Source organism: Paracoccus bogoriensis (genome assembly GCF_019431455.1).
GTDB lineage: Bacteria > Pseudomonadota > Alphaproteobacteria > Rhodobacterales > Rhodobacteraceae > Paracoccus > Paracoccus bogoriensis.
In genome coordinates, this window is sequence record NZ_JAHYSR010000010.1 from 54,884 (window position 1) to 107,120 (window position 52,237).

Here is a 52,237-nt window from a genome sequence, read left to right on the forward strand (position 1 = left end):
AGGCGCGCAAGGAAAGCCGCGGCGCCCACGCGCACGAGGATTACCCTGAGCGGGATGATGCCAACTGGCGCAAGCATTCGCTTGCCTGGGTGGAGGGGAACAAGGTTAAACTGGCCTATCGTCCCGTTCATCTGGAACCTTTGACCAGGGTCGAGGAAGGCGGGATCGACTTGCAGAAGATTGCTCCGAAGAAAAGGGTTTACTGATGCGCTTGAAACTGTTTGCGGCCTTTGGCCTGTCCGCTGCCGTGCTGGCGGGCTGTGTCGCGCCCGTTCCGGTGCCCGGTCCGGCGGTGCCTCCGGCACCTGTCGCCGCGCCTGCGCCCACCACGCTGGATGCCGCGTCGCGTCAGGTGGCGCGCAACACGATCCAGCGAGAGATCCAGAACCGCTTTCAGGGCGTGGATGTCGCCCCCTGGACCGATTGCGTGATGAACAACGCGACCACCGCCGAACTGATCGACATCGCCCAGATGTCGAATGCGGGCTCGAGCGGCGTCAGCCAGAGCGTGGCGGCCATCGTCTCGCGTCCGGCCACAACGCAGTGCATCGCCGCCGCGGCGCGCCGGGCGTGATCCGATGGCGTTTGCGCGGGCCTTGTCTGCAATGTTGCTGCCTCTGGCACTGGGTCTGGCCGCCTGCGGACCGGTCCCGGTCGAGCAGGCCGAACGCAGCTGCCTGCGCGACGCCGAACTGGCGCAGCGTCCGCGGGGCGAGGTCGCTATCGGGGTCGGCTCCGGCCCCGGCGGCACCCGCACCGCGGGCCGCGTCACGCTGGAGGTCGGCAGCGATTATCTGGCCGGACGCGACCCGGCCCAGGTCTTCGATCGCTGCGTCCTCAACCGCTCGGGGCAGATGCCGACGCGCGGACTTTACCAACAACCCGGCTGGCGGGGTTGATCATGGCAGGGGCTGACACCAGCACGCCCGCGGGCCGTCCGATGATTCTGCATCTGGGGGTGCAGAAGACGGGCACGACCTCGCTGCAGCGTTTTCTGCGGCTGAATGCCTCCGCCTTGGCCGACCGGCTGATGATCCGCACGCCCGAGCAGGGCACGCCGATGCGCCCCTTGGGCCGCGCGGCGATCCGTCTCAGCCTTGCCCCCGGCGGCGATAATGAACACGCGCTGCGCGCGGCCTTCGAGGATGTGCTGGACACGCTGCCCGATGGCCCGCAGACTGCCCTGATCAGCCATGAGAACCTGGCCGGAGCCATGCCCGGCAATGGCGGCGAGACGCGGCTTTACCCCGCCTTGCCCCGGATCGCGCAGCTTCTGGACAAGGTCGCGCAGCAACGCGGCTTTGCTCCGATCTTTGCGATCTGCACCCGCAACATGACCGACTGGAAGCCCTCGGTCTGGGCGCAGGCGGTGCGGACGGACGGCTATGCCGGCGACTGGGACCGGTTCCAGCGCGACACGGCGGACCTGCCCGGTTGGGGCGATCTGTTCCGCCGCATGGGTGCGAAGCTGGGCGCGCGCCGCGTCCACCGTCTGCGGCTGGAGGATGAGACGGATCCTGCCCGCCCTGCCACCCAGCTTCTGCGTCTGGCGGGCCTGGACCCGGCCCGCATTGCCACCCTGCCGCCACTGGAGGGTCGCGCGATGGAGCGGCTTTCGAGCGGATCGACCGAATTTCTGCGCCGCATCAATGGATTGGCGCTTGATCCTGGAATCCGTGACAAGGTGGCGGAGCTTGTTGCGCGCTCGCAGACATTGTTTGCGGCCGATTGGCCGCCCAAAGGCACTTCCTGAAAGGAGCAACCCATGGTCCAGTTTACCCTGCCCAAGAACAGCCAGATCCGGGTCGGCAAGACCTGGCCCAAGCCCGAGGGCGCGACGAATATCCGCAAGTTCAAGATCTACCGCTGGGATCCCGAAACGGGAGAGAACCCGCGTCTGGATACCTATTTCGTCGATCTGGACAAATGCGGCCCGATGGTGCTGGATGCACTGATCAAGATCAAGAACGAGATCGACCCGACCCTGTCCTTCCGCCGGTCCTGCCGCGAGGGGATCTGCGGCTCCTGCGCGATGGTCATTGACGGCGGCAACCGCCTGGCCTGCATCTTCGGCATCGACGAGGTCGCGGGCGATATCGCGATCTATCCGTTGCCGCATATGCCGGTGGTCAAGGATCTGGTCCCCGACCTGACGCATTTCTACGCCCAGCACGCGAGCGTGAACCCCTATCTGCAAACCAAGTCGCCGACGCCCGGCAAGGAATGGCGACAGTCCATCGAGGATCGCAAGAAGCTGGACGGTCTTTATGAATGCATCCTTTGCGCGTCCTGCTCGACCTCGTGCCCCAGCTATTGGTGGAACGGCGACCGCTATCTGGGCCCGGCCGCGCTGTTGCACGCCTATCGCTGGATCATCGACTCGCGCGACGAGGCCACGGGCGAGCGGTTGGATGCGCTGGAGGATCCGTTCAAGCTCTATCGTTGCCACACGATCATGAACTGCACGAATACCTGCCCCAAGGGCCTGAACCCCGCCAAGGCCATCGCCGCCATCAAGCACATGATGGTCGAGCGCGCCGCCTGACACAGCACGAATCCCGAAGGCCCGGAGCATGATCCGGGCCTTCGGCAATCAGCCCCGGCTTTTGCGGACGTAAAGTTCCAGCCGGTGATGGACGATTTCATAGCCCATTTCGGCGGCGATCTCGGCCTGAAGGCGCTCGATCCGGTCATCGGTGAATTCGATCACCGCGCCGCTGTCCAGGTCGATCATGTGGTCGTGATGGGCCTCGTCGGCGGCCTCCCACCGGGCAGGTTCGCCCTGGAATTCCAGCTTGTCGATCACGCCCTGCGCCTGAAGCGTGGTCAGCGTGCGATAAACCGTCGCCAGCGAGACACCTGCCCCTGCCGCGACCGCCCGCGCGTGCAATTCCGCGGCATCCGGATGGTCGGATGCCGCCGCGATGACCCCCAGCAAGGCCGCGCGCTGCCGCGTGACCCGCACCCCCGCGCCGCGCAGCGCCTGTTCCAGCCTTTTTCTGCGTTCCTTGCTCATGGGCTCATCTTGCCGCAAACAGGCGCCAGTTGCAACTGGTTCGCAACTGTTGACAGTTGCGAATGATTCGCATATCCATGCGGCACAGGAGGATTGCATGACCCGTCTGCTTGCCGCCGCTCTGACCTGCCTTCCCGCTCTGGCCTTGGCCGATCAGGTGAAGGTCGCGACCAGCTTCACGATTCTTGCCGACATGGCCCGCAACGTCGCGGGCGATCTGGCCAAGGTTCATTCGATCACCCGCCCGGGCGCCGAGATCCACGATTACCAGCCCACCCCGCGCGACGTTCTGGGCGTGCAGGACGCCGACCTGATCCTTGTGAACGGGATGAACCTGGAAGGCTGGATCGACCCTTTCCTGGCACGTCTTGGCGATGTGCCGGTCGCGGTTCTGACCGAAGGGATCGAGCCCATCGCCATTGCGGGCGGCGGCCATGAGGGCCAGCCCAATCCCCATGCCTGGATGTCGCTGGAGAATGCCGCGATCTACGTAAGCAATATCGTCGAGGCCCTTTCCGCCGTCGATCCCGACAATCAAGCGACCTATGCCGCCAATGCCGAGGCCTATCTGGCCCGGCTGGCCGAGGTGATCGGGCCGCTGCGCGATCAGGCGCGCGCGCTGCCCGAGGATCGGCGCTTTCTGGTCACGTCCGAGGGCGCCTTTTCCTATCTGGCGCGCGATTTCGGCCTGACCGAGATGTATCTGTGGCCGATCAATGCTGAAGGCGAGGGCACGCCCCAGCAGGTGCGCCGCCTGATCGACCTGATGCGCGAGACGGGCGCGCCGGTGATCTTCTCCGAAAGCACCGTATCCGACCGTCCGGCGCGCAGCGTCGCCGCCGAGACGGGCGCGCGTTACGGCGGCATCCTCTATGTGGACAGCCTGTCCGATCCCGGCGGCCCCGTGCCCACCTATCTGGACCTGTTGCGCGTGACCGGCGAAACCATCGTCACCGAACTGGCCGCCGAATGAGCGAAACCCCTGCCATTGCCGTCCGTGACCTGACCGTCGCCTATCGCAGCGGCGTCACCGCGCTCAGCGATGCCAGCCTCGATGTGCCGGCCGGGTCGGTCACGGCTCTGGTCGGCGTGAACGGGGCGGGAAAATCGACGCTGTTCAAGGCGCTGATGGGGCTGGTCCCGCATGGCCGGGGCGAGGCGCGGATCATGGGCCTGCCCGTGGCGCAGGCGCTGCGCCGCAACCTGGTCGCCTATGTTCCCCAGACCGAAGACGTTGACTGGACCTTTCCCGTCCTTGTCCGCGATGTGGTCATGATGGGTCGCTACGGGCAGATGGGCCTGATGCGCCGTCCGCGCCCCGCCGACCGTCAGGCGGTCGAGGCGGCGCTGGCGCGGGTGGGCCTGTCGGACATGGCCGCGCGCCAGATCGGCGAATTGTCCGGCGGCCAGAAAAAGCGCGTCTTTCTGGCGCGCGCGCTGGCGCAGGATGCACGCGTGATCCTGCTGGACGAGCCCTTCACCGGCGTCGATGTCGAGACCGAGCGGCGCATCATCGCGCTTCTGTCCGCGATGCGGGACGAGGGGCGGGCGATGCTGGTCTCGACCCATGATCTGGGCGCGGTGCCTGAGTATTGCGATCGGGTGGTCATGGTGAAGGGCACGGTTCTGGCCTCGGGGCCGACCGAGACGACCTTTACCCCCCAGAACCTGCGCCGCGCATTTGGCGGCACGCTGCGCCATTTCGTGCTGGCCGGCAGCGACCTGCATGACGATCCCGACGCGCCCGGGCTGGATGTGTTCACCGATGACGAGCGGCCGCTGATCCTTTACGACGACCGCCACCAATCCGCGGGGCGTCTGTGATCGGCACGATGCTGGAACCCCTGGCCTATGATTACATGGTCACGGCCATCTGGGCCTCGGCCCTTGTGGGGACGACCTGCGCCTTTCTGTCGGCCTATCTGATGCTCAAGGGTTGGAGCCTGATCGGAGACGCGCTTTCGCATTCCATCGTACCGGGCGTGGCGGGGGCCTATATGCTGGGCCTGCCCTTCGCGCTTGGGGCCTTCCTGTCGGGCGGGCTGGCCGCGCTGGCGATGCTGTTTCTGAACAGCCGCACGGGGCTGAAGCAGGACGCGATCATCGGGCTGATCTTCACCGGCTTCTTCGGGGTGGGGCTGTTCATGGTCTCGCTGAACCCCGTGGCGGTGGATCTTCAGGCGATCACGCTTGGCAACATTCTGGCCATCGCGGCGGAGGATCTGGTCCAGCTTGTCATCATCGCGGGCGTCACGCTGGCGGTGCTGTCGGTGATCTGGCGCGACCTGCTGGTCGTCTTTTTCGACGAAAGCCATGCGCGGACGGTGGGGCTGCGGCCGGGCCTGCTGAAGATCGTGTTCTTCACGCTGCTGGCCGGATCGACCGTCGCCGCGATGCAGACTGTGGGCGCGTTTCTGGTGATCGCGCTGGTCATCACGCCGGGCGCCACGGCCTATCTGCTGACCGACCGCTTTTCGCATCTGGTGCTGATCTCGGTCGCGATCGGGGGGCTGTCCTCGGCGATCGGAGCCTATGCGAGCTTCTTCCTCGACGGAGCGACGGGGGGGATCATCGTCCTGCTGCAGACGGCGCTGTTCCTGCTGGCGCTGGTTTTCGCGCCGAAACACGGCCTGCTGGCGACGCGCCGCAAAAGGCGGGCGCAGGCATGATCGAGACGCTGATCCTGCCCTTTTCCTTTCCCGTCATGCGCGAGGCCGTGCTGATCGCGCTGATCGTGGCGCTGCCTGCTGCGCTGCTCAGCTGCTTTCTGGTGCTGAAAGGCTGGGCGCTGATCGGGGACGGGATCAGCCATGCGGTTCTGCCGGGCATCGTGCTGGCGCATCTGGCGGGGTTGCCGCTGCTTCTGGGCGCCTTTGCGGCGGGGATGGTCTGCGCGCTGGCCTCGGGCTGGCTGGACGCGAACAGCCGGATCAAGCCCGACACGGCCCTTGGCGTGGTCATGGCGGGGATGTTCGCGCTTGGCCTGGTGCTGATCCTGGCCTTTCCGGGGCGGCTGCATCTGAGCCATATCCTGTTCGGCAACATCCTGGGCGTCACGCCCGACGATCTTGCACAGGCGCTGCCCATCGCGGGGGCGGTGCTGGTGGTGTTGCTGGTCAAGTGGCGCGACTTCGCGCTGTTGGCTTTCGATCCCGTGCAGGCTCGGGCGGCGGGGCTGCGGGTGGACTGGCTGCATTACGGGATGCTGGCGATGATCGCGGCGATGGTGGTGGCGATGCTGTCCTCGGTGGGGATCATCCTTGCGGTGGGCCTGCTGATCGCGCCGGGCGCCATCGCCTTTCTGCTGACGCGCAGGCTGCCCGTCATGCTGGCGCTGGCGGCGGGAGTGGCGGGGCTGGCCAGCCTTGGCGGGGTCTGGGCCAGCTTCTGGCTGGACAGCGCGCCCGCGCCCACGATCATCGTGATCCTGACCGGCGCGTTCGTCCTGGCCTTTCTCTGGCGCCAGATCGGCACCGCCCGCGCCTGACACTCTTTTCGCCGCGCCCGCAACCTGTCACTGTCAGCGCAAACATCGCCAAGGACATGCCATGCTGCCGCCACGTTCCGACTTTCCCGCCGATTTCGTCTTTGGCGCCGCCACCTCGGCCTATCAGATCGAGGGCTCGGGCGCGGGCGGGGCGGGCCTGTCGCATTGGGACACCTTCGCCGCGACGCCCGGCAATATCGCCGATGGCAGCGACGGGCGCGTGGCCTGCGACCACCTGAACCGCTGGCCCGAGGATCTGGATCTGGTGCGCGATGCGGGCTTTGACGCCTATCGCTTTTCCGCATCCTGGGCGCGGGTGATGCCCGACGGCGTGACGCTGAACCCGCAAGGGATGGATTTCTACGACCGTCTTGTCGATGGCATGGTCGAACGCGGGCTGAAGCCCTTTCTGACGTGCCACCATTGGGATCTGCCCGCCGATCTGGCCGCGCTTGGCGGCTGGCAGAACCGCGACATCGCGGCGCGGTTTGCGGATCTCTGCGTCGCGCTGCATGACCGTCTGGGCGACCGTCTGGCCAGCACCGCCACCCTGAACGAGCCCTGGTGCATCGCCTGGCTGTCGCATTTCCTGGGTCATCACGCCCCGGGCCTGCGCGACATCCGCGCCGCCAGCCGCGCCATGCATCACGTCCTTCTGGCGCATGGCACAGCGGTTCAGGCGCTGCGGGCCGAGGGCGCGGCCAATCTGGGGATCGTGCTGAATTTCGAGACCGCCCATCCCGCCGATGACACGCCCGAGGCCCGGCACGCGGCCGAGGTTCAGGACGCGATCTACAATCAGTGGTTCATCCGCGCGCTGATGGGGCAGGGCTATCCCCAGGCCGCGCTGGAAGGCATCGGCCCGCATCTGCCCGCAGGCTGGCAGGACGACATGGCGCTGATCGCGCAGCCGCTGGACTGGCTGGGGGTGAACTACTACACGCGCCGTCTCTACACCGCCGCGCCGGGCCTGTGGCCCCATGTCGCCGAGGCGCCCGGCCCCCTGCCCAAGACCCAGATGGGCTGGGAGATCCGCCCCGAGGGTCTGACCGAATTCCTGACCCGTCTGGCGCGCGACCATACCGGCGCCCTGCCGCTTTACGTCACCGAGAACGGCATGGCGCTGGAGGCGGGCCAGGATGTGACCGCCGATGCCCGCCGCGTGCAGTTCATCGGCGATCACCTGCGCGCGGTCCGCGCGGCGCTGGCGCAGGGCGTCGATGTCAGGGGCTTCTTCTACTGGTCGCTTCTGGACAATTACGAATGGGCCTTTGGCTACGGGCCGCGTTTCGGACTGGTCCATGTCGATTACGACAGCCAGACGCGCACACCCAAGCAAAGCTGGCACGCCTTTCGCGCCATGCTGGCTGGAGGGGACGCCTAGCGCAGCCCCTTTTGCGCGTCGGCCAGGATCATGTCGCTGGCCTTTTCCGCGATCATCGTCGCGGGGGCGTGAGTGTTGCCCGACACGATCGAAGGCATGATCCCGCAATCGGCCACGCGCAACCCCTCGATCCCGTGGACGCGCAGCCGCGGATCGACCACCGCCATCGGGTCGGTGCCCATCTTTGTGGTGCCGACCGGGTGGAAGATCGTCGTGCCGATATCGCCCGCCGCGCGCGTCAGATCCTCGTCGCTGACCAGATCGGCGCCCGGCTTCACCTCGACGGGCGTGAAGGCCGCCATGCGCCGCGTTCCCATCAGGCGGCGGGCATGGTGCAGGCTGTCGATGGCCACCTGCCGGTCGCCTGGCGTGGACAGGTAGTTCGGCGCGATGGCGGGCGGGCCGTCGGGCGTGGTCAGGTGACAATGTCCGGTGCTTTCCGGCCGCAGGTTGCAGACCGAAACGGTCAGGCCCGGAAAATCGTGCAAGGGCTGGCCGAAGGCGTCCAGCGACAGGGGCTGGATGTGATATTCGATATTCGCCGTCTCGAAGGAATCGGATGATTTCGCGAAGATGCCCAACTGACTGGGCGCCATTGCCATCGGCCCGGTCCGGCGCAGCGCGTATTCCAGCGCGATTCCCGCCTTGCCCCAGATCGTGCGCGCCCGGTCGTTCAGCGTGCGCGCCCCCGAGATGCGGAAGATCATCCGCAATTGCAGATGGTCCTGAAGGTTCTCGCCCACGCCGGGCAGGTCATGGACCGGCGTGATCCCGAGCGCGCGCAGCCGTTCGGCCTGACCGATGCCCGAGCGTTCCAGAAGCGCGGGCGAATTGATCGCGCCCGCCGACAGGATCACCGCGCCCCGGGCGCGGGCATGGCGGGAAAGCCCGTTCTGGATCAGCGAGACGCCGGTGACGCGGCGGCCCTGCAGGGTCAGGGCCGAGACCTGGGCGTCGGTCTCGATCCGCAGGTTGGGACGGCCCCTTGCGGGGTCAAGAAACGCCTTGCGCGCGTTCCAGCGGATGCCCTTGCGCTGCGTGACGGGGAAATAGCCGACCCCCTCGTTGTCGCCGCAATTGAAGTCGGGATTGGCGGGCAGGCCCATTTCCTGCGCGGCCTCGGCTACCGCATCCAGGATCGGCCAGCGCAGGCGCTGGCGTTCCACCCGCAATTCGCCCTGATCGCCATGCAGGTCGCAGGCCGGTTCGTAATGGCGTTCGCTGCGGCGGAACAGCGGCAGCACGTCGTCCCAGCCCCAGCCCGGATTGCCCGCCTGCCGCCAGCGGTCGTAATCGGCGGCCTGCCCGCGCATGTAGATCATCCCGTTGATGGACGAACAGCCGCCCAGCACCCGCCCGCGCGGATAGTTCAATCGCCGCCCGTTCAGGCCCGGCTCGGGCTCGGTCCGGTAGCACCAGTCGAGGCTGGGATCGCCCATCGCGTAAAGATAGCCCACCGGCACATGCACCCAGAGCCGGTTGTCATGGCCGCCCGCCTCCAGCAGCAGGACGCGGTTGCGCGGATCGACCGACAGCCGGTTGGCCAGCACGCATCCGGCCGAGCCCGCGCCCACGATGACATAGTCGTATTCGCCCAGATCCTGCATCCCGGTCCTCCCTCGTGCGAAAGGCTAGACCGGGGTGCGGGGGTGGGCAAGTCCCGCTCAGGCGGCCTGCGCGTTGCGGCGCCAGGCGGGGAAGGGGTCGGCCATGCCGGACCAGAGCTGCGGCGTCGCGGCCAGAGCCTCGGGGATCAGGCAGGCGTCAAGCTGCGCGCGCAGCCGCGCTTCGTCCATGCCCGATCCGATAAAGACCAGCTCCTGCCGCCGGTCGCCGAAAGGCTCGGCCCAATGCGCGTCCAGATAGGCGCGTCCCTCGGGATGGGTCGGCCAGCGGTCGCGCGGCACCGAGGCCCACCATTGCCCGAGCGGCCTGACCGAGGACAGCGCCCCCGCCAACGAGAACTCGGCCACCCAATCGGGCCGCGTGGCGATCCAGAAATGGCCCTTGGCGCGGATCACGCCGGGCAGGGGGCCGTTCAGCGCGGCATGGATCTTTTGCGGATCGAAGGGCAGGCGGGCGCGATAGACAAAGCTGGTGACGCCGTATTCCTCGGTCTCGGGGGTGTGGTCGGCGAAACCGTAAAGCTCGCGCGCCCACATGGGGTGGCTGTGGGCGCGGTCGAAGTCGAACAGCCCGGTATCCAGGATCTCGCGCGGTGCCACGCGGCCGTGATCGGTCTGGATGATGCGGGCATCGGCATTCAGCGCGCGGATGATCTTCAGCGCGGCATCGACGCGGTCGGGGCCGGCATCGCTGCATTTGTTCAGCACGACCACATCGGCAAACTCGATCTGGTCGGTCAGCAGGTCCACCAGCGTGCGGTTGTCGGCATCGCCCATCACCTCGCCCCGGTCGGCCAGGAAATCGTGGCTGGAATAATCGCCCAGCAGGTTCACCGCATCCACGACCGTGACCATCGTGTCCAGCCGCGCGACATCCGACAGGCTGTCGCCGTTCTCGTCGCGGAATTCAAAGGTGGTGGCGACGGGCAGGGGCTCGCTGATGCCGGTCGATTCGATCAGCAGGTAGTCGAAGCGCCCGGCCTCGGCCAGCTTGCGGACCTCGGCCAGAAGATCCTCGCGCAGCGTGCAGCAGATGCAGCCGTTCGACATCTCGACCAGGGTCTCGTCGGTGCGCGACATACCGCCCTCGGCCCGGACCAGGTCGGCGTCGATATTCACCTCGGACATGTCGTTGACGATGACGGCGACGCGCAACCCCTCGCGGTTGTTCAGCACGTTGTTCAGCAGCGTCGTCTTGCCCGCGCCCAGAAAGCCGGACAGCACGGTGACGGGAAGGCGGGGATCAGTCATGGGAATCTCCTGGCAGTGGCGCAATATAGTTATATTATAACATATCTTCGCACAACCGGTCATTGACGGCCCGCGCCCTTTGCGCCATGCCGCGGCTCATGCTGCGTATCGACAACATCTCGTATTCCATTCAGGGTCGTCCCTTGTTCGCAGGGGCCAGCGCCACCATTCCCGAAGGCCACAAGGTCGGGCTTGTCGGTCCCAACGGGGCGGGCAAGACGACGCTGTTCCGGCTGATCAGGGGGGAAAGCCAACTTGACGGCGGCTCGATCAGCCTGCCCCCGCGGGTGCGCATCGGCGGCGTGGCGCAGGAATCTGCAGCCACCTCGCGTTCGGTGCTGGATACGGTGCTGGACGCCGACCGCGAACGCAGTGCGCTGATGGCCGAGGCCACGACGGCCACCGATCCCGACCGCATCGCCGAGATCCAGACCCGGCTGACCGACATCGACGCCTGGTCGGCCGAGGCCCGCGCGGCGACGATCCTTGACGGGCTGGGCTTTTCGACCGCCGATCAGGCCCGACCCACAGGCGATTTCTCGGGCGGCTGGCGGATGCGGGTGGCGCTGGCGGGGGTGCTGTTCGCCCAGCCCGACCTGCTGCTGCTGGACGAGCCGACCAACTATCTGGACCTCGAGGGCGCGCTGTGGTTGGAGGGTTATCTGGCCCGCTATCCGCATACGGTCATCATCATCAGCCACGACCGGGGCCTTCTGAACCGCGCCGTCGGGCATATCCTGCATCTCGAGGACAAGAAGCTGACGCTCTATACCGGCGGCTATGACAGCTTCACCCGCATCCGCGCCGAGAAACGCGCCCTGCAGGCCGCCGAGGCCAGGAAGCAGGCCGACCGCCGCGCGCATCTGCAACGTTTCGTGGACCGCTTCGGCGCCAAGGCCAGCAAGGCGCGCCAAGCCCAGGCCCGCGTCAAGATGCTGGCCAGGATGGAGCCGATCACCGCCCCCGAAGAGGCCAGGTTCCACCGTTTCACCTTCCCCCAGCCCGAGGAGATGTCGCCGCCCATCATTGCGATGGAGGGGGTCAGCGTGGGTTATGGCAACCGCGCGGTCCTGCGCAAGCTGAACCTGCGGATCGACCAGGACGACCGGATCGCGCTCTTGGGCCGGAACGGGCAGGGCAAGTCCACCTTGTCCAAGCTGCTGGCAGAGCGGCTTGATGCGATGGAAGGGCGGATCACACGTTCGCCCAGGCTGCGCGTGGGTTACTTTGCCCAGCATCAGGTCGATGAACTGCGTCTGGACGAGACACCGCTGGACCACATCCGCTCGGTCCGCCCGGACGAAGGACAGGCCAGGCAGCGCGCCCGGCTGGCCGGCTTCGGCCTGATGGAGGCGCAGGCCGAAACCAGGGTGCGCGACCTGTCGGGCGGGCAGAAGGCGCGGCTGTCGCTGTTGCTGGCCACGATCGACGCGCCGCATCTGCTGGTGCTGGACGAGCCGACGAACCATCTGGACATCGAAAGCCGCGAGGCCCTGTCCGAGGCGCTGAACGATTATACCGGCGCGGTGGTGCTGGTCAGCCACGACATGCATCTGCTGGGGCTGGTCGCGGACCGGCTCTGGCTGGTCAAGGATGGCGCCGTTGCCCCATACGAGGGCGATCTGGACGATTACCGCAAGTTCCTGCTGTCCGGCGATACCCCCGCCGACAAGCCCGCCGAGGCGGCAAAACCCGCCGCGCCCAGGAAACCCTCGCGCGATATGCTTCTGAGTTTGCGCGCCGAGGTGCGCAAATCCGAAGAGCGCGTCCGGAAATTGACCGAGATGATGGGCAAGCTGGATGTCAAGCTGGCCGATCCGGCGCTGTATGCCGATCCCGCCGAGGCCGAGAAATGGGGCAGGAAGCGGGCCGAGGCCGTCCAGGCCCTGGCCTTGGCCGAAGATCTCTGGATGAAAGCTCTCGAAAGGCTTGAAGCCGCAGAAAAGGGATAGCGCGACGGCCGGGCAGATTGCCATTGAGGCCCGTCGTGGAATAGAGCTTGCTCAACAACCCCATCGCATCCGGGAATTACGTTGAAATACGCGCTCGCCCTGGCCCTTGCAGCTTCGTTCTCAGCCGTTACGCCGCTGCAGGCGCAGGTTGTGGGGCGTGCGGTCGATCTGGATCTGGGGCTGGGCGTCGAGCTGGGGCCCAGCTACCCGGGCGCCGATGATGGCGCCGAATCGCCCTGGCTCATCCTGCGCAATCGCGCGGCCAGCGACGGCCAGGGCTTTTCGGTCTCGCCCTCGTTCGGGCTGAAGGGCAAGCGCGAGGCTTCGGACGGCGATCTGCTGGACGGGCTTGAGCCGATCGACCGCAGTGTCGAGGTCGGGCTGCGGCTAGGCTATGGGCTGGGTCCGTTGGCCGCCTATGTCACGGCCCGGCGCGGTTTTGGCGGGCATGAGGGTGTGACCGGAGCGGTCGGCCTGCGCTATCGCACCGAATTGTCGCCCGAGATGACGTTGTGGTCTGGTGTTCAGGCCGCCTATGGCAATGCCCGCTTCAACAATACCTATTTCGGCATCACCGATGTCGAGGCGTCGGCCAGCGGTCTGCCCGCCTACGCGCCCGGGGCTGGTTTCAACGAGGCCGCAATCACCTTCGAGGCGCGTTATGCGCTGAGCGACAGCACCGCCCTTCTGGGCGAGGTCCGTTACGGCAAACTGATCGGAGACGCCGCCGATTCGCCGGTGGTGGCGGAAACCTATCAGCCCTCGCTGCGCTTGGGCGTGGTGCGCCGCTTCAGCTTCGGCTTCTGACGCACAGGACGTTGCCGACATCCAGGGCCGTGGAGGCGCGCCGAATGTGCGGCGCCCCGAATGCGGTCTGTGTTCCTGACGAAGGATTGGAGCGGGTGATGGGAATCGAACCCACGTATTCAGCTTGGAAGGCTGCTGCTCTACCATTGAGCTACACCCGCATGTTGCCTTCTATAGGCCGGGCAGCGCCGGGGTTCAAGCGCCCCCGGACCGGCTAGCGCCGGGCGGCGAAGAAATCGCGCAGCAGCGCGCGCGCCTCCGGTGCCGCCAGGCCGGGATAGACCTGCGGCCGGTGATGGCATTGCGCGTGATCGAAGACTCGTGCGCCATGCAGGACACCGCCCATTCTCTGATCCTCGGCCCCAAAGTAAAGCCGCGCGATTCGGGCAGCCGAAATCGCCGCTGCGCACATGGGGCAGGGCTCCAGCGTCACCCACAGGTCATGGCCCGGCAGCCGCTCGGAGCCCAGCGCCGCGCAGGCCGCCCGGATCGCCAGGATCTCGGCATGGGCGGTGGGGTCGGAGAATTCGCGCGTCCTGTTGCCCGCCGCTGCGACCACGCGCCCATCGGGCGAGGCGATGACCGCGCCCACCGGCACCTCGCCGCGCAGGGCAGCGGCACGGGCCTCGGCCAGGGCCTGATCCATATGGCTGAGAAAGCGGCTCATCGCGTCGTCTTGCCGAAAGCCCGCCCTGTTCGCAAGCACCGCGCCGATTTTCCTTTCCCCGCGCCGGTCCAGCGCCTAGAAGCGCAGACTTGACCCCGCAGCGATGCGCAGGAGGATCGCATGACCGACGACAAGACCCCCGCCCCCAAGACCGAACCCGAACGCATCGCCAAGGTGATGGCGCGCGCCGGCGTCGCCAGCCGCCGCGAGGCCGAGCGCATGATCATCGAGGGCCGCGTCACTGTGAACGGCAAGAAGATCGACAGCCCCGCGCTGGACATCCTGCCGACCGACCGCGTCGTGATCGACGGCAAGCCGATGGAGGCTCCGCAAGAGACGCGGCTGTGGCTGTATTACAAGCCGCTTGGCCTTGTCACCTCGGAATCCGACGAAAAGGGCCGGCAGACTGTCTTTGACGCGCTGCCGCGCGATCTGCCGCGCGTGATGACGGTCGGGCGGCTCGACCTGAACTCCGAGGGGCTGCTGCTGCTGACCAATGACGGCGAGCTGAAGCGCCGTCTGGAACTGCCCGCGACGGGCTGGCTGCGCCGCTACCGCGTGCGCGTGAACGGCACGCCGAACGATTTGACCTTTGCGCCCCTGCGTCGCGGCGTGACCATCGACGGCGAGGATTTCGCGCCCATGGAGATCAAGCTGGACAGCCAGCAGGGCGCGAATGCCTGGCTGACCGTCGGCATCCGCGAGGGCAAGAATCGCGAGATCCGCCGGGCCATGGCCCATGTCGGCCTGCAGGTGAACCGGCTGATCCGGATCGGATACGGGCCCTTCAAGCTGGGGGCGATGGAAAAGAACGAGGTGGTCGAGGTCAAGCGTCGCGTCCTGCGCGATCAGCTGGGCGGGCTTCTGACCGGCGATATCCGGGAACGGCCGCGCGAGATTCGCCCCCGTGGTGCCGAAGGCCGGCGCCAGGGTGTCGGCCCGCGATCTGCGGCGGGGGGCGGTGCCGAACGCGGCAAAGGCGACGAGGCGGGCGATGGCCGGATGGCGCGCAGCCCGGGCGCACGTCTCCGCACAGTCAAGGGCGGCCAGCGTCCGCCCTTTGGGACGCCCCATCGCGGGGCCGGGAAACAGGGTATTCGCCCGGCCTCGGGCGATCGTCCGCAGCCGCAGCCGGCGGGCGGCAAGACGCGCGGGACATCTGCCGACCGCACTGCCCCGCGCAGCCGCGATGCCGCCACCGAGGCCAGGCCCGCCCGCTCTGGCGGAAAACCGGGTTTCGGAGGCAGGGCCTCGACAGGCGGCGCCCGCTCCGAGGCCGGCAAGCCGCGCAGTCAAGGCCATTCGCGCGGCGAGGGCGCAGCGTTTTTCGAGAGCAAGCGCCCCGACAGCGGCGCCCCGCGCGGCAAGGGCGGCCTTGCCCGCAAGCCCGGCGGCCCGCGTCCCGAAGGGCGCGGCAGGAGCGATGCGCCTCGGACGGGCGGCAAGTCCTCTGGCAAACCGGCGGGCGGCGCATCCGGTCCGCGTCGAGGCGGTAGCAGGCCAGGCGGCAAGCCCGGCCGCCCCGATCCCGGCAAGGGCGGCAGGCCGCGCGGCTGACCCCGATGGAAAAGGGCGCCCTGTCAGGGCGCCCTTTTCATTCCGGCAACGTCTTGCACTTACTTGGTCAGGATCAGCTTGCCTGCGCGCGTGATGCGCAGCTGATAGACCTGTTCATCCAGCACGATCAGCGCCTGATTGCCCCCTCGTGTCAGCTTGATTGCGTCATGCTGGGGGATATGGGCCAGCAGCGAAGTGCCGGGGCGGGTGAAATCGGCGGGGCGCGTTGCGGTCATGGTCAGCCTCTGATGACAAGGGTTCGACGTGATATCCCAAAGCTGACTGATTCCGTCGGGAATGTCAAAGTAAAAGAGTCGGGTTTGATGAACTCGCCCCAGTTCGAATCAGGTATGCGAAAAAGGCGCGGCCATGACGACCGCGCCCTTGTTCTGTGCTGGCTTTGTCCCGTGCTGGCCTTGCGGGGCCGCCTCAGTCTTGAGCGAAGCACTCGGTAATCGTGTCGGCCATCTGACGCAGCATGTCCTGATAGGTTTCCGCGCCTGATCCGCCCTGCGGATCAAGCGTCCCGCCAAGGCGGGTTTCGGTGCCTTCGATCACGGTGTCGATCAGGCGGGCGTCATAAGCATATTCGGGAAAGGCGCAGGTGGCGCCGGTCTCGGCGATCTGGCGGCGGATCTGGTCGATCCGGGCCGCCGAGGGGCTGGACGCATCGCCAAGCGCCACCGGAATGGCCGGAGCGATCCCGAAGCGGTTGGTAAAATAGCCATAGGCGTCGTGAAAGACGACCATCCGTTGTTCCGCATGAGGCGCCAGTTGCGCGGTCAATTCGGCCTGCAGCGCAGTGATGCTGTCGGCGGCCGTCGCGGCATTTGCGGCATAAGTCGCGGCATTGTCGGGGTCTTGCTCGGACAGGCTGGCCGCGATCGCGCTCAGCCAGACCACCGCGTTCTGCGGGTCCAGCCAGGCATGGGGATCGGTACCTTCGTGGCTGTGATCGTGCCCGTGCCCGTGCCCGTGTCCGTGGTCATGCTCATGGTCATGGTCATGGTCATGGTCATGCCCGTGCCCGTGCCCGTGCCCGTGGTCATGGTCGTGCCCGTGGTCATGAGCTGTCCCGGTCGCGTAGTCCTGGAGATGGGTGCCCTCAACCCGCAGCAGTTCCAGCCGCGCCGTCTCGGCCGACAGATTTGCGGCGGCGCGGTCCAGCCAGGGGGTCAGTTCCGGCCCAACCCAGACCAGCAGATCCGCCTCCTGCAAGACCTGCGCATCCGAAGGGCGCATCTGGTAGTGGTGAACGCTGGCGCCCCTTGGCAGAAGCACGCGCACGTCGCCCAGATCGCCCAGAACCTGCTGAACCAGAGACGCCGTTGCAGGCATGTCCGCGACCACATTGCCCGGCGCGGCCAGGGCAGGCGCGGCGCTCAGCGACAGCAATGCTGCGATGGATGCGGTTTGACGCATGGGGGCCTCCTTGCTTCTGTTGCGATAGGGCGCTTGTCCGTGTTACAAGGTAACAAGTCAAGCTGAACGTAATGCTATAACAAATCCTTGAGCGCGAGGCCCTGTGTCCGATCGCCTATACCAGCCATCCGATCCCGCGGCGGCCTTCCAGCCGCATGATCACCGGCATTGCAGCAGCGCAGCCCTGGACGCGGCCGAGGCGCGCCTGGCGCGTCAGGGCGCGCGCCTGACCCCCGTGCGCCGACGCACCTTGGAGATCCTGCTGGAAAGCCATCGCGCGATGGGTGCCTATGAGGTGCTGGACCGGCTGGCCGCCGAGGGCTTCGGCCGACAGCCTCCGGTCGCCTATCGCGCGCTGGAATTCCTGGTCAGCCACGGTCTGGCGCATCGCCTGCAACGTCTGAACGCGTTTGCCGCCTGCCTGAATCCGGGTCATGACCACAACCCGGCCTTTCTGATCTGCCGGTCCTGCGACCGGGTGGCCGAGGCCGAGGCCGCGCCGGTTCGCGCCGTCCTGTCCGATGTCGCTGCAGCCGCCGGGTTCCGGGTCGAGCGTGCGACGATCGAGGCGCTTGGCCTCTGCGCCTCCTGCGCGGCGGAAGGTGCCGCATGAACGCTCTGATCCAGGCCGAGGCGCTGACCATCAACCGCCCCGACAGTGCCATCACCGTGCTGGATCGCGTCGATTTCCGCATCAGCCCGGGCGAGATCGTCACCGTGGTCGGGCCGAACGGCTCGGGCAAGTCCTCGCTGGTGCGGGCGCTTCTGGGGCATATGCCGCTGGCGGGGGGGCGCGTGGCGCGCCGGGCCGGGCTGCGGATCGGCTATGTGCCGCAGAAGGTTCATGTCGATACGGCGATCCCGATGAATGTGCGCCGCTTCCTGTCGCTGCCGCGCCGCGTCAGCGATGCCGAGGCCGAAGCGGCCTTGGCCCGCACCGGCGTTCCGGGTCTGGGCAGGCGGCCATTGACCCAGCTTTCGGGCGGCCAGTTCCAGCGCGTGCTTCTGGCGCGCGCGCTGCTGGCGGACCCGCATCTGCTGGTGCTGGATGAGCCGACGCAGGGGCTGGATCAGCCGGGCATCGTGGCTTTTTACCAGTTGATCGAAGAGGTGCGTCGGCAGACCGGCGCGGCCGTGCTGATGGTCAGCCATGATCTGCTGGTGGTCATGCGGTCTTCGGACCGTGTCATCTGTCTCAACGGGCATGTCTGCTGCGAGGGCACGCCCGAACATGTCAGCAACGCGCCCGAATACCGCGCCCTGTTCGGGGCCGAGGCACAGGGGATGCTGGCGCTTTACCGCCACCACCACGACCATGATCATGACGGCACGGTTTCGGGACATGTCCACGGGCCGGGCTGCGATCACGACCACGGCCACGCCTGAGCGGCGGGCACGACAGGACAAGACATGCTGGACGATTTCTTTACCCGCGCAATTCTGGCGGGGCTTGGGCTGGCGCTGGTGGCGGGGCCTCTGGGCTGCTTCGTCGTCTGGCGGCGGATGGCCTATTTCGGCGATTCGACCGCCCATGCCGCAATTCTGGGTGTGGCGCTGGCCCTGGCCTTCGACATCTCGATCTATGCGGGCACGCTGGCTGTCGCTGTGGTGATGGCGGTGACGGTGGCAGCGCTGGTCTCACGCGGGCAGGCGATGGACACGATGCTGGGTGTGCTGTCCCATTCCGCGTTGGCCTTCGGCCTTGTGGCGATCAGCTTCGTGCCGGGGGCGCGGTCGGACCTGTCGGGCTATCTGTTCGGCGATATCCTGGCGGTGGGCCGCAGCGATCTGGTGCTGATCTGGGGCGGTGCGGCGCTGGTCCTGGCGGTTCTGATGATCCGCTGGCAGCGCCTGCTGACCAGTAGCCTGAACGAGGAACTGGCCATGGCTGTGGGGATCGACCCGCGGGTCGAACGGCTGGTCCTGTCGCTGGCGCTGGCCGTGGTGGTCGCCCTGGCGATTCGAGTGGTGGGCTCGCTGCTCATTTCGGCCATGCTGATCGTGCCGGCGGCGGCAGCCCGCGGATGGGCCGGCTCGCCCGAGCGGATGGCCGCCGGTGCGGCATCGATTGCGGCGGCCTCGGTCGGGTTGGGATTATGGACAAGCCTGCGTCTGGACAGCCCGGCCGGTCCCACGATTGTGACCGTCGCGGCAATTTTTTTCGTGGCTTCCCAGATCCTTCGCCGCCACTAGTGCGATTTTGCCACGCTTTTCCAAGGTAATGGCCCCGTCCGGAACGAAGCGCCACCAAGCGTGTTTGCCAATATGCAACACCTGCCTGGACCCGGCGCGCCTCTGAATTAATGCTTCTTTTCAAGCGTCCGGGTTTGTGCAAGTGTCGCACCGATGTTGCCGGTGACGGCAGCCTTCAATGAAACGGAGCATGATCATGACCAAATTCGCTACTCTCGCTGCCGCACTGACCCTGTCGGCTACCTCGGCCTTCGCTGGTGGCTTCGTTGCCCCCGTCGTCGAAGTCGAGCCCGTCATCGTCGAAGAAAGCGCCGCCACCACCAACGCTGGCCTGGTCGTTCCGGCCCTGCTGCTGCTGGCCGTGATCGCCGCCGTCGCTTCGGACAGCGACGACAGCTGATATCCGGCGGGTCGTTCGATGGCCCGTTGACAGGGGGCTGGCCCGTTCGGGTCGGCCCCTTTCCTTTTGTCCGCCCCGCAAATGCCGTGACGCGGTAACAGGAAAACGCCGGCCCCGCAGGGACCGGCGTTTTCCTGTTCCGCGTGGCGCCCTGTCAGGGCCGCAGCGTCGCGATCGTCACATGGCCCAGTCCCGGGCCTACCCATTGCCGCGAGGCAAGAATCTGCCCGCCCTCCAGCGCATAGGTGTTCTGGAAGCGCGTGCCGTGGCCTTCGCAGTCTTCGGTCATCAATCCGGTCTGCGGGCCCGGCGCGACGGTGCAGGCGAATTGCAGCGGCCGTTCCAGCCCGTCGCCTGACAGATAGCGCATGATACGCGTGCCCTGACCGGCACGGCCCGCCCGGATCAGCGCCTCGGTGCCCGGCTCGGCGACCGACAGGTCGCGGCCCAGACCGCGGGTGCCGACCAGCATGCCACCGCGCAGGATCACGGCCTCTTCCGAAGGGGTCATGTAGGTCCGCATCGCGCCATTCTGGCCGACCATGGCCATGATCTGCGTCTGGCCCAGCGTCTCGAACCCGACCTGGATCAGGGGACCGGGATTGACGCGCAGAGCCTCGGCGGCGCGTTCGGCGTCACTGCGGGCGGGTGCGGTCGTCTCTGGCGCGCCTTGGGCGCGGGCGACGCGGTCGGCCAGCACCGCCTGCGCGGTGCGCGTCACGACGCCCGGACCCTCGTTGCCGCAGGCGGCCAGCGCGCCCAGCAGGGCCAAGGCGGTCAAGGCCTTCATCGGTTTCAAGATCATCGCCAGAAACTCCCCCAGCCCTGTTGCATCCTGACGCCGTGGCTGTCGCGCACCTTGTCATAGAGACGATCCTTGACCTCGACCCGCGCGCCCCCGTCACGCGACAGCGAACGGATGCGGCTTTCGGCCCGCTCGCGGGTCGGCGTGCCGGTCGCCCAGGAAATCGGGATCGAGAAGGTCACGCCCTTGTCGAAGCTGCCTTCGCCGAATTCCTCGGCCGACAGGTCGGTCTTGGTCGCATAGGCGCCGACCCGCCAGCCATTGGCGAATTCGCGGGTCAGCGTGAAGGTCGCGCCCCGGTCGCCCGCCAGATACTGGCCGACATCAAGCTGCGCAATGAAGCCCTGGCTGAGTTCGTAATAGGCCGAGACATGGCCCGTCGTGACCTCGTAATCGCGGAAATCGAACCGCGCATCGAAATCGCGCTTGCGCACGCGGTTCACCTCGGCGCCGAAGGCCAGGGGCGAGTTGACCGGTTTCCACAACACCTCGGCCGAGACGCCGCCATAGGCGCGTTCCAGCAGGCCCACGGTCACGCGGCTATAGACCTGATCCGAGGGCTTGGCGAACCAGGCCAGCGTCAGTTCCGGAATGATCGGGCTGGTATTGCCCGCATACATCCGCGTGTCCGACCGCACGCGCGGCACACCTTCGGGCGTGGTCTCAAGCGAGGGATCGGCCAGATATTCCTCGGGGGTAAAGCGGCGGCCGCGTTCGCCCGGAACGCCGGGGCCGCTTTGCCTGATGTCGCCGAAGGCGCGCTGGCGGATGGCGCCGGTGGCGATCAGGCCGGGCAGCAATTCATAGCTGGCCCGCGCCTCGGCGCCGAATTCGTAGCGCAGGGGTTCTTCGGGATCGAAGAGGCCCAGATCGAAATAGGGCCCGATCCGCCAGCGGAAGCGCGGGAACAGATCCTCGGTCTGGATCAGCCCGGCGGGACGGGGGGTGGCATCCGACAGGTCGGTTGCGGCGGCGATCTGGCCGACTTCGGTGTTTTCAAGCCGCTCGATATCGCTGCGGCGCAGGGTGACGGACGAGGTCGGCAGCCCGTCCGCCGACGAGGTGATCACGAAGGTTTCGACCGTGGCAGGCAGGGCGCGGGTCATCAGACGCGCGGTGCGCCCGATCGCCTGCGCCTGCTGGTTGTAGCGGTTGTTGCGGATGCGCAATTCCGCCCGCGTGGCCGACAGGGTCATCGATTCGAGGATCTGTCCCTCTTTTGCCAGCGCATCGGCCAGAACCTTTTGCAGCACGGGGCGGGCGGTGGGGTCGCTGGCCCATTCGGGCGACCAGGCCTCGGGATCGGCGGCGGGGGCGGGGCGCGGGCGCACCGGGGCGGGGGCCTTTTCCAACCCCGAGGGATAGGCGGCCTCGCGCGGGTTCAGCGTCACGGTGAACTGTGCGCCGATGCTTTCATTGCCGATCGTATAGAGACCAAGCTGATAGTTCCGGCGCATCCGGTAGCTGGCGCCGAAATTCAGCCGGCCCGGCTCGGCACTGCCCTGCTGGAAAAAGCCGCCATTGCTGTAGCTGGCCTGATAGACATCGTTGGAATATTCCGCCGTCAGGGTCAGCCGGTCGTTCACGTCCCACGACACCGAGCCGAAGGGCCGCGCTTCGCCTCGGAACCAGTCGCTGGTATTGGCGGTGCCGCCCAGATCGGCGGCGTCGATCACGCGCGGCCGACCCGCCAGCGTGCCCCAGCCAAGCCCGATGCTGGCCCGGACATTCGGCGTGACCTGCCGGGTCGCCACGATGTATTCGCCCGAATAGACGCCGGTGCCTAGAAAGTCCTGAAGGCCGATGGAGACAGCCGGCCGCCAGCCCTGCTGCTCGAAGAGCTGGTAGCGCAGGTCGAAGGACCGGTCCCAGATGAAGCCGTCATTGCGGAAATCGTTGATCCCGTCCACGCGGGAATAGCGCAGATTGGCCGTCAACTGCGGAAGAACCTGAAAGAAGACGTTGTTGCGCAAGGCATAATCCGAATAGGATATGGTCGCGCCAAGACTGCCCTCGGGCAGGGTTTCGGCGGTGGGCGTGTCGATTCCGCCGGGCATACCATAGGCCGACATGTTACGCGCGACCAGCGGATCGGCGGGGGCCGCGCCGGGGATCGTCAGCACCGCAAGGGGCAGGGTGGTGGCCAGAAGCTGGCGCAGCAGGGGTGATCGGCGCATGGGCAGCATCCTCTTGGCGATCGTGGCGGCTGGTCAGAGGTGGGGTCGGTCCGCCTCTGGCAGGGATCGTTGCGGCGCGCCACACAATCATGCGTGAGGGCGCACCGGAACCGGCTCAGTTGGCCGGGGCATCGGTAGCGGTGGCGGTGCCTGGCGCGGCGCAGCCCGTTCGGGTCTGGCCCTGCACCGTCAGCCGCGCGGTCAGCGGAAAACCTTCGCCGGCCATGCTGTCCTGACATTCGCCCGGGCGCAGGTTCAGCACGAAGGGCCGCCCGCCCAGCACGCCGATATATTCGACGCCGCCGGCAAAGTTCAGGCGGTTGACCTGGATGATACGGCCGGATTGGTTGTCGGGCGTGCGATAGGTGGCGGTGTTGCCGGCGACCTGCACGTTCCAGAAAGGCTCGTTGCCGCGCGCCACAAAGGCCTGGGCGCGATAGGTGAGGGGCTCGACCGTGGCGACGGGGCGGGCCTCGGCGCCGGTCTCGATGGGTTGGACCAGCGGCGAAACAGCGGGCGGGCGTGGCCCTGCCGGCGTCTCGGGCTGCGACTCGGCCTCGGCGCCAAGGCCGATATTGCGGCGCAGGTCGGTCATGGCCTCGCTGTCGCAAGCGGCAAGGGGCAGGGTCATCAACGCGACAAGCGCGAAACGCGAGAACATGGGCTCTGGCCTCTGGATGGCAACGGGATCACTGTCGCACAAGCGTTAGCAACCCCGGCCCGGCACGGCAAGCAGGCAGCGCCGGATGGGCAGGACACCGCCCGCCCTGGCGCATCAGCAATTCGGCACGTTCACGGCCAGTCCGCCAAGCGAGGTTTCCTTGTATTTGTCGGACATGTCGCGGCCGGTCTGGCGCATCGTCTCGATGGCCGCGTCCAGCGGCACGATATGGCTGCCATCGCCGCGCAGGGCCAGGCTGGCGGCGCTGACGGCCTTGATCGCGCCAAGGCCGTTCCTTTCGATGCAGGGCACCTGCACAAGGCCCTTCACCGGATCGCAGGTCATGCCCAGATGATGTTCCAGCGCGATCTCGGCGGCGTTCTCGACTTGCCGGGGCGTGCCGCCCAGAACGGCGGCCAGCCCGGCGGCGGCCATCGCACTGGCGCTGCCCACCTCGGCCTGGCAGCCGCATTCCGCGCCCGAGATGCTGGCATTATGCTTGATCAGCCCGCCGATCGCCGCCGCTGTCAGCAGGAAATCGGGCAAGAGCCGCTCGGACGCGCCCGGCACATGGTCCAGCCAGTAGCGGATCACGGCGGGCACCGTCCCGGCCGCGCCGTTCGTGGGCGCGGTGACGACACGGCCGCCGGCTGCGTTTTCCTCGTTCACGGCCATGGCATAGACGCTCATCCAGTCGTTGATGACATGAGGCGCGGTCATGTTCAGCCCGCGTTCCTGGATCAGCTTGCGGTGGATGGCGGCGGCGCGGCGGCGCACGTTCAGCCCGCCGGGCAACACGCCTTCGGTCGCAAGACCCCGGTCCATGCAGTCGCGCATGATCGCCCAGATCCGCGCCAGCCCTTCGCGCAGTTCGCCGGGGGCGCGGAAGCAAAGTTCGTTTTCCTCTTTCATCCGGGCGATGGACTTGCCCGAAGCCTCGGCCATGGCCAACATCTCGGCGGCGCTGGCAAAGGGATAGGGCACCGAGACCGAGGCATCGCTGCGTGTCTCGCCCGCCCGTGCGGCCAGTTCCTCGGCAGTCAGCACGAAGCCGCCCCCGATCGAGTAATAGACGCGGTGCAGGATCACGTCGCCCTGCGCGTCGGTGGCCGAGATGGTCATGCCGTTGGCGTGGCCTGGCAGGGGGTTGTCGTAGTCTAAGCGCAGATCCCGGTCGGGATCGAAGGCCAGGGCCGCAAGGCCGGGCGGTTGCAGCCGCTTGCTGGCGCGGTTCTCGGCCAAGGCGGCCTCGGCCTGGTCGGGGTCCAGCGTGGCGGGGTGGAACCCGGCCAGGCCCAGGATCGTGGCGCGGTCGGTCGCATGTCCCTTGCCGGTGAAGGCCAGGCTGCCATGCAGGCTGGCGCGCAGCCCATGCGCGGTGAAGGGCTGGGCGCGCAGGTCGTCCAGAAAGCGCGCGCCCGCCACCATCGGCCCCATCGTATGCGAGGATGACGGACCGACGCCCGGCTTGAACAGATCGAAGACCGACAGGAACATGGTTCACCCTTCCCCCTTGCATTCCGGCACCCATCTAAGCAGGAGCGGCAACCCGCGGCCACGTCTGTCCGCGACGCATTGCCCCCGCAGATGCGACAGCATGTCGGTTTGCGCCGTGGCACCGGCACGCACGGGCACGCACATGCGGGCTGGTGCCGTGGCCTGGCAGCGGTTCGCATCGCATCTGCCCTTTTCATGTGCGATGTGATCAAATGAAAGGCAGAGACATCCCGCCTGCGAATTGGGCATTGCACGCGGGGATTGCTGCCCTTGCGGGCTTGCCGGCCCGGCGCGAAGGAGAAGTCATGCACAAATCGCAACCGATCATCCTAGGCGATACGCAGCTTGGCCCGCCGGTGTTTCTTGCACCCATGGCGGGAATCACCGATCTGCCGTTTCGCCGCGCCGTTGCGCGCTTTGGCGCGGGGCTGATGGTCAGCGAGATGGTCGCTTCGTCCGAGATGGTGACGCCCCGCCCCTCGACCCGCGCGGCGGTGCGCGCCAAGGCCCTGACCGAGGGACGGGGGCCCGTCAGCGTCCAGATCGCGGGACGCGAGGCGGCGGCGATGGCCGAAACCGCCCGCATTGTGGCGGGGATGGGCGCGCGGATCATCGACATCAACATGGGCTGCCCGGCCAAGAAGGTGACGGGCGGTCTGTCCGGCGCGGCATTGATGCGCGATCTGGATCACGCGATGAGGCTGGTCGATGCGGTGCTGGGCGCGGTCAGCGTGCCGGTCACGCTGAAGATGCGGTTGGGCTGGGATGACGATTGCCTGAACGCCGCCGATCTGGCGGGGCGGGCGCGCGATGCGGGGGTCGCCATGCTGACCGTGCATGGCCGCACGCGGGCGCAGTTCTACAAGGGGCGGGCAGATTGGGCGGCAATCCGGGCGGTGGCCGATCTGCCGGGGCGTCCGCCTGTGGTCGCGAATGGCGATGTGGTGGATGCGGCCAGCGCCCGGGCCGCGCTGGCGGCCTCGGGGGCGGATGCGGTGATGGTGGGGCGCGGTGCGCAGGGGCGGCCCTGGCTGCTGGCGCAGATCGCGCATGAGCTATGGGGCGCGCCCGCGCCCGAGGTGCCGCAGGGCGCGGCCCTGGTCGATCTGGTGGCCGAACATTACGAGGATATCCTGGGCTTCTACGGCACCGAGCTGGGCCTGCGCGTCGCGCGCAAGCATCTGGGCTGGTATGCCGAAGCCGCCCGTTCCCCCCGACGCGCCGAACTGGTGCAGGCCGAGACCCCCGCCGCGACCCTGGCCCTGATCGCGCGCGCCTTCGCCGAGGCCCCCCATCCCGCGCAGGAGGCCGCATGAGCCATTCCCGCCCCCGCGATTTCGTCGAGGCGCAACCGGGGCCGGGCTGGGACTGCCTGCCGCTGCCCGCGCTGATCCTTGACGGCTGCGGGCGCATTGCCGCCATGAACGAGGCGGCGGAGTTCTGGCTGAACCTGTCGCGCAACTCGACCCTGGGCAAGGCGCTGGAGGGCGACGAGATCGCCACGCGGCTGCGGATCGACCCGGCGCTGGCGCCGATGATCGCACGGGTCAAGGCGACCGATGAGACGGGCTATCACCCCTCGGTCGCATTCGAGATCGGCGACCGGGCGGGCGGCCATCTGACGCGCCGCGCCGCCGTCCATCTGGGCCGGGGCGCCGAATCCGGGGGCGCGGTCAGCCTGCTCATCGTCCCGCAGGAATTGGACGGCATCCATCAAAGCCGCAGCATCCGCAGCGCCGCGCGCAGCGCCATCGGCATGGCCGAGATGCTGGCCCACGAGATCAAGAACCCGCTGGCGGGCATTCGCGGCGCGGCTCAGTTGATGGCAATGAACGCCAGCCCCGAAGACCGCGAGATGGCCGAGATGATCGTCAGCGAATCGCGCCGCATCGTCGCGCTGCTGGATCAGGTGGAGCGCTTCGGCGATACTTCGCCGCCGATTCTGGCGCCGGTCAACATCCATGACGTGCTGGAACAGGTCCGCCGCTCGGCCCAGGTGGGTTTCGCCAGGGGCCTGCGGATCGTGACCGATTACGACCCCTCGCTGCCCATGGCACTGGCGGATGCCGACCAGCTGATGCAGGTCTGCCTGAACCTGGTGAAGAACGCCGCCGAGGCGCTGGCGGGCAAGACGGGCGGCTTGATCCGGCTGCGCAGCTTCTATGACCACACCCTGCGCCGCCCCCCCGACGAGGCCGATCCCGCAGGCCGCCCGCTGCCCCTGCAGATCGAGGTCGAAGATAACGGGCCGGGCTTTCCCCCTGCGATCGCCGATCAGGTCTTCGAGCCCTTCGTCTCGGGGCGCGAGAACGGCACCGGGCTGGGGCTGGCGCTGGTCAGCAAGATCATCACCGACCACGGCGCACTGATCCGCGTGGACAGCCGCCCTGGACGCACCGTTTTCCGACTTTCACTGCCCAAGGCATAAGGACCGAACCCATGGACGGAACCGTTCTGATCGCTGACGACGACCGCACCATCCGCACGGTGCTGACGCAGGCACTGACGCGCGCGGGCTGTCGCGTCCATGCGACCGGCAGCCTGGCGCAATTGTCGAAATGGGTCGAGGAGGGGCGCGGAGATCTGGTCATCACCGACGTGATGATGCCCGACGGCAACGGCATTGATCGTATTCCCCGTTTTCGCGAAATGCGCCCTGATCTGCCGGTCATCGTGATTTCGGCGCAGAACACCATCGTCACCGCGATCCGCGCCACCGAGGCCGAGGCTTTCGAATATCTGCCCAAGCCCTTTGACCTGCCAGACCTGATGTCCAGGGCAGGCCAGGCCCTGTCGCGCCGCCCGCGCAAATCCGATCCTGTCCCCGAACCGCTGGCCGCGCCGCGCGATACGGCCGATCCGGCCATGCCCCTGATCGGCCACGCGCCCGCGATGCAGGCGCTGTTCCGCATGGTCGCGCGGGTGCTGAACGCCGATCTGCCCGTCCTGATCGCGGGCGAGGCGGGCGTAGGCAAGACCACCATCGCACGCAGCTTTCACGACCTGTCGGATCGCCGCGAAGGGGGGCTTGCGATTCTGACCTCGGCCGATTCCGGAGACGAGGCCATCGCCCGCGCCACCGACCGCGCCCGCGGCGGCACCATCGTCATCGAGAACCCGGCGGGCTTCGATCCGGCCGCGCAGGCCCGCCTGATCGGCATGATCGAGGCGATGGAAAGCGGCCCCGACCGCGCCAGCGCGCCGCGCATCGTGGCCACGATCGGCCCCGACCCCCAGGCCGATGTGGCGGCGGGGCGGTTGCGTTCGGACCTCTATTACCGGCTGGCGGGGGTGACGATCAGCGTGCCGCCCCTGCGCGCGCGGGTCGATGACATCCTGCCGCTGGCCTCGCACCTGCTGGCGCGCGCGGCCTCGCAGGGTCTGCCCGAACGCAGCCTGTCCGACGAGGCCTCGGCCATGCTGCGCGCCCATCCCTTCCCGGGCAATGTGCGCGAGTTGGAAAACATGATGCGCCGTCTGGCGCTGACCGCGAACGGCCCGCAGATCAGCGCGACCGAGATGCGCGAGGCGCTGAGCCAGCAGGCCGGCGTCCGTATGGCCCCCCCGCCTGCCGGCGTGAACGCGCCGGTTGGCCCTGTCGGCTTCCAGCCCGAACAGACCATCCCCATGCCCGCCGCCCATGCCCGCCTGTCGGATTCGGTCGAGGCGCATCTGCAACGCTATTTCGACCTGCATGGCGATGCACTGCCGCCTCCGGGGCTTTACGACCGCATCCTGCGCGAGATCGAGCGTCCGCTGCTGCAGGTGGCGCTGGATGCAACGGGCGGAAACCAGCTGCGCTGTGCCGACCTGCTGGGGATCAACCGCAATACGCTGCGCAAGAAGCTGACCGAGCTGAATATCGAGGTGACACGGCGCCGCAAACTGATGTAAAACCGCCACAGGTCGCAGCGCAAGGGTCACAACGACCCGCGCGCCGCGTTGGAAAAGCCGCGACAGACGGCGGATGTGGGGGTCATGGCGGGGTCCGTATCAGGTCTTGGCTGGGACAATCTGGCTAGATTGCGCCTGCCGCGCGAATCCCGGAAGATTCTGGGCTGGGTCATCCTGCTTGTCGGGCTGCTGCTGGGCGGCGCGACAATCGCGATGCTGGGCCCTCTGGGGCGGGGGCTGGACGGGCGGCTGATGCGCCTGGTGCTGCTGCTGGATCTGGCCTATCTGATCCTGCTGACCGGTTTCGTGATGGCGCGGATGGCGCGGCTGATCCTGGCGCGGCGCACGAACGCGCCCGCGTCGCGGCTGCACGGGCGGCTGGTCGCCATCTTCGCAGGTCTGGCGCTGGTGCCCACGGTGCTGGTCGCGCTGTTCGCCGGCGTTCTGGTCAATATCGGACTCGAGGGCTGGTTCTCGGAACGGGTGCAGCAGGTCGTCACGACCTCGCAGGCCGCAGCCGAAGCCTATCAGGAAGAACACCGTCGCGATCTGTCCGAGGATGCGCGCGCCCTGGCCGGCTTCCTGACTCAGGCGGCCCGCGCCAACCCCCTGATCGAGGATGCCGAGATGCGGCAGCTTCTGGTCCAGGGACAGGCGCTGATCCAGCGCGGCCTGCGCGAGGCCTATATCATCAACGGCGCGGGCGAGATCCGGGCGCGGGGCGACCGCAGCTACCTGTTCTGGTATGAAGAACCCTCGACCGCGCAACTGGATCAGGCGCAGACCGAGGGACTGGTCCTGATCGAGGACTGGGCGAATGACGAATTCCGCGCGCTGGTCGCGCTGCCGCCTTTGGCGGACCGTTATCTGTATGTGACGCGCGATGTCGATGGCAGCCTGCTGGGGCTTCTGGACGAGACGCGCGCGACAGTGGGCGACTATCGCCAGCTCGAGGAAATGCGCGCGCGGGTGCTGTTTGAATTCTCGCTGGTCTATCTGGGCTTTGCCCTTCTGCTGGTCTCGGCCGCGATCTGGCTGGGCCTGTGGTTCGCCAGCCGTCTGTCGCGGCCCATCGGTCTGCTGGCGCAGGCCACAGAGCGGGTCGGGCAGGGCGATCTCGAAGTCCAGGTTCCCGAGCCGCGCACCGGCGACGAGATCCAGACTCTGGGTCTGGCCTTCAACCGCATGACGCGCCAGCTCAAGGCGCAGCGCGACGAACTGGTCGAAAGTTATCGTCTGTCCGACGAACAGCGCCGCCTGTTCGACAATGTGCTGTCCTCGGTCACGTCGGGCGTGATCGGTCTGGACGCCGCTGGCGAGATCGACTTCGTCAACCGCTCGGCCAGCCGCCTGCTGGGCCTGGACCCCCGGCGCGACATCGACGCGCTTCTGTCCCAAGCCGTGCCGGAATTCGCGCCCCTGTTCGACCGCCTGTCAGCCTCGGTCGCGGAAACCGTGCAGGACGAGGTGCGCCTGACCCGTCAGGGCCGGATCGAAAGCCTGCTGGTCCGCATGGCCGTCAGGCGCGGCGGCGATGGCGCGCTGGAGGGATATGTGGTCGCCTTCGACGATGTGACCGAACTGGTCAGCGCGCAGCGCATGGCCGCCTGGGGTGATGTCGCCCGCCGTGTGGCGCATGAGATCAAGAACCCGCTGACGCCGATCCAGCTTTCTGCCGAACGCCTGCGGCGCAAGTTCGGGCCTCTGGTGCCCCAAGGCGACCAGGCCGCACTGGAACAATATACCGACGTGATCATCCGCCAGACCAACGACCTGCGCCGCATTGTGGACGAGTTCAGCCGCTTTGCGCGGATGCCCGAACCCGACCGCGCCGAGACCGATATCGCGGCGCTGCTGCGCGAGGTGGTTCTGCTTCAGCAGGACGCGCTGCACGGCGCCTTGCAGACCGAGATCCCCGACGCCCCGGTGATCGTCGATGCCGATGCCGGGATGCTGCGTCAGGCGCTGACGAACCTGTTGAAGAATGCGGGCGAGGCGGTCGAGGAATGTCTGGACCGTTCCGGCTATGTGCCCGCGATCCGCGTCACGCTGGAGACTGCCCCCGAAACTGTCTGCATCCGCATCATCGACAACGGCCCCGGCCTGCCCGCCGACCGCTCGCGCCTGTTCGAGCCTTATGTGACGCTGAAAAGCACGGGCACGGGCCTTGGCCTGCCCATCGTCAAGAAGATCGTCGAGGAACATGGCGGCAGCCTGTCCCTGACCGACGCGCCCGATGGACCGGGGGCAATGGCCGAAATCCGGCTGCCGCGCGAACGCCACCCCGTCCGCGCGGCCAAGACCAAGAGCAGAGAAAAGGACGAGGCGACATCATGAGCGACATCCTGATCGTCGATGACGAACGAGACATCCGCGAACTGATCGCGGACATCCTGAAGGACGAGGGGTTCGAGACGCGGCTGGCCGCCAATTCCGATGAGGCCGTGACCGCCCTGAACGAGCGCGAACCGGCGCTGATGGTGCTGGACATCTGGCTCAAGGACAGCCGGATGGACGGCATCGACATCCTGAAACAGGTCAAGCGCAACAATCCCGATGTGCCGGTCATCATCATCTCGGGGCACGGCAATATCGAGATCGCCGTCGCGGCGATCAAGCAGGGCGCCTATGACTTCATCGAAAAGCCCTTCAACATCGACCAGTTGATGGTCGTGGTGAACCGGGCGATGGAAACAAGCCGCCTGCGCCGCGAAAACAGCTCGCTGCGGCGCGGGGGCGAGCGTCAGGTCCAGATGCTGGGCCATTCCGCGCCCTTCCGCCGTCTGCGTGATGCGCTGGACAAGGTCGCGCGCTCGAACGGGCGGGTGCTGCTGTCGGGCGAGCCCGGCACCGGCAAGGAAATGGCCGCGCGCTACATCCACGCCCATAGCCCGCGCGCGGATGCGCCCTTCGTCACCGTCCCCTGCGCCACGATCGAGCCCGAGCGGATGGAAGAGGTCCTGTTCGGCCGCGAATCGGCCGAGCGCGGGATCGAACCGGGCCTGCTGGAACAGGCGCATGGCGGGGTGATCTATTTCGACGAGGTGGGCGACATGCCCCTTGGCACCCAGCCCAAGATCCTGCGGGTGCTGACCGAACAGCAATTCGTCCGGGCGGGCGGGTCGGACAAGGTGCGCGTCGATCTGCGGGTCTTGTCCTCGACCAATCGCGATCTGATGGCGGAAATCGCGGCCGGGCGCTTCCGGCAGGAATTGTATGACAGGCTGAATGTGGTGCCCATCGCGGTGCCTTCGCTGGCGGACCGGCGCGACGACATCGCCCTGCTGGCCCGCCACTTCATCGAACATTTCCACGCGACACAGGGCCTGACGCCGCGGGATCTGCCCGAGGAAACCGTCGCCGCGCTGCAATCCATGCGCTGGCCGGGCAATATCCGCCAGCTTCGCAACGTGATCGAACGTGTGCTGATCCTGGCCGAAGGTCCGGGCCCGATCCAGCCCTCGGAACTGGAACCGCAGGGCGCCACTCCCGACAACAGCGATGCGCTGAGCCTTGGCCCGCAGGTGACCGCGATGCCCCTGCGCGAGGCGCGCGAATTGTTCGAGCGCGAATACCTTGTCGCGCAGATCAACCGCTTCGGCGGGAATATCAGCCGCACGGCGCAGTTCGTGGGCATGGAGCGCAGCGCGCTGCATCGCAAGCTGAAATCGCTTGGCGTGGTGGGTGGAATGCGCAGCGACGAGGACATGATGATGGGCAAGTGACCGCGCTTGCGCCTTGCCTGCGGCCGGCATAGGCAGGGGGCTTGCAAGGCGCCGACCCGGAAGGGGGCGCGTTTCGTGCGACACGAGGGCAGTCGATGAAGATCATCATTTGCGGTGCCGGGCAGGTCGGCTGGCAGATCGCGCGCCATCTTGCGGGCGAACGCAACGATGTGACGGTGATCGACAACAATGCCGATCTGATCCGGCGGGCGACCGATGCGCTGGATGTGCAGGGCGTCACGGGCTTTGCCAGCCATCCCGATGTGCTGGATCGCGCGGGCGCGCGCGACGCCGACCTGATCATCGCCGCGACCCATTCGGACGAGGTGAACATGGTCACCTGCCAGGTCGCCCATTCTGTCTTTCAGGTGCCGCGCAAGATCGCGCGGCTGCGTTCGGGCGCCTATCTCGACGCGATCTATTCCGACCTCTACCGGACCGAGCACCTGCCCATCGACGTGGTCATCAGCCCCGAACGAGAGGTCGCCAAGGCCGCGCTGCAACGTCTGTCGGCGCCCTCGACCTTTGATGTCGAGACCTTCCTCAAGGGGCGGGTTCATCTGCTGGGGATCGACCTCGAACCCGATTGCCCGGCGCTGAACACGCCCCTGCGGCAGCTTTCCGAGCTGTTTTCCAGCCTGCGCGCCATCGTGGTCGGGGTGCGCCGCGAGGGGCGGCTTTTCGCGCCCGAACCGGGCGACCAGCTTTTCGCGGGCGATCAGATCTATGTGTTCGCCCATGTCGATGACGTGGCCCGCACGCTGGACATCTTCGGCAAGCCCCCGCGCAAGCAAGAGCGGCTGGTCATCATCGGCGCGGGCAATGTCGGGCTGGCCGTGGCCCGCGCGCTCGAGGCACGTCCCGACCGCATCCGCGCCAAGCTGATCGAGCGCGACCGCGCCCGCGCGGAATTCGCCGCCGACAGGCTGGAACGGACCATCGTGCTGAACGGGGACGGCCTGTCGGTTGAATTGCTGGATGAGGCTTCGGTTTCCTCGGCCGATGCGGTTCTGGCCGTGACCGATGACGACAAGACGAACATCCTGGCCTCGATCCGGGCCAAGCAGGCCGGTGCGCGCATGGCCATCGCGCTGGTCAACGACCCGACGCTTGTGCCGCTGATGGGTGCGCTGGACATCGACGCCTACATCAACCCGCGCGCCACGACCGTCTCGACCATTCTGCGCCATATCCGGCATGGCCGGGTGCGCGATCTCTATTCCATCGGGGACGCCGAGGCCGAGGTGATGGAGGCGCAGGTTCTGTCCACCTCTCCGATGGCGGGCCGCACCATCCGCGACATCGAATTTCCCGAAGGCGCGCTGATTGGCGCCGTGCAAAAGGGCGACCGCATCGTCATGCCCGCCGCCGATACCCGTATCGACGAGGGCGATCTGGTGCTGATCTTCGCCCTGACCGCCGATGTTCCCGAGGTCGAGCGCCTGCTTCAGGTCTCGATCGACTACTTCTGAGGCGCGGGCGATGCGCGCGATCCTGATGCGCCTGCCGCTGCTGGTCCTGGTCTGCGGCCTTGCGGCGCTGATGATGTGGCTGCCTGCGGCCCATGCCTCGATCACGGGCCATGCGGCAATTGCCCGCAACTTCTTCTATGCCGGGCTTCTGATCCTGGTCTTCTGCTTCCTGATCGGACTGGCCATGCAGGGAAACCGTCCGGATGGCCGCGCACCCACGATGCTGCTGAACATGCTGGCCGTTTTTGCGGGTCTGCCGCTGATCCTTGCACTGCCCTTCGCCGAAAGCCTGCCTGATACCGGCTGGTTCAACGCCTGGTGGGAGATGGTCTCGGCACTGACCACGACGGGGGCTTCGCTCTATTCGGCGGACCTGCTGCCCCAGCCGCTGCATCTGTGGCGTGCGCTGGTGGGCTGGATGGGCGGCTTCTTCGTTCTGGTCGCCGCCGTGGCGATCCTTGCACCGTTGCGTGTGGGTGGGTTCGAGCTCATGACCAACCCCCAGGACACCCGCCGCCTGGCCGATACGGGACAGGTGCTGCGTCGGGCCGAACGGGCGGGCCCGCTGATCGAATCCGCGCCCAACGATCCTCTGTTGCGCGTCCTGCGCGCCGCCGAGGCGGTGCTGCCCCCTTATGCCGGATTGACGCTGGCCTTGTGGGTGGGGCTGCTTCTGGCGGGCGATCCGTCCTTTCTGGCGCTGTGCCGCGCGCTTGGAACCCTGTCCACCTCGGGGATATCGCCGGTTCTGGGGCCTGCGGGCGAGGTCTCGGGCTTTGCGGGCGAGGCGCTGGTCTTTCTGTTCCTGCTGCCTGCCCTGTCTCGGCGCTTCTGGCCGGGCGGCGGCACGCTGCGCGCCAGCGAAAGGCTGCGCGACGATCCCGAATTGCGGCTGGCTGCGGGGCTGGTCGCGCTGGTTACGGCGGTCCTGTTCCTGCGCCACTTCATCGGCGCGATCGAGGCCGGCCCGGACGGGCAGGAGCCGCTGGCGGGCATCGGGGCGGGCCTGCGCGCGCTGTGGGGCGTGGCCTTCAATGCGCTGAGTTACCTGACCACGACGGGCTGGAACTCGAATGACTGGCAGGGCGCGCGGGCCTGGTCGGGGCTGACCGCGCCAGGGCTGATCCTGGCGGGGCTGGCGATGATGGGCGGCGGTGTGGCGACCACGGCGGGCGGCGTCAAGCTGTTGCGCGTCTATGCGCTGGCGCGACACGGCGAACGCGAGATGCAGCGCATCATCCATCCCTCGGCGGTGGCGGGCGGCGGGCGGATCGCGCGCCATCTGCGCCGCGAGGGGGCCTATCTGGCCTTCATCTTCTTCATGCTGTTTGCCATCTCGATTGCGGTGGTGGTGGCTCTGGTCTCGATTCAGGCGGTCGAGTTCGAGACGGCGACCATCCTGTCCATCGCCGCGCTGACGAATACCGGCCCGCTGGCGGGCGCGATCCCGCTGACCCCGGTCTTTGAAGGCAGCGCCGGCATCGCCTCGGCCCCGTGGGAGGGGTGGTCGGGTCTGCCCGACATGACCAAGGCAATCCTTGCCGCTGCCATGATCATCGGCCGCATCGAGACGCTGGCGATCCTGGCGCTGTTCTCGCCCGAGTTCTGGCGCCGCTGACAGGCGGTCGCACTGCCTTGCATGGCTGGGAACAACCGCTTAGACATCGTGTTGACAGGGACAGAACAAGACGGACGGCAAAGCAATGGCTGGCGACAAGCAGAATCTGCAGGATGCATTCCTGAATCACGTCCGCAAGGCGAAGGTGCCGGTCACGATCTTCCTGATCAACGGTGTCAAGCTGCAAGGTGTCATCACCTGGTTCGACAATTTCTGCGTTCTTCTGCGCCGCGACGGCCAGTCGCAGCTTGTTTACAAGCACGCCATCAGCACGATCATGCCGGGCCAGCCGATCACGCTTTACGAAGGCGATGACTGATTGGCGGAACTGACGGAAACAGCGGCCCGACCGACGCGGGCCTATGTGATCCATCCCGACCTTGGCCGGGCGCGCACCCAGAGGCGAGAGCCTGAACACGCGCTGGCCGAGGCCGTGGCGCTGGCCTTGGCCCTGCCGGGGATCGAGATGGTCGGCTCGGAAGTCGCCAATCTACGCGAGCCCAATCCCGGCAAGCTGTTCGGCAAGGGCAAGCTGGCCGAGATCGGCGAAAGGCTCAAGGCGCTGGATGTGGAACTGGTCCTGATCGACGGGCCGGTGACGCCCGTTCAGCAGCGCAACCTGGAAAAGGATTGGGGCGTCAAGCTGCTGGACCGGACCGGGTTGATCCTGGAGATCTTTGCCGACCGCGCCCGCACCCGCGAGGGTGTGCTGCAGGTCGAACTGGCCGCGCTCTCCTATCAGCGCACGCGGCTGGTCCGGGCCTGGACCCACCTGGAACGCCAGCGTGGCGGGCTCGGCTTTGTCGGCGGCCCCGGCGAGACGCAGATCGAGGCCGACCGCCGCGCCATCGACGAACAGATGACCCGCCTGCGCCGTCAGCTTGATCGCGTCGTCAAGACCCGCAGCCTGCACCGCGCGGCCCGCGCCAAGGTGCCCTATCCCATCGTGGCTCTGGTGGGCTATACCAACGCGGGCAAATCGACCCTGTTCAACCGCCTGACCGGAGCCGAGGTCTTTGCCAGGGACATGCTGTTTGCGACCCTCGATCCGACCATGCGCGCGATCCGGCTACCGGATGTTGCGGGCGGCGGTTCGGGGCGCAAGATCATCCTGTCGGACACGGTGGGCTTCATCAGCGACCTGCCCACCGAACTGGTCGCCGCCTTCCGCGCCACGCTGGAAGAGGTGCTTGAGGCCGACCTGATCCTGCATGTCCGCGACATCAGCCACCCCGAGACCGAGGAACAGGCCGCCGACGTGGCCGAGATTCTCGACAATCTGGGCGTGGACGAAGATGTCGCCGCCATCGAGGTCTGGAACAAGATCGACGCCCTTGGCCCCGAGACCCGCGCGGCCCTGCGCCGCACCGATGCCCGGACCCAAGGCGTGCAGGCGGTCAGCGCCCTGACGGGCGAGGGGCTGGACGATCTGATCGCCGCTATCGACCACGCGCTTGTCACCGTGCTGGATGAGGAACGCCAGCCCGAGCAGCTGATTCTGGATTTCGCCGATGGTCGCGCCCGCGCCTGGCTGCACGAGGCGGGAGTTGTCGAACGCGAAGAGGCCGCCGAGGACGGGCTGCATCTGCATCTGCGCTGGACCGCGCGCCAGAAAGGCGCCTTTGCGGCCTTTACCGGCGCCGCGCGCAGCGTGGTCGAGGTCGAGGACGAAGCGGCGGATCGCCGCCCCGATCACCGCCCCGGCGGCTGGCACCCCGCTGATTGAACCTGGGCGCACAACCGCGCGCCCTTTGCAACCTTCAGGCGGGCATTTCATACGCCCAGGGCGGGTTCGCGCCGGGTCGCGACACGGTGATCGCGGCGGCCTGCGCGCCCAGGGTCAGCGCCGCGCGGATCTGGTCGGGGGTGATCGCCGCCAGCGCCTCTTTCGACAGCAATCCCTGCCGTTCCAGAGAGGCCAGCACGCCCGCATTGAACGTGTCGCCCGCGCCGATCGTGTCGGCCACCCGTGTCCGCAGGGCAGGCGCATGGATCGTCTCGCCTGACCAGAGCGCGCGCGCCCCGGCCTCGCCGCCCGTCACAAGGACCAGTTTCGGCCCGGATTCCAGGATGCGGCGCGCACCCTCCTCGGGCGAGCGGTCGGGATAAAGCCATTCCAGATCATCGGCCGACATCTTGACGATATCAGCCATCGGCAATAGCCGCGACAAGCGGCCGCGATAGGCGTTCGCATCCTTGATGAAGAAGGGCCGGATATTCGGGTCGATCATCACCGGCAGGCGCGCATGATGGGCCGCGATCAGCCCTTCGAGCGTGGCGCCACAGGGATCGGGGACAAGACTGATCCCGCCTGCGAACAGGGTCGTGACGCTATCCGGCAGAGGGGGGATATCCTCGGATCGCAGCATCCGGCCCGCCGATCCCTCGTCGTAGAAGGAATAGCGCGCCTCGCCATTCGTCAGTGTCACCAGCGCCAGCGTGGTCAGGCGGTCGGTGCGCGGGCAGAGATCGGTGTTCACCCCCGCCTCGGCCAGAGGCGCCATGATCTGCGCGCCGAAAGGGTCGGTGCTGATCGGCCACAGATAGCCCGTCTCGATCCCCAGCCTGCCAAGCGCGATGGCGGTGTTATAGACCGCGCCGCCGGCCAGCGGACGGAAGACACCGTCCTGCGGCACCATGTCGATCAGCGATTCGCCTGCACAGAGGATCATTCCCGGGCCTCTCCAAACTGAATTATTGGCTCAGATACAGGAAAGCCGCTAGCGCTACCAGCGCCAGGGCGACGGCCCCGGTGATTTTCCAGACCGACCACGGGCGCTCACCCATGACCTTGCCGGTCTGGCCGTTCACGACGAAACGATAGCTTTTGCCGTTGTAGCGATAGGCCGCCGACCAGATCGGCAGCAGGATGTGCTTGAAGGTCTCGTTGGCAAAACGGCTGTCCACATGATCGACTTGCTGCTCGTCGCCGCCGATGGCGCGGCGGGCATCCTGATGAATGATCCGAGCCATCTGACGGCGCGCGGCCTCGTGACCATCGGCCAGGGCGACCGTGTAGCCCTCGGCCTCGAAACCTGACAGGAAAGCCGGATCATAGATCGCCAGCGACGACAGATCCCAAGGCTTCATCCCCTCGGCAAAGCGCGGCGGCAGCGCGGTCGAGGCCGGGATCAGCACATCGTTGAACTGCCGCGTGATGCGCCCCGAGACGGGTGTCCAGCGGATACGCCGCTCTTGTCGGCTGACCATCTGGCTTTTGCCGTTCACGTTCTGCATGGTCTGCACGGTGACGTAGTAGGCATCGCCCCGCTGGCCGCGATAATGCGAGACGGAGTCGGCGTCAAAGGTCCAGAAGGGTGAATAGACACCAGTCAGCCGCCGGTCCTTGCGCGCATAGGCAGTCAGCGCGGAGGGCGCGAACCACAGGCTGCCCAGCCAGGCCTTCATCGCGGCGCGGGCCTCGGCCTCGGTTATTGCGAAGGGCAGCACGCCCTGCGGCTTGATGCGTCGCGTCGGGCCGGTATCGGTGACAACGGGCGTCGCACAGAAGGGGCAAGCGCTGGCGTGGTGATTGTCGTCCAGATCGACCTGCGCGCCGCAATTCGGGCAGGACAGGGTCCGAACGGTCTGCACGATCTCTTCCGCCCCGCGATAGAGGTCCAATCCCTTTTCCAGCGGGATCTCTTCCAACCCTCGCGGCAAGGCAGGCTTGGTCTCGGCCCATTGCAGGGCGGTGTCGTCGCTGCTGTCGTCGGCATGGCGGCCGGGCGCGCGGGCAGGGCCGGGGCCGATCTGCTGGCGGTGGCCGCACCAGTCGCAGACAAGGCTCTGCTGGCCGGGACGAAAGGCAAGGCTTGCCCCGCATTGTCCGCAGGGAAAGCGGTGTTCGGCAGGGATCATCCGGGCCTCAGCGCGGCAGCGGGGGCGGCGCCGCAGCAAAGAGCGAGGCAAGCGCCGCGACCTGGCCGGCCTCGACCCAGCCGTCCTGACCCTCGGTCCAGACCAGCGTCTCGCGCGTCAGACGGCCATCGGCCACAAGGCGCGGCAGGTCGGATTGCGGAAATGGCCCCGACGCCGCGCCGTCGATCGCCACATGCCATTGCGGCGCGCGGCCGGGCAGGGGCGGAGGCGTGGCGGGGGCCTGCTGCTGCGCGGGTTGGGGCGCCGTGCCCCAGGGGCCGGGGCGCGAGGCCATGCCCATCGCCGCGCCCATCGCCGCGCCGAAGCCCGCGCCCGCGCCACCTTCGTTCTTCGAGGCGTTCAGCATCGCCTCCGAAGCCGCGTATTGGCTGAACCGGTCCAGATCGCCGATGATGCCCATGCTGGTGCGCTTGTCCAGCATCGCCTCGACCTCGGCGGGCAGACTGACATTCTCGATGTAGAATTCGGGCAGGGTCAGGCCATAACTCTCGATCACGGGGGCGATGGCGCGCGCGACAAGACCCGAAAGCTGGTCGGTATTGGCCGCCATGTCCAGAACCGGAATGTTCGAGCCCGCAATCGCGCGCGAGAATTCCTGCACGATCACGTTGCGGATCTGGTCGGCAATCTCGTCGCGGCTGAACTCGCCCTGGGTGCCGACGATCTCGGACATGAAGCGGGCGGGATCGGTCACGCGCATCGCATAGGTGCCGAAGGCGCGCAGCCGCACCGGTCCGAATTCCGGATCGCGTGCGATGATCGGGTTGCGCGTGCCCCATTTCAGGTCGTTGAAGCGGGTCGTGTTGATGAAATAGACCTCGGACTTGAAAGGGCTGCGAAAGCCGTGATCCCAGTGGCGCAGTCGCGTCATCACCGGAATGTTGTTGGTTTCCAGCATGTAAAGGCCGGGTCCGAACACATCGGCCAGTTGTCCTTCATGGACGAACACGGCGGCTTGTCCCTCGCGCACGGTCAGCTTGGCGCCGTATTTGATGGCGCGACCCACCGTCGGAAAGCGATAGACCACCGTGTTGCGATCATCCTCGACCCATTCGATGACCTCGATGAACTCTCCGCCCAGGATGTTCAGGATGGACATGGCAACCCCCGTTTTCGCAATCCGCACCTTCTGTATGGCCCCAGGCCGGTCCTGGATCAAGCTGCAAGAGACCGCGTCGCTCAGATGGGGCTGGCCAGCAATTCGGCGGCGATTCGGTGCAGGATCGGCAGGGCCTCATCCTCGGTCATGCCGGGGCGCAGACGCGGATCGTAGAGCATCTTCAGCAGCAATTCGTCATGCCGCGTCAGCAGCGCGAATTCCTCGTCATCGTTGAAGATCGAGGGGCGCGCGTCAGGGCTGTCATTGACCAGACCCATCGCCTGAGCCAGTTCCTCGTGGATACAGGATTGACGCAGAAGCGGGGGCAATTCGGCCCGGATCACCGCGACCGCGCGGGCATAGACAGGGCTTGCGTCTTCCGAATAGGCAAAGACCGTGCAGGTGATGGAGGGGGGCAGGTCGGTCAGGATCGCCACATCTTCGGGCGGGATGCCGGGGACCAGTTCCAGCAGTCGGGGGCCGAAGCTGCGGCGCTCATCCTCGGAGAGGATCAGCACCAGGACATTGCCGTCCTGCGGGTCCAGACGCACCGGATGGCCGCTGGCCTCCGCAAGGCGCGATGCGTAATCCGCGATCTCGGCCCGCCACGCGCGCTGGCGGCCAAGGTCGATCGACGCCCCGAATTCGGGCTGAAACAGCACCGGCTCGGCCCAGCGACGCAGGGGGGCTGAGCTTTCGTGGGCCAGAAGCGCGCCGTCGCGGCGGGAATATTCGTCGCGCAGCGCGATCCGCACGAAGTTGCGCACCAGCATTTCGCTGTCGAAGGAAGCATCGGCCGGGTCGCGGTCGCGCCGCAGCCGGCCCTGCGCCAGAAGGCTGCGTTCCATGCGGGCGTAGTAATCGCGCTGCGCCCGGCTGGCATCGCTGGCTTGGGCCGAGGCAAGGATTGCTGCCCGATTGGCCGCGCGGTTGCGTTCGGCGCGTGCCTCGCGCAGCTGCGCCTGACGATCGGTTTCGGGAAGCGCGGGCGCTTCGGGGGCGGGCGGTGCGGGCGTCGGCGCGGCCGGCATCTCGGCCGGCTCGCAGGCGGCCAGTATCAGCGCCGCTGCCAGACCCGCAAGAACCCGCGCCGGTGCCATCATCCCGCCCCCTGTGTCCGCGAGCGGGCAGAGGCCAGAGCATCGCGCAACTCGGTTTCCATCCGCTGAAGCTCGGTCTCGGCGGCGGCGCGGCGGCTGCGGCCCTCGTCGGCGATGCGCAGACTGTCCTCGATCGTTGCGATCAGCTGGGCATTGGCGGTCTTGACGGCCTCGATGTCGAAGACGCCGCGTTCGGTCTCGGTCCGGATCCGGGCATTGGCCTGGCGCAGGTTGTCGGCATTGCGGGTCAGCAATTCGTTGGTCAGATCGGTCGCTGCCTTGACGCTGCGCGCGGCCTCGGCGCTGCGCTGGATGGTAACGGCCTGGGCCAGTTGTGTTTCCCACAGGGGCACAGTGTTCACCAGGGTCGAATTGATGCGCGTGACCAGAGACTTGTCGTTTTCCTGCACCAGCCTGATCGAGGGTAGCGATTGCATCGTCACCTGCCGCGTCAGCTTGAGGTCGTGGACGCGCCGCTCAAGATCGTCGCGCAGGGTTCTGAGATCGCGCAATTCCTGAGCGCCCATGACCTGCTGTTCCTCGGGTGTGCCTTGCAACGCGGCCTCGCGTTCGGGAATGATCTGGCTGTCCAGCTCGCGCAGTTTCTCCTCGCCCGCCGCGATATACAGCGCAAGCTCGTCATAAAAGGCCAGCGTCTTTTCATAAAGAAGGTCCAGGGACTTGATATCCTTGAGCAACTTCTGCTCGTGTGCCTCCAGGTCGGCGGTGATCCGGTCGATCTGGCTCTGGACCTGTTCGTAATTGGCGACGAATTTCGCGAAAGGCGCCGCCCGGCCCAACAGCCTTTCCCACCAGGTGCGTTCGCGGCGCATGTCCAGTTCGCTGGTGGAAAAGCCCCGGATCGTGGTCACGACCGCGCGCAGGCTGTCGCCTGCGGGGCCGACATCCTTGGTCTTGACATCGTTCAGCATCGCCTGGCTGATCTGTTGCAGATCGGCCTGGGCACGCGTGCCGAAGCGCAGGATGGAATTGCTGTCCTTGAGGTCGATCTCGTCCATGCGGCGCTGGATTTCGGCGCGGGTGGCGGGGTCGGCGGTCGAGGCGCTGACCAGCGCATCGTCAGGTTGGGGCAGGCTGGTCTGGGTCAGCGCCTCGATCTGGGCCTGTGCGGCCAATGCGCGGCTGCGGATCTCTTCGGTCATCTGCATTTCCCCCGTCTGCGGCAGGATCAACCATGCCTGTCACGCCTTCACCATATGGCGAATTTCTGCCGGTTCAACGGAAAGCCGGCGCGAAAGTTTCTCTGCGGCGCGGCGCAGACGGAAAAAGGGCGGACCTGTTGCGGCCCGCCCCTTGCGTTGCAATGACCCGGCTGCGGATCAGGCGGCCTTCTTGCCCGCTCCGAACCGACCGTAGAAGCTGTCTCTGCGCGCGGCCATGTCGCGCAGAAGCGCGGGCGCCTTGAAGCGGTCGCCATGCGCCTTTGCCAGACGGTCGCAGATCGCCACCGCGCGTTCTGCGCCCAGAATGTCCAGCCAGCCGAAGGGGCCACCCGACCAGGGCGCAAAACCCCAGCCCAGAATGGCGCCGACATCACCCTCGCGGATATCTTCGAGAACACCTTCCTCCAGCGCGCGGACGGCCTCAAGGGTCTGGGCGAACATCAGGCGGTGCTGAACATCCTGCAGCGAGGGCTGGTCGGCTGCACGCGGGAAGCGGGCCTCCAGACCTTCCCACAGGCCTTGCCGCTTGCCGGCGTCGTCATAGGCGTAAAAGCCCGAATTCGACTTGCGCCCCATCCGGCCCTGATCGGCCATCCAGAACAGCACGTCATCGACTGCGCCATCCGGATAGGCGTCGCCCATTGCGGCGCGGGTGGCCTTTGCGATCTTGACGCCCAGGTCGATCGAGGTTTCATCGACCAGTTGCAGCGGGCCAAGCGGCATCCCCATCAGCTTGGCGGCATTCTCGATCAGCGTGGGGTTCACGCCTTCGGCGACCATGCGGATGCCCTCGTTGATATACGGGATGATGCAGCGGTTTGCATAGAAGAAGCGCGCATCGTTCACCACGATCGGGGTCTTGCGGATCTGGCGCACGAAATCCAGCGCCTTGGCGACCGCCACCGGCCCGGTTTCACGGCCCTTGATGATCTCGACCAGAGCCATCTTGTCCACGGGGCTGAAGAAGTGGATGCCGATGAACTGCGAGGGCCGCGCGCTGGCACGGGCCAGATCGCTGATCGGCAAGGTCGAGGTGTTGGTGGCAAAGATCGCGTCCGAGGGGATGACGGCTTCGGCCTTCTTCGTGACCTCTGCCTTCACGCCCGGATCCTCGAACACGGCTTCCACGATCAGATCGCAGCCCTCCAGCGCGGCATAATCGGTCGTGGCGGTGATCCGGGCCAGCAGCTCGGCCTTCTGCTCCTCGGTGGCCTTCCGGCGACCGATCGCCTTGTCCATCAGGCCTTCCGAATAGGCCTTGCCCTTGTCGGCGCTGGCCTGGGTCGCGTCGATCAGCACGACCTCGATGCCCGCGCGCGCGCTGACATAGGCGATGCCCGCGCCCATCATGCCCGCACCCAGGACGCCGAGCTTGCGGACGGTCTGATCGGGAACACCGGGACGTTTCGCGCCCTTCTCAAGCGCCTCCTTGTTGATGAAGAGGCTGCGGATCATGGCCGTGCTGGAAGGGTTCATCAGCACATTGGTAAACCAGCGCGCCTCGATCTTCAGCGCCTGGTCGAAGGGCACCTGCGCCCCTTCATAGACAGCACTCAGCAGCGCCTTGGCAGCCGGATAGACGCCCATCGTCCTGGCGTGCACCATGGCCGATGCGCCGACAAAGGTCATGAAACCCGCCGGGTGATAGGGCTCGCCCCCCGGCATCTTGTAGCCCTTGGCGTCCCAGGGCTTGACCAGATCGGCCTCCTTTGCCGCGAGCACCCAGGCCTTGGCCGCAGCCAACGGGTCGTCCACGACCTCGTCCACCAGACCCGCGGCCTTGGCCTTTTTCGGATCGGACAGCTTGCCTTCCAGCAGGAACGGCGCGGCGGCCATGGCGCCCAGCTTGCGGACCAGACGCGTCGTGCCACCCGCGCCGGGGAAGATCCCGACCATGATTTCAGGCAGGCCGATCCTGGCCTTGGGGTTGTCGGCGGCAAAGATCCGGTGCGTGGCCAGGGGCAGTTCCAGCCCAATGCCAAGTGCCGTGCCGGGCAGGGCAGACGCGATAGGCTTGCCGCCCTTCAACGTCTTGGGGTCCATGCCTGCGCGCTCGATCTTTCGCAGGATGTGATGCAGCGACATCACGCCGTCGAACACGCCCTGCGCGCCGCCCTGATCCTTCATGCCGGCGATGACGTTCAGGTCCATGCCCGCCGCAAAATCCCTCTTGCCGCTGGTGATGACGATGCCCTTCACGGCATCATCGGCCAGAGCCTCGTCAATCAGCCCGTTCAGCGTGGCGGCACCGTCCATGGACAGAACGTTCATCGACTTGCCGGGCACGTCCCAGGTGATCACCGCGACGCCGTCAGCGTCCGTCTTCATCGTGAAATCGGTCATGTCCGGGCTCCTCACACGCGTTCGATGATGGTGGCCGCGCCCATGCCGGACGCGATGCACAGGGTCGCAAGGCCGACCTGCTTGTCCTGCCGCTCAAGCTCGTCCAGCAGGGTGCCGATGATGATCGCGCCGGTCGCGCCCAGAGGGTGGCCCATGGCGATCGCCCCGCCGTTCACGTTGACCTTCGCGTGGTCCACCTCGAAGGCCTGCATGAAGCGCAGCACGACCGAGGCGAAGGCCTCGTTCACCTCGAACAGGTCGATGTCGCCGATGGCCATGCCGCTGTCCTTGAGGATCTTTTCGGTTACAGGGACCGGGCCGGTCAGCATGATCGTGGGATCGGTGCCGATCTTGGCAGTGGCGCGAATGCGGGCGCGGGGCTTCAACCCATGCGCCTCGCCGAACTCCTTGCTGCCGATCAGCACGGCCGCCGCGCCGTCCACAATGCCCGAAGAATTACCGGCATGGTGGATATGCTCGATATGCGACAGATGCGGGTATTTCAGCATCGCGACCTTGTCGAAGCCGGGCATCATCTCGCCCATCTCCTTGAAGGCCGGCTTAAGCTTGGCCAGATCGTCGAGCGTGGTGCCGGGGCGCATGTATTCGTCGCGATCCAGGATGGTCAGGCCGTTCTGGTCCAGGACCGGGACGATGGATTTGGCGAAGCGGCCCTCCTCCCAGGCCTGGGCAGCGCGCTTCTGGCTCTCCAGCGCCAAGGCGTCAGCCTGCTCGCGGGTAAAGCCGTATTCGGTGGCGATGATGTCGGCGCTGATGCCCTGGGGAACGAAATAGGACTTCATCGCCAGGCTGGGATCGACGGCGATGGCGGCGCCGTCGCTGCCCATGGCCACGCGGCCCATCATCTCGACCCCGCCCGCGATATAGGCATGGCCGGCACCGCCCTTGATCTGGTTGGCGGCAAGATTTACCGCCTCCATGCCGCTGGCGCAGAAGCGGTTGATCGACAGGCCCGGGATGCGCTCGTCCAGATCGGACGCCAGCACAGCGCTGCGGGCCAGGCAGCCGCCCTGTTCCTTGACCTGGGTGACGTTGCCCCAGATCACATCCTCCACCGCATGGCCTTCGAGGTTGTTGCGCGCCTTGATGGCGTTCAGCAGGCGCGCGGACAGGGCCAGCGACGTCACCTCGTGCAGGCTGCCGTCTGAACGGCCCTTGCCGCGCGGCGTGCGGGCGGCGTCATAGATGAATGCGTCGGTCATGGTTCCTCCTAGCTCGCCCGGGCGGGCCGGGCCGAAACGACCGGGGGGCTTCGCGCCCCCCGGACCCCCCGCGGGGTATTTCTGCAACGAAGAAGATGCGGATTAACCTCTTCTTCATCTTTCGCCGCTTTAATCGGCGCTGCGGTACAGGCTGGGGAGCCGATGACCGCCAACGGAGAAGTCGCCCCGGCTTCTGGGCCGATAACGTCTTACCGCTCGGAAGGGTGGAGAGGCCGGGGCGCACCTGCGGACTTCTTCGTTGTCCAAATACCCATCCGGCCTCGCCCTTGGCGCAGCGTCAGAATGCTTCTGCTTCCAGCCCCATTACCGGCTCTGCACCCGAGCGGATACGCGCCAGGTGCGTTCCGGTCATCGGCAGTTGCCGCGCCATGTAGTAGCGCGCCGTCGCCAGCTTGGCCTTGAGGAACGCGGCATCGCCCGTTCCAGCATCCAGCGCCGCGCGCGCGGCGACGGCAATCCGGGCCCACATGAAGCCAAGCGATACATGCCCGAAGATATGCATGAAGTCGTAACTGCCCGCCAGCGCGTCATTGGGATTCTTCATGCCACGTTCCATGAAGAACGTGGCCGCTGCCTGCAGATCCTTCGAGGCCGCCTTGAGCGGGTCGATGATGTCCCTTGCCAGCGCCTCGTTCGCGGATTGCTCTTTGCAGAAGGACTTGATCATCTCGAAGAAGGCCAAGACGTGCTTGCCCCCATCCTGGGCCAGTTTGCGGCCGACAAGGTCCAGCGCCTGGATGCCGTTCGCGCCCTCGTAGATCATGGTGATGCGGGCATCGCGGACGAACTGGCTCATGCCCCATTCCTCGACATAGCCATGTCCGCCCAGCACCTGCTGCGCCTGCACCGTCATGTCGAAGCCGCGATCGGTCAGGAAGCCCTTGATGACCGGCGTAAGCAGCGAGATCAACCCTTCGGCATCTGCGTCCCCGGTCAGGTGGCTGCGGTCGATCAGATGCGCGCCCCAGAGCACCAGGGCGCGGGCGCCCTCGATGAAGCTCTTCTGGTCCATCAGGCTGCGGCGGATGTCGGGATGCACGATCAGCGGATCGGCAGGGCCCTGCGGATTGGCGGCGCCGGTCACGGCGCGACCCTGCAGGCGGTCCTTGGCATAGGCCAGCGCGTTCTGATAAGCGGGCACGGCGGCTGCGTAGCCTTGCAGGCCCACACCCAGACGGGCTTCGTTCATCATGGTGAACATGGCGCGCATACCCTTGTGCAGGTCTCCGAGCAGCCAGCCACGGGCGCCATCATAATTCATCACGCAGGTTGCGTTGCCGTGGATGCCCATCTTGTGTTCCAGCGCGCCGACCGACACGGCGTTGCGTTCGCCCAAAGAGCCGTCCTGGTTCACCAGGAATTTCGGCACGATGAAAAGGCTGATCCCCTTGGTGCCCTCGCCCCCGCCCGGGGCCTTGGCCAGCACCAGATGGATGACGTTCTCCGCCAGGTCGTGATCGCCGGCCGAGATGAAGATCTTCTGGCCGGTGATCCGGTAGCTGCCGTCCTCCTGCGGCTCGGCTCGGGTGCGCAGAAGGCCCAGATCCGTGCCGCAATGCGGTTCCGTCAGGTTCATCGTGCCGGTCCAGTCGCAGCTGACCATCTTCGGCAGGTAGGTGCGTTTCTGCTCGTCCGTGCCGTGGGCGTGGATCGCCGAATAGGCGCCGTGTGTGAGGCCCTGATACATGTTGAAGGCCATGTTCGCGCTGACGAACATTTCGCCCGTGGCGACGCCCAGGACATAGGGCATCCCCTGGCCGCCATATTCGGGATCGCAATCCAGCGCGGTCCAGCCACCTTCCTTGACCTGTTCAAAGGCCTGGCGGAAGCCCTCGGGGGTGCGCACGACACCATTTTCCAGCACGCAGCCCTGCTGATCCCCGATGATGTTGAGGGGCGCCAGAACCTCGGCGGACAGCTTGCCCGCGGCCTCGAGCACGGCCTCGGTGAATTCGGGTTCAAGTTCGTCATGACCCGGCAGGTCGGATTGCGACAGCTTCAGCACCTCGTGCAGAACGAACTGAAGGTCGCGGATCGGCGGTTCGTAGATCGGCATGACGTTATCCTGTCGGCTGTTCAAGGGATGCGGCGGCAAGGCGCCTTTCGGCATCGGAAAGCTGGTTCTTCAGGTCCGCGATGGCGACCTGAAGCTCGGCCTGCTGACGTTCCATGTCGGCCAGCCGTTCGCGCGCAATGGCGATCGTTGCGGCGATCTGGCTGCCATTCGCGCCGCCCGGCTGATACAGTTCCAGCAATTGCCGGATCTGTTCCAGGCTGAAGCCGAAGCGCTTGCCGCGCAGGATCAGCGTCAGCCGCGCCCGGTCGCGCCGGTCGTAAAGCCGGTGCTGACCGCGGCGCTGCGGAAAGATCAGCTCGCGCGCCTCGTAGAAGCGCAGCGTGCGGGGCGTCACGTCGAACGCATCGCACATCTGGCGAATGGTCATCAGATCGTCGGACATGATATGCGGTTTCTCCTCCATCACCGGCTTTCCGTCCTTGACATCGACTATAGCGCAGGTTGACGCGAACGTAAGCGAGACGCCGCGTCACGTGTCGGTTCTGCCGTTGCGTCAGCCGGGCCGGTCCATCGCGGCCAGCTCGGCCATGCCGGTTTCGCGCAGTTGCGCCAGATCGCTGCGCGCGGCCTGAAGGTCGGCAATCTGCTGGTCCAGCACCGCAAGCTGGCGGTCGGCCATCGCGATCCAGACCTGATACTGCTCGCGCGAGCCCTGCTTGTCGTAGATCAGCAGCCATTGCCGGATTTCTTCAAGCGAGAAGCCGAAGCGCCGGCCGCGCAGGATCAGCGTCATCCGCGCCACCTCGCGCGGGCCATAGAAGCGCGCGCGCCCTTCCTTGTGGGGCGACAGAAGCTCGATATATTCGTAATAGCGCAGCGTGCGCGGCGTGACATCGAAACGCGCGCACATCTCCTTGAAGCTGATCCGTTGGTCGGTCATGCCGTCCTCCTCGCTTTCCCTTAAGGTAAAGTTAGGGTCTTGCCCGGCTTTTCTCAACCGAATCCTGCGGGCAGGTCACGTCCGGTTGATCGGGCGCGATCCGGCGGCTAAGCCTGTGGGGACCAGCCATGTGAGGACGCGATGACCCAGGACAGCGAAGGCCCCGACGCCGCCGATCAGGCGCGTATCGCGCAGCAATTCATCGAGGCCATCCCCCATGCCCGCGCCTTGGGAATGCGTGTGGACCGGATCGGGGCGGGCAAGGCCGAGATCTCGATGCCCTGGGCCGAACATCTGGTCGGCGATCCGCGCACCGGGGTCGTGCATGGCGGCGTCGTCTCGGCGCTGATGGACACCTGCTGCGGGGCGGCGGTGATGGCCCATCCCGAACGGCCGCGCCCGACCGCGACGATCGACCTGCGCATCGACTACATGCGCGCGGCCCGGCCCGGCCAGCGGATCACCGCGCGGGCCGAGTGCTATCACATGACGCGCAGCGTGGCCTTCGTGCGCGCCGTCGCGCTGGACGATGACGAGGGCAATCCCGTGGCCACCGCCACCGGCGCCTTTACGGCGGAGCGCTGAGATGGGCGACAGGAACGAACCGCTGCACGTGATCAAGTCCCGCCGCGACAGCGCCCTGCGCGCACTGGTCTCGGGGGTGCCCTACCTGACCTGGCTGGGCATCCAGTTCGACCGGCGCGGGGACGAGTTGACCGCGATCCTGCCCTTTGATGACAAGCTGATCGGCAATCCGATGCTGCCCGCCATTCACGGAGGCGTCACGGCGGCCTTTCTCGAAGTGACGGCGATCATCGAACTGGCCTGGGCCGCCATGTGGGAGGATCTGGAATCCGGCCGCATCGCCCCCGATGCCGCCGTTCCCGACAGCCTGCCGCGTCTGCCCAAGACGATCGACTTCACAGTGGATTACCTGCGGTCGGGCCTGCCGCGCGACGCCTATGCCCGGGCGCGGGTGGTGCGGTCGGGGCGGCGCTATGCCAGCGTTCATGTCGAGGCCTGGCAGGACAACCGCTCGCGGCTGATGGCGCAGGCGACAGGGCATTTCCTGATGCGGCAGGGCTGAGCCTGCATCCTGCAATGCGCCGCAAGCTGCCCGTTCTGAACGGGACTGACCACGATCGGAAGCCTGCCCCGATGCCGCGGACCCTGACCTTGCTCTCCGATCTGTTCCCGCTGCGCGCGGGCCGGTGCAAGAGGTCACCGGGCCTGCTGCGCCCGCTTTTGCGCTGATCCAGTGCCATGGCGGTGCAACGGGCGAGGGCGCCGCGATGCTGTGGGCGCGCGCCGGTGGAACGCCGCCATCGCCTTGCCGCAGGGTCTGGCCGCGCTGATCGCTCCGGAGCGGTTGCTGATTGCCGGGACGACGCAGAAAACCGATACCTTGGCCGCCGCCGAACAGGCGCCTGAGGGATGGCAGCCTGCCTTTCGTGCTGATCCAGACCACCCATCGCCTGAATCTGCGCGAGGGGGGCGGCCGCAACTGGCCGCGCAGGCGGGCGGCACGACGGATCTGTGCATGACGCCGCAGGACACGGGCTCGAACGCGGCGCAGACGCTCTGGCATTGTGCGCATGTCTTTTCGGACAGGGGCTCGACTCTGATGCTGCGGGAGCTTGAAGAGAGCAAATAAGAAACAATCGAGGCGTGGCATGTCCGCTGGACCTGGCAGGCGTATCGTCTCGATGGGGTTTCCCCGGCTCCCCAGCGAGCGGGAAGCCCGGATTCGCCCGGCTGATGGGCCGATGGCGTTGATCCTGCGCCAGAACAACGCCCAAAGCCTGTATGGCCTGAACGCCGAGGCCGAGACGCCTGGCCTGCGCCCCGGCATGACCCTGCCCGAGGCGCGCGCCCCTTGCCGTCGGCCGACCCTGCCGGAACCGATCGGGCTGGTCTCGGACGCGCTGCTGACGCGGATTGGCAGCCGGATCGGACTGGACAACATCCCTTGCTTCCGCCCCTTGGACAGCCACATCCCGAAAAGAGCTTTGCGCTTGACTCAGCGCGCCTATGTCGAATTGTCCGTCGCCTCCAGTTTCGCCTTTCGACCGCGCCTCGCATCCCGAAGAGCTGGTCCTGCGCGCTGCCGAACTGGGGCGACACGCCATCATTGATCGCAATTCGCTGGCGGGCGTTGTGCACATCTGGACCGCGCTGCACAACCTGTGCGACCATGGGGCCGAACCTGGCTTGCCGATCCGCTCGGCCCGCCAAGTCGTGGCAAAAGGGCGCGCTGACGCCCGACCCAGTTCTGCACCTGCCGCGCCCGCTGGTGGGCGCGCGGAGCGTGCTGCAAGACTGCCCGTTGGAATGGGTCGCGCGGCTTCTGGATCTTGCGAGCCATCACCCCCAGCCGGGAGGGTGACAGCCCCATCCGGCCGGACGAGCTGGACCAGATCCCGCAGGACGAGAGCATCGGCACCATGACCGCGAATGGCACCTTGCGACAGCAGCTGCGGCCACAGTGCTATCGTCGCATGGGCGGGACAGCGATCATCCCGATCCGCAAAAGCAGTAACCGCGAAGGGAGGATTGTCCGGCCGCCAGGGCACGCAACAAAATCCTGCGCGCCCCGCGCACTACGGCAAGGCGTTCCGGAAACAGTGGACGGGATACTTGCCTATGAGTTCCCCTGCGCCTTTGCGATAAAGGAGCCGCCGCCTGGAAGGGTATATATGCCGGGCAGCAGCAGGGGTCGGATCGAGAGAAACCAGGTGCTTCGATCGTGTCCCTTGGAGTGGTGTAGCTGGCCGATGGCCAGCGTGATCTCCGGCGGGGCCGGGGTCAGCCTTCGACA

General features: G+C 66.9%; 50 protein-coding genes, 1 tRNA gene and 1 pseudogene (1 of these 52 only partly in view). 31 read left to right on the forward strand and 21 right to left on the reverse strand.

Annotated elements, in window-relative coordinates; all coding sequences use genetic code 11:
- The 5 genes in view from sdhA to KY389_RS06780 are tightly spaced (at most 12 nt apart) and all read left to right on the forward strand, a layout consistent with a single transcriptional unit that may run on beyond the window.
- On the forward strand, nucleotides 1–206 hold the final stretch of the coding sequence (gene sdhA / locus KY389_RS06760) for a succinate dehydrogenase flavoprotein subunit (RefSeq protein WP_219830098.1). Its footprint begins 1,597 nt before the window's first position; 206 of the gene's 1,803 nt are visible here — the last part of the coding sequence; the start codon falls outside the window, past its left edge; the stop codon is at nucleotides 204–206.
- Nucleotides 206–574, forward strand: a complete 369-nt coding sequence (locus tag KY389_RS06765; protein ID WP_219830099.1) for a hypothetical protein — start codon at nucleotides 206–208, stop codon at nucleotides 572–574. The genes sdhA and KY389_RS06765 overlap by 1 nt, the downstream gene beginning before the upstream one ends.
- A 4-nt stretch (nucleotides 575–578) precedes the next feature.
- Nucleotides 579–899 carry a hypothetical protein gene (locus KY389_RS06770; protein WP_246587999.1) on the forward strand — a complete coding sequence of 107 codons (321 nt, stop codon included), beginning with the start codon at nucleotides 579–581 and terminating at the stop codon, nucleotides 897–899.
- Nucleotides 900–901: 2 nt separating this feature from the next.
- Nucleotides 902–1,753, forward strand: coding sequence for a hypothetical protein (locus tag KY389_RS06775; protein ID WP_219830100.1), 852 nt, complete (start codon nucleotides 902–904; stop codon nucleotides 1,751–1,753).
- A 12-nt stretch (nucleotides 1,754–1,765) separates the two neighbouring features.
- A complete protein-coding gene (locus KY389_RS06780; protein ID WP_219830101.1) occupies nucleotides 1,766–2,545 on the forward strand; it encodes a succinate dehydrogenase iron-sulfur subunit in 780 nt (259 codons plus the stop codon).
- Nucleotides 2,546–2,593: 48 nt separating this feature from the next.
- On the opposite strand, the gene KY389_RS06785 is transcribed toward KY389_RS06780, so the two are convergent.
- Nucleotides 2,594–3,016 (reverse strand): Fur family transcriptional regulator, encoded by a 423-nt coding sequence (locus KY389_RS06785; protein WP_219830102.1) that lies wholly within the window; start codon nucleotides 3,014–3,016, stop codon nucleotides 2,594–2,596.
- Between the two features lie 97 nt (nucleotides 3,017–3,113).
- On the opposite strand from KY389_RS06785, the gene KY389_RS06790 reads away from it, so the two are divergent.
- The 5 genes from KY389_RS06790 to KY389_RS06810 all read left to right on the forward strand — a co-directional run bounded on the left by KY389_RS06790 (nucleotide 3,114) and on the right by KY389_RS06810 (nucleotide 7,887).
- Nucleotides 3,114–3,989: a metal ABC transporter substrate-binding protein gene (locus KY389_RS06790; RefSeq protein WP_219830103.1), complete on the forward strand. Its 876-nt coding sequence runs from the start codon at nucleotides 3,114–3,116 to the stop codon at nucleotides 3,987–3,989.
- Nucleotides 3,986–4,840: a manganese/iron ABC transporter ATP-binding protein gene (locus KY389_RS06795; RefSeq protein ID WP_219830104.1), complete on the forward strand. Its 855-nt coding sequence runs from the start codon at nucleotides 3,986–3,988 to the stop codon at nucleotides 4,838–4,840. The genes KY389_RS06790 and KY389_RS06795 overlap by 4 nt, the downstream gene beginning before the upstream one ends.
- 8 nt (nucleotides 4,841–4,848) lie before the next feature.
- Nucleotides 4,849–5,685 (forward strand): metal ABC transporter permease, encoded by an 837-nt coding sequence (locus KY389_RS06800; protein ID WP_246588000.1) that lies wholly within the window; start codon nucleotides 4,849–4,851, stop codon nucleotides 5,683–5,685.
- On the forward strand, nucleotides 5,682–6,503 hold the full coding sequence (locus tag KY389_RS06805) for a metal ABC transporter permease (protein ID WP_219830105.1): 822 nt from the start codon (nucleotides 5,682–5,684) through the stop codon (nucleotides 6,501–6,503). The genes KY389_RS06800 and KY389_RS06805 overlap by 4 nt, the downstream gene beginning before the upstream one ends.
- 61 nt (nucleotides 6,504–6,564) lie before the next feature.
- Nucleotides 6,565–7,887 carry a GH1 family beta-glucosidase gene (locus KY389_RS06810; RefSeq protein WP_219830106.1) on the forward strand — a complete coding sequence of 441 codons (1,323 nt, stop codon included), beginning with the start codon at nucleotides 6,565–6,567 and terminating at the stop codon, nucleotides 7,885–7,887.
- Here the strand turns inward: KY389_RS06810 and KY389_RS06815 are convergent.
- Both KY389_RS06815 and KY389_RS06820 read right to left on the reverse strand, forming a co-directional pair.
- On the reverse strand, nucleotides 7,884–9,494 hold the full coding sequence (locus KY389_RS06815; RefSeq protein ID WP_219830107.1) for a GMC family oxidoreductase: 1,611 nt from the start codon (nucleotides 9,492–9,494) through the stop codon (nucleotides 7,884–7,886). The genes KY389_RS06810 and KY389_RS06815 overlap by 4 nt on opposite strands.
- Nucleotides 9,495–9,551: 57 nt before the next feature.
- Entirely contained in the window at nucleotides 9,552–10,763 is a 1,212-nt protein-coding gene (locus tag KY389_RS06820; RefSeq protein ID WP_219830108.1) for a GTP-binding protein, read from the reverse strand.
- 98 nt (nucleotides 10,764–10,861) lie between these two features.
- On the opposite strand from KY389_RS06820, the gene KY389_RS06825 reads away from it, so the two are divergent.
- A complete protein-coding gene (locus KY389_RS06825; RefSeq protein WP_219830109.1) occupies nucleotides 10,862–12,715 on the forward strand; it encodes an ABC-F family ATP-binding cassette domain-containing protein in 1,854 nt (617 codons plus the stop codon).
- Between the two features lie 81 nt (nucleotides 12,716–12,796).
- Nucleotides 12,797–13,522, forward strand: coding sequence for a MipA/OmpV family protein (locus KY389_RS06830; protein ID WP_219830110.1), 726 nt, complete (start codon nucleotides 12,797–12,799; stop codon nucleotides 13,520–13,522).
- An 87-nt stretch (nucleotides 13,523–13,609) separates the two neighbouring features.
- Here the strand turns inward: KY389_RS06830 and KY389_RS06835 are convergent.
- Both KY389_RS06835 and KY389_RS06840 read right to left on the reverse strand, forming a co-directional pair.
- Nucleotides 13,610–13,683 (reverse strand) — tRNA-Gly (locus tag KY389_RS06835).
- Between the two features lie 53 nt (nucleotides 13,684–13,736).
- Nucleotides 13,737–14,189 carry a nucleoside deaminase gene (locus KY389_RS06840; RefSeq protein ID WP_219830111.1) on the reverse strand — a complete coding sequence of 151 codons (453 nt, stop codon included), beginning with the start codon at nucleotides 14,187–14,189 and terminating at the stop codon, nucleotides 13,737–13,739.
- A 120-nt stretch (nucleotides 14,190–14,309) separates the two neighbouring features.
- Here KY389_RS06840 and KY389_RS06845 point away from each other — a divergent pair, with 120 nt between their 5' ends.
- Nucleotides 14,310–15,746, forward strand: coding sequence for a pseudouridine synthase (locus tag KY389_RS06845; protein ID WP_219830112.1), 1,437 nt, complete (start codon nucleotides 14,310–14,312; stop codon nucleotides 15,744–15,746).
- A 59-nt stretch (nucleotides 15,747–15,805) separates the two neighbouring features.
- Here KY389_RS06845 and hemP read toward each other — a convergent pair whose 3' ends face one another.
- Together hemP and KY389_RS06855 are read right to left on the reverse strand one after the other, a co-directional pair.
- Nucleotides 15,806–15,982 carry a hemin uptake protein HemP gene (gene hemP, locus KY389_RS06850; protein ID WP_219830113.1) on the reverse strand — a complete coding sequence of 59 codons (177 nt, stop codon included), beginning with the start codon at nucleotides 15,980–15,982 and terminating at the stop codon, nucleotides 15,806–15,808.
- Between the two features lie 193 nt (nucleotides 15,983–16,175).
- On the reverse strand, nucleotides 16,176–17,168 hold the full coding sequence (locus tag KY389_RS06855; RefSeq protein ID WP_219830114.1) for a zinc ABC transporter substrate-binding protein: 993 nt from the start codon (nucleotides 17,166–17,168) through the stop codon (nucleotides 16,176–16,178).
- A 103-nt stretch (nucleotides 17,169–17,271) separates the two neighbouring features.
- Here KY389_RS06855 and KY389_RS06860 point away from each other — a divergent pair, with 103 nt between their 5' ends.
- The 4 genes from KY389_RS06860 to KY389_RS06875 all read left to right on the forward strand — a co-directional run bounded on the left by KY389_RS06860 (nucleotide 17,272) and on the right by KY389_RS06875 (nucleotide 19,761).
- Nucleotides 17,272–17,781, forward strand: a complete 510-nt coding sequence (locus tag KY389_RS06860) for a Fur family transcriptional regulator (RefSeq protein ID WP_219830116.1) — start codon at nucleotides 17,272–17,274, stop codon at nucleotides 17,779–17,781.
- A complete protein-coding gene (locus KY389_RS15815) occupies nucleotides 17,778–18,554 on the forward strand; it encodes a metal ABC transporter ATP-binding protein (RefSeq protein WP_219830118.1) in 777 nt (258 codons plus the stop codon). The genes KY389_RS06860 and KY389_RS15815 overlap by 4 nt, the downstream gene beginning before the upstream one ends.
- A 24-nt stretch (nucleotides 18,555–18,578) precedes the next feature.
- Nucleotides 18,579–19,361, forward strand: a complete 783-nt coding sequence (locus tag KY389_RS06870) for a metal ABC transporter permease (protein WP_219830119.1) — start codon at nucleotides 18,579–18,581, stop codon at nucleotides 19,359–19,361.
- Between the two features lie 190 nt (nucleotides 19,362–19,551).
- Nucleotides 19,552–19,761 carry a hypothetical protein gene (locus KY389_RS06875; RefSeq protein WP_219830121.1) on the forward strand — a complete coding sequence of 70 codons (210 nt, stop codon included), beginning with the start codon at nucleotides 19,552–19,554 and terminating at the stop codon, nucleotides 19,759–19,761.
- A gap of 154 nt (nucleotides 19,762–19,915) precedes the next feature.
- Here the strand turns inward: KY389_RS06875 and KY389_RS06880 are convergent, their stop codons facing one another.
- The 4 genes from KY389_RS06880 to KY389_RS06895 all read right to left on the reverse strand — a co-directional run bounded on the left by KY389_RS06880 (nucleotide 19,916) and on the right by KY389_RS06895 (nucleotide 24,901).
- Nucleotides 19,916–20,566: a YjbF family lipoprotein gene (locus KY389_RS06880; RefSeq protein ID WP_219830122.1), complete on the reverse strand. Its 651-nt coding sequence runs from the start codon at nucleotides 20,564–20,566 to the stop codon at nucleotides 19,916–19,918.
- Nucleotides 20,563–22,743 (reverse strand): YjbH domain-containing protein, encoded by a 2,181-nt coding sequence (locus tag KY389_RS06885; protein ID WP_219830124.1) that lies wholly within the window; start codon nucleotides 22,741–22,743, stop codon nucleotides 20,563–20,565. The genes KY389_RS06880 and KY389_RS06885 overlap by 4 nt, the downstream gene beginning before the upstream one ends.
- Before the next feature lie 115 nt (nucleotides 22,744–22,858).
- Nucleotides 22,859–23,404, reverse strand: coding sequence for a hypothetical protein (locus KY389_RS06890; RefSeq protein ID WP_219830125.1), 546 nt, complete (start codon nucleotides 23,402–23,404; stop codon nucleotides 22,859–22,861).
- A 114-nt stretch (nucleotides 23,405–23,518) separates the two neighbouring features.
- On the reverse strand, nucleotides 23,519–24,901 hold the full coding sequence (locus tag KY389_RS06895) for an L-serine ammonia-lyase (protein ID WP_219830127.1): 1,383 nt from the start codon (nucleotides 24,899–24,901) through the stop codon (nucleotides 23,519–23,521).
- Nucleotides 24,902–25,206: 305 nt separating this feature from the next.
- On the opposite strand from KY389_RS06895, the gene dusB reads away from it, so the two are divergent.
- The 9 genes from dusB to hflX all read left to right on the forward strand — a co-directional run bounded on the left by dusB (nucleotide 25,207) and on the right by hflX (nucleotide 37,336).
- Nucleotides 25,207–26,217: a tRNA dihydrouridine synthase DusB gene (gene dusB, locus KY389_RS06900; RefSeq protein WP_219830129.1), complete on the forward strand. Its 1,011-nt coding sequence runs from the start codon at nucleotides 25,207–25,209 to the stop codon at nucleotides 26,215–26,217.
- The gene (locus KY389_RS06905; protein ID WP_219830131.1) at nucleotides 26,214–27,329 is read left to right on the forward strand and encodes a two-component system sensor histidine kinase NtrB; all 1,116 of its coding nucleotides are present in this window, start codon (nucleotides 26,214–26,216) and stop codon (nucleotides 27,327–27,329) included. The genes dusB and KY389_RS06905 overlap by 4 nt, the downstream gene beginning before the upstream one ends.
- Before the next feature lie 11 nt (nucleotides 27,330–27,340).
- The gene (locus KY389_RS06910; protein ID WP_219830133.1) at nucleotides 27,341–28,795 is read left to right on the forward strand and encodes a response regulator; all 1,455 of its coding nucleotides are present in this window, start codon (nucleotides 27,341–27,343) and stop codon (nucleotides 28,793–28,795) included.
- Nucleotides 28,796–28,879: 84 nt separating this feature from the next.
- On the forward strand, nucleotides 28,880–31,132 hold the full coding sequence (locus tag KY389_RS06915; RefSeq protein WP_219830135.1) for a sensor histidine kinase NtrY-like: 2,253 nt from the start codon (nucleotides 28,880–28,882) through the stop codon (nucleotides 31,130–31,132).
- Complete coding sequence (gene ntrX / locus KY389_RS06920; protein WP_219830137.1) at nucleotides 31,129–32,520, forward strand: nitrogen assimilation response regulator NtrX; 1,392 nt, start codon at nucleotides 31,129–31,131, stop codon at nucleotides 32,518–32,520. The genes KY389_RS06915 and ntrX overlap by 4 nt, the downstream gene beginning before the upstream one ends.
- 95 nt (nucleotides 32,521–32,615) lie before the next feature.
- Complete coding sequence (gene trkA / locus KY389_RS06925) at nucleotides 32,616–33,992, forward strand: Trk system potassium transporter TrkA (protein ID WP_219830139.1); 1,377 nt, start codon at nucleotides 32,616–32,618, stop codon at nucleotides 33,990–33,992.
- A 10-nt stretch (nucleotides 33,993–34,002) separates the two neighbouring features.
- Entirely contained in the window at nucleotides 34,003–35,610 is a 1,608-nt protein-coding gene (locus KY389_RS06930; protein WP_219830141.1) for a TrkH family potassium uptake protein, read from the forward strand.
- 85 nt (nucleotides 35,611–35,695) lie between these two features.
- A complete protein-coding gene (gene hfq, locus KY389_RS06935) occupies nucleotides 35,696–35,929 on the forward strand; it encodes an RNA chaperone Hfq (RefSeq protein WP_119885907.1) in 234 nt (77 codons plus the stop codon).
- Nucleotides 35,930–37,336, forward strand: a complete 1,407-nt coding sequence (gene hflX / locus KY389_RS06940) for a GTPase HflX (RefSeq protein ID WP_219830143.1) — start codon at nucleotides 35,930–35,932, stop codon at nucleotides 37,334–37,336.
- Nucleotides 37,337–37,370: 34 nt separating this feature from the next.
- Here the strand turns inward: hflX and KY389_RS06945 are convergent, their stop codons facing one another.
- From KY389_RS06945 to KY389_RS06990, 10 genes are all read right to left on the reverse strand, one after another.
- A complete protein-coding gene (locus KY389_RS06945) occupies nucleotides 37,371–38,282 on the reverse strand; it encodes a carbohydrate kinase family protein (protein ID WP_219830145.1) in 912 nt (303 codons plus the stop codon).
- 22 nt (nucleotides 38,283–38,304) lie between these two features.
- Nucleotides 38,305–39,471: a TFIIB-type zinc ribbon-containing protein gene (locus tag KY389_RS06950; RefSeq protein ID WP_219830147.1), complete on the reverse strand. Its 1,167-nt coding sequence runs from the start codon at nucleotides 39,469–39,471 to the stop codon at nucleotides 38,305–38,307.
- Nucleotides 39,472–39,478: 7 nt separating this feature from the next.
- Complete coding sequence (locus KY389_RS06955; RefSeq protein ID WP_219830149.1) at nucleotides 39,479–40,591, reverse strand: SPFH domain-containing protein; 1,113 nt, start codon at nucleotides 40,589–40,591, stop codon at nucleotides 39,479–39,481.
- Nucleotides 40,592–40,671: 80 nt separating this feature from the next.
- On the reverse strand, nucleotides 40,672–41,694 hold the full coding sequence (locus KY389_RS06960; protein WP_219830151.1) for a DUF2927 domain-containing protein: 1,023 nt from the start codon (nucleotides 41,692–41,694) through the stop codon (nucleotides 40,672–40,674).
- Entirely contained in the window at nucleotides 41,691–42,854 is a 1,164-nt protein-coding gene (locus tag KY389_RS06965) for a toxic anion resistance protein (RefSeq protein ID WP_219830153.1), read from the reverse strand. Before KY389_RS06965 ends, KY389_RS06960 begins: the two co-directional genes overlap by 4 nt.
- A gap of 177 nt (nucleotides 42,855–43,031) precedes the next feature.
- On the reverse strand, nucleotides 43,032–45,218 hold the full coding sequence (locus tag KY389_RS06970) for a 3-hydroxyacyl-CoA dehydrogenase NAD-binding domain-containing protein (RefSeq protein WP_219830155.1): 2,187 nt from the start codon (nucleotides 45,216–45,218) through the stop codon (nucleotides 43,032–43,034).
- An 11-nt stretch (nucleotides 45,219–45,229) separates the two neighbouring features.
- On the reverse strand, nucleotides 45,230–46,441 hold the full coding sequence (locus KY389_RS06975; RefSeq protein WP_219830157.1) for an acetyl-CoA C-acetyltransferase: 1,212 nt from the start codon (nucleotides 46,439–46,441) through the stop codon (nucleotides 45,230–45,232).
- Nucleotides 46,442–46,739: 298 nt separating this feature from the next.
- Nucleotides 46,740–48,518 (reverse strand): acyl-CoA dehydrogenase C-terminal domain-containing protein, encoded by a 1,779-nt coding sequence (locus KY389_RS06980; RefSeq protein WP_219830159.1) that lies wholly within the window; start codon nucleotides 48,516–48,518, stop codon nucleotides 46,740–46,742.
- 4 nt (nucleotides 48,519–48,522) lie between these two features.
- Nucleotides 48,523–48,921, reverse strand: a complete 399-nt coding sequence (locus KY389_RS06985; RefSeq protein ID WP_219830181.1) for a MerR family transcriptional regulator — start codon at nucleotides 48,919–48,921, stop codon at nucleotides 48,523–48,525.
- A 111-nt stretch (nucleotides 48,922–49,032) separates the two neighbouring features.
- Nucleotides 49,033–49,419 (reverse strand): MerR family transcriptional regulator, encoded by a 387-nt coding sequence (locus KY389_RS06990; RefSeq protein ID WP_219830161.1) that lies wholly within the window; start codon nucleotides 49,417–49,419, stop codon nucleotides 49,033–49,035.
- Nucleotides 49,420–49,560: 141 nt separating this feature from the next.
- Between KY389_RS06990 and KY389_RS06995 the strand changes: the two genes are divergently transcribed.
- From KY389_RS06995 to KY389_RS15820, 5 genes and pseudogenes are all read left to right on the forward strand, one after another.
- Nucleotides 49,561–50,004: a PaaI family thioesterase gene (locus KY389_RS06995; protein ID WP_219830163.1), complete on the forward strand. Its 444-nt coding sequence runs from the start codon at nucleotides 49,561–49,563 to the stop codon at nucleotides 50,002–50,004.
- Between the two features lies 1 nt (nucleotide 50,005).
- A complete protein-coding gene (locus KY389_RS07000) occupies nucleotides 50,006–50,506 on the forward strand; it encodes a PaaI family thioesterase (protein WP_219830165.1) in 501 nt (166 codons plus the stop codon).
- A 243-nt stretch (nucleotides 50,507–50,749) separates the two neighbouring features.
- Nucleotides 50,750–51,073, forward strand: a complete 324-nt coding sequence (locus tag KY389_RS15325) for a hypothetical protein (RefSeq protein WP_246588001.1) — start codon at nucleotides 50,750–50,752, stop codon at nucleotides 51,071–51,073.
- Between the two features lie 112 nt (nucleotides 51,074–51,185).
- On the forward strand, nucleotides 51,186–51,554 hold the full coding sequence (locus KY389_RS07010) for a hypothetical protein (RefSeq protein WP_219830167.1): 369 nt from the start codon (nucleotides 51,186–51,188) through the stop codon (nucleotides 51,552–51,554).
- Nucleotides 51,555–51,785: 231 nt separating this feature from the next.
- Nucleotides 51,786–52,056: pseudogene (locus KY389_RS15820) on the forward strand (IS5/IS1182 family transposase); the annotation flags it as partial.
- Nucleotides 52,057–52,237: the final 181 nt, after the last annotated feature.

Bases quoted from the DNA above. Each gene is read 5' to 3' on its own strand.
- KY389_RS06995 (WP_219830163.1), top strand. From the start codon at position 49,561: ATGACCCAGGACAGCGAAGGCCCCGACGCCGCCGATCAGGCGCGTATC.
- KY389_RS06765 (WP_219830099.1), top strand. From the start codon at position 206: ATGCGCTTGAAACTGTTTGCGGCCTTTGGCCTGTCCGCTGCCGTGCTG.
- KY389_RS06820 (WP_219830108.1), bottom strand. From the start codon at position 10,763: ATGACTGATCCCCGCCTTCCCGTCACCGTGCTGTCCGGCTTTCTGGGC.
- KY389_RS06990 (WP_219830161.1), bottom strand. From the start codon at position 49,419: ATGACCGACCAACGGATCAGCTTCAAGGAGATGTGCGCGCGTTTCGAT.
- ntrX (WP_219830137.1), top strand. From the start codon at position 31,129: ATGAGCGACATCCTGATCGTCGATGACGAACGAGACATCCGCGAACTG.
- KY389_RS06855 (WP_219830114.1), bottom strand. From the start codon at position 17,168: ATGCGTCAAACCGCATCCATCGCAGCATTGCTGTCGCTGAGCGCCGCG.
- KY389_RS06960 (WP_219830151.1), bottom strand. From the start codon at position 41,694: ATGATGGCACCGGCGCGGGTTCTTGCGGGTCTGGCAGCGGCGCTGATA.
- KY389_RS06810 (WP_219830106.1), top strand. From the start codon at position 6,565: ATGCTGCCGCCACGTTCCGACTTTCCCGCCGATTTCGTCTTTGGCGCC.
- KY389_RS06880 (WP_219830122.1), bottom strand. From the start codon at position 20,566: ATGATCTTGAAACCGATGAAGGCCTTGACCGCCTTGGCCCTGCTGGGC.
- KY389_RS06805 (WP_219830105.1), top strand. From the start codon at position 5,682: ATGATCGAGACGCTGATCCTGCCCTTTTCCTTTCCCGTCATGCGCGAG.
- KY389_RS06780 (WP_219830101.1), top strand. From the start codon at position 1,766: ATGGTCCAGTTTACCCTGCCCAAGAACAGCCAGATCCGGGTCGGCAAG.
- KY389_RS06840 (WP_219830111.1), bottom strand. From the start codon at position 14,189: ATGAGCCGCTTTCTCAGCCATATGGATCAGGCCCTGGCCGAGGCCCGT.
- KY389_RS06910 (WP_219830133.1), top strand. From the start codon at position 27,341: ATGGACGGAACCGTTCTGATCGCTGACGACGACCGCACCATCCGCACG.
- KY389_RS06970 (WP_219830155.1), bottom strand. From the start codon at position 45,218: ATGACCGATTTCACGATGAAGACGGACGCTGACGGCGTCGCGGTGATC.
- dusB (WP_219830129.1), top strand. From the start codon at position 25,207: ATGCACAAATCGCAACCGATCATCCTAGGCGATACGCAGCTTGGCCCG.
- KY389_RS06965 (WP_219830153.1), bottom strand. From the start codon at position 42,854: ATGACCGAAGAGATCCGCAGCCGCGCATTGGCCGCACAGGCCCAGATC.
- KY389_RS06795 (WP_219830104.1), top strand. From the start codon at position 3,986: ATGAGCGAAACCCCTGCCATTGCCGTCCGTGACCTGACCGTCGCCTAT.
- KY389_RS06870 (WP_219830119.1), top strand. From the start codon at position 18,579: ATGCTGGACGATTTCTTTACCCGCGCAATTCTGGCGGGGCTTGGGCTG.
- KY389_RS06825 (WP_219830109.1), top strand. From the start codon at position 10,862: ATGCTGCGTATCGACAACATCTCGTATTCCATTCAGGGTCGTCCCTTG.
- KY389_RS06945 (WP_219830145.1), bottom strand. From the start codon at position 38,282: ATGATCCTCTGTGCAGGCGAATCGCTGATCGACATGGTGCCGCAGGAC.
- KY389_RS06905 (WP_219830131.1), top strand. From the start codon at position 26,214: ATGAGCCATTCCCGCCCCCGCGATTTCGTCGAGGCGCAACCGGGGCCG.
- KY389_RS06845 (WP_219830112.1), top strand. From the start codon at position 14,310: ATGACCGACGACAAGACCCCCGCCCCCAAGACCGAACCCGAACGCATC.
- KY389_RS06955 (WP_219830149.1), bottom strand. From the start codon at position 40,591: ATGTCCATCCTGAACATCCTGGGCGGAGAGTTCATCGAGGTCATCGAA.
- KY389_RS07000 (WP_219830165.1), top strand. From the start codon at position 50,006: ATGGGCGACAGGAACGAACCGCTGCACGTGATCAAGTCCCGCCGCGAC.
- KY389_RS06895 (WP_219830127.1), bottom strand. From the start codon at position 24,901: ATGTTCCTGTCGGTCTTCGATCTGTTCAAGCCGGGCGTCGGTCCGTCA.
- KY389_RS06890 (WP_219830125.1), bottom strand. From the start codon at position 23,404: ATGTTCTCGCGTTTCGCGCTTGTCGCGTTGATGACCCTGCCCCTTGCC.
- KY389_RS06980 (WP_219830159.1), bottom strand. From the start codon at position 48,518: ATGCCGATCTACGAACCGCCGATCCGCGACCTTCAGTTCGTTCTGCAC.
- KY389_RS06800 (WP_246588000.1), top strand. From the start codon at position 4,849: ATGCTGGAACCCCTGGCCTATGATTACATGGTCACGGCCATCTGGGCC.
- KY389_RS06875 (WP_219830121.1), top strand. From the start codon at position 19,552: ATGATCATGACCAAATTCGCTACTCTCGCTGCCGCACTGACCCTGTCG.
- KY389_RS06775 (WP_219830100.1), top strand. From the start codon at position 902: ATGGCAGGGGCTGACACCAGCACGCCCGCGGGCCGTCCGATGATTCTG.
- KY389_RS06785 (WP_219830102.1), bottom strand. From the start codon at position 3,016: ATGAGCAAGGAACGCAGAAAAAGGCTGGAACAGGCGCTGCGCGGCGCG.
- KY389_RS06915 (WP_219830135.1), top strand. From the start codon at position 28,880: ATGGCGGGGTCCGTATCAGGTCTTGGCTGGGACAATCTGGCTAGATTG.
- hemP (WP_219830113.1), bottom strand. From the start codon at position 15,982: ATGACCGCAACGCGCCCCGCCGATTTCACCCGCCCCGGCACTTCGCTG.
- KY389_RS06885 (WP_219830124.1), bottom strand. From the start codon at position 22,743: ATGCGCCGATCACCCCTGCTGCGCCAGCTTCTGGCCACCACCCTGCCC.
- KY389_RS06790 (WP_219830103.1), top strand. From the start codon at position 3,114: ATGACCCGTCTGCTTGCCGCCGCTCTGACCTGCCTTCCCGCTCTGGCC.
- trkA (WP_219830139.1), top strand. From the start codon at position 32,616: ATGAAGATCATCATTTGCGGTGCCGGGCAGGTCGGCTGGCAGATCGCG.
- KY389_RS06950 (WP_219830147.1), bottom strand. From the start codon at position 39,471: ATGATCCCTGCCGAACACCGCTTTCCCTGCGGACAATGCGGGGCAAGC.
- KY389_RS07010 (WP_219830167.1), top strand. From the start codon at position 51,186: ATGGCGTTGATCCTGCGCCAGAACAACGCCCAAAGCCTGTATGGCCTG.
- KY389_RS06975 (WP_219830157.1), bottom strand. From the start codon at position 46,441: ATGACCGACGCATTCATCTATGACGCCGCCCGCACGCCGCGCGGCAAG.
- KY389_RS06930 (WP_219830141.1), top strand. From the start codon at position 34,003: ATGCGCGCGATCCTGATGCGCCTGCCGCTGCTGGTCCTGGTCTGCGGC.
- KY389_RS06815 (WP_219830107.1), bottom strand. From the start codon at position 9,494: ATGCAGGATCTGGGCGAATACGACTATGTCATCGTGGGCGCGGGCTCG.
- KY389_RS06770 (WP_246587999.1), top strand. From the start codon at position 579: ATGGCGTTTGCGCGGGCCTTGTCTGCAATGTTGCTGCCTCTGGCACTG.
- hfq (WP_119885907.1), top strand. From the start codon at position 35,696: ATGGCTGGCGACAAGCAGAATCTGCAGGATGCATTCCTGAATCACGTC.
- KY389_RS15815 (WP_219830118.1), top strand. From the start codon at position 17,778: ATGAACGCTCTGATCCAGGCCGAGGCGCTGACCATCAACCGCCCCGAC.
- KY389_RS06985 (WP_219830181.1), bottom strand. From the start codon at position 48,921: ATGTCCGACGATCTGATGACCATTCGCCAGATGTGCGATGCGTTCGAC.